The sequence below is a fragment of the Anabaena sp. UHCC 0253 genome (genome assembly GCF_009712085.1).
Taxonomy (GTDB): Bacteria; Cyanobacteriota; Cyanobacteriia; order Cyanobacteriales; family Nostocaceae; genus Dolichospermum.
In genome coordinates this window covers 1-53,959 of record NZ_VILD01000010.1, presented here as the reverse complement: position 1 = coordinate 53,959, position 53,959 = coordinate 1, and the positions used below count along the sequence as shown (strand labels likewise).

The 53,959-nt window shown below is 37.3% G+C and carries 49 protein-coding genes and 4 pseudogenes; 28 read left to right on the top strand and 25 right to left on the bottom strand.

From position 1 onward, the window contains the following. Positions 1-1,653, bottom strand: a 1,653-nt coding sequence (gene thrS / locus FJR38_RS23110; protein WP_254449537.1) for a threonine--tRNA ligase, incomplete at its 3' end; no start/stop codon positions are given. A gap of 462 nt (positions 1,654-2,115) precedes the next feature. Here thrS and FJR38_RS23105 point away from each other — a divergent pair. Together FJR38_RS23105 and FJR38_RS23100 are read left to right on the top strand one after the other, a co-directional pair. After that, a complete protein-coding gene (locus FJR38_RS23105; protein ID WP_168499085.1) occupies positions 2,116-2,433 on the top strand; it encodes a DUF2605 domain-containing protein in 318 nt (105 codons plus the stop codon). 241 nt (positions 2,434-2,674) lie between these two features. Continuing rightward, positions 2,675-3,004: a DUF2973 domain-containing protein gene (locus FJR38_RS23100; RefSeq protein WP_168499083.1), complete on the top strand. Its 330-nt coding sequence runs from the start codon at positions 2,675-2,677 to the stop codon at positions 3,002-3,004. Between the two features lie 171 nt (positions 3,005-3,175). On the opposite strand, the gene FJR38_RS23095 is transcribed toward FJR38_RS23100, so the two are convergent. From FJR38_RS23095 to FJR38_RS23075, 5 genes and pseudogenes are all read right to left on the bottom strand, one after another. Then, the gene (locus FJR38_RS23095; RefSeq protein ID WP_168499081.1) at positions 3,176-3,688 is read right to left on the bottom strand and encodes a hypothetical protein; all 513 of its coding nucleotides are present in this window, start codon (positions 3,686-3,688) and stop codon (positions 3,176-3,178) included. 21 nt (positions 3,689-3,709) lie between these two features. After that, positions 3,710-4,000 carry a type II toxin-antitoxin system RelE/ParE family toxin gene (locus FJR38_RS23090; protein ID WP_168499079.1) on the bottom strand — a complete coding sequence of 97 codons (291 nt, stop codon included), beginning with the start codon at positions 3,998-4,000 and terminating at the stop codon, positions 3,710-3,712. A 5-nt stretch (positions 4,001-4,005) separates the two neighbouring features. Further along, entirely contained in the window at positions 4,006-4,287 is a 282-nt protein-coding gene (locus FJR38_RS23085; protein WP_168499054.1) for a hypothetical protein, read from the bottom strand. Positions 4,288-4,408: 121 nt separating this feature from the next. After that, positions 4,409-4,861: pseudogene (locus tag FJR38_RS23080) on the bottom strand (IS4 family transposase); the annotation flags it as partial. 115 nt (positions 4,862-4,976) lie between these two features. Further along, positions 4,977-7,247, bottom strand: coding sequence for an amylo-alpha-1,6-glucosidase (locus FJR38_RS23075; protein WP_168539675.1), 2,271 nt, complete (start codon positions 7,245-7,247; stop codon positions 4,977-4,979). A gap of 669 nt (positions 7,248-7,916) precedes the next feature. Here FJR38_RS23075 and FJR38_RS23070 point away from each other — a divergent pair. Continuing rightward, the gene (locus tag FJR38_RS23070) at positions 7,917-9,890 is read left to right on the top strand and encodes a DICT sensory domain-containing protein (protein ID WP_168539673.1); all 1,974 of its coding nucleotides are present in this window, start codon (positions 7,917-7,919) and stop codon (positions 9,888-9,890) included. Between the two features lie 45 nt (positions 9,891-9,935). Beyond that, positions 9,936-11,981 (top strand): single-stranded-DNA-specific exonuclease RecJ, encoded by a 2,046-nt coding sequence (gene recJ / locus FJR38_RS23065; RefSeq protein ID WP_168539665.1) that lies wholly within the window; start codon positions 9,936-9,938, stop codon positions 11,979-11,981. Positions 11,982-12,073: 92 nt separating this feature from the next. Here the strand turns inward: recJ and psb30 are convergent, their stop codons facing one another. Further along, a complete protein-coding gene (gene psb30 / locus FJR38_RS23060; RefSeq protein WP_072033639.1) occupies positions 12,074-12,193 on the bottom strand; it encodes a photosystem II reaction center protein Ycf12/Psb30 in 120 nt (39 codons plus the stop codon). A gap of 269 nt (positions 12,194-12,462) precedes the next feature. On the opposite strand from psb30, the gene FJR38_RS23055 reads away from it, so the two are divergent. The 3 genes from FJR38_RS23055 to FJR38_RS23045 all read left to right on the top strand — a co-directional run bounded on the left by FJR38_RS23055 (position 12,463) and on the right by FJR38_RS23045 (position 13,583). Then, positions 12,463-12,813: a YkgJ family cysteine cluster protein gene (locus tag FJR38_RS23055; protein ID WP_168539662.1), complete on the top strand. Its 351-nt coding sequence runs from the start codon at positions 12,463-12,465 to the stop codon at positions 12,811-12,813. A gap of 81 nt (positions 12,814-12,894) precedes the next feature. Then, positions 12,895-13,272 (top strand): TMEM165/GDT1 family protein, encoded by a 378-nt coding sequence (locus FJR38_RS23050; protein WP_168539652.1) that lies wholly within the window; start codon positions 12,895-12,897, stop codon positions 13,270-13,272. 29 nt (positions 13,273-13,301) lie between these two features. Beyond that, on the top strand, positions 13,302-13,583 hold the full coding sequence (locus tag FJR38_RS23045; RefSeq protein WP_168539650.1) for a TMEM165/GDT1 family protein: 282 nt from the start codon (positions 13,302-13,304) through the stop codon (positions 13,581-13,583). A gap of 51 nt (positions 13,584-13,634) precedes the next feature. Here FJR38_RS23045 and FJR38_RS23040 read toward each other — a convergent pair whose 3' ends face one another. The 5 genes and pseudogenes from FJR38_RS23040 to FJR38_RS23020 all read right to left on the bottom strand — a co-directional run bounded on the left by FJR38_RS23040 (position 13,635) and on the right by FJR38_RS23020 (position 22,575). Further along, positions 13,635-14,123, bottom strand: a complete 489-nt coding sequence (locus tag FJR38_RS23040; protein ID WP_168499058.1) for a DUF4149 domain-containing protein — start codon at positions 14,121-14,123, stop codon at positions 13,635-13,637. Positions 14,124-14,420: 297 nt separating this feature from the next. Continuing rightward, positions 14,421-16,280 (bottom strand): AIPR family protein, encoded by a 1,860-nt coding sequence (locus FJR38_RS23035; protein ID WP_168539648.1) that lies wholly within the window; start codon positions 16,278-16,280, stop codon positions 14,421-14,423. A 352-nt stretch (positions 16,281-16,632) separates the two neighbouring features. Then, positions 16,633-19,221 (bottom strand): GAF domain-containing protein, encoded by a 2,589-nt coding sequence (locus FJR38_RS23030; RefSeq protein WP_168539646.1) that lies wholly within the window; start codon positions 19,219-19,221, stop codon positions 16,633-16,635. Positions 19,222-19,821: 600 nt separating this feature from the next. Beyond that, positions 19,822-21,202 (bottom strand): annotated as a pseudogene (gene gor / locus FJR38_RS23025) (glutathione-disulfide reductase). A 122-nt stretch (positions 21,203-21,324) separates the two neighbouring features. Continuing rightward, positions 21,325-22,575: a FecR domain-containing protein gene (locus FJR38_RS23020; RefSeq protein WP_168539644.1), complete on the bottom strand. Its 1,251-nt coding sequence runs from the start codon at positions 22,573-22,575 to the stop codon at positions 21,325-21,327. A 106-nt stretch (positions 22,576-22,681) separates the two neighbouring features. On the opposite strand from FJR38_RS23020, the gene FJR38_RS23015 reads away from it, so the two are divergent. Then, positions 22,682-23,893 carry a hypothetical protein gene (locus tag FJR38_RS23015; protein WP_174764112.1) on the top strand — a complete coding sequence of 404 codons (1,212 nt, stop codon included), beginning with the start codon at positions 22,682-22,684 and terminating at the stop codon, positions 23,891-23,893. A 137-nt stretch (positions 23,894-24,030) separates the two neighbouring features. On the opposite strand, the gene FJR38_RS23010 is transcribed toward FJR38_RS23015, so the two are convergent. Beyond that, on the bottom strand, positions 24,031-24,849 hold the full coding sequence (locus FJR38_RS23010; protein WP_168539822.1) for a sulfurtransferase: 819 nt from the start codon (positions 24,847-24,849) through the stop codon (positions 24,031-24,033). Positions 24,850-24,923: 74 nt separating this feature from the next. Here FJR38_RS23010 and FJR38_RS23005 point away from each other — a divergent pair, with 74 nt between their 5' ends. From FJR38_RS23005 to glmU, 3 genes and pseudogenes are all read left to right on the top strand, one after another. Continuing rightward, positions 24,924-25,811, top strand: a complete 888-nt coding sequence (locus FJR38_RS23005) for a tRNA (5-methylaminomethyl-2-thiouridine)(34)-methyltransferase MnmD (RefSeq protein ID WP_168499990.1) — start codon at positions 24,924-24,926, stop codon at positions 25,809-25,811. Between the two features lie 433 nt (positions 25,812-26,244). Next, positions 26,245-26,814: pseudogene (locus FJR38_RS23000) on the top strand (HD-GYP domain-containing protein); the annotation flags it as partial. A 153-nt stretch (positions 26,815-26,967) separates the two neighbouring features. Beyond that, complete coding sequence (gene glmU, locus FJR38_RS22995; RefSeq protein WP_168539642.1) at positions 26,968-28,323, top strand: bifunctional UDP-N-acetylglucosamine diphosphorylase/glucosamine-1-phosphate N-acetyltransferase GlmU; 1,356 nt, start codon at positions 26,968-26,970, stop codon at positions 28,321-28,323. 78 nt (positions 28,324-28,401) lie between these two features. Here the strand turns inward: glmU and FJR38_RS22990 are convergent, their stop codons facing one another. Beyond that, a complete protein-coding gene (locus FJR38_RS22990) occupies positions 28,402-28,908 on the bottom strand; it encodes a hypothetical protein (protein ID WP_168539640.1) in 507 nt (168 codons plus the stop codon). 14 nt (positions 28,909-28,922) lie between these two features. After that, the gene (locus tag FJR38_RS22985) at positions 28,923-29,474 is read right to left on the bottom strand and encodes a GNAT family N-acetyltransferase (RefSeq protein ID WP_168539638.1); all 552 of its coding nucleotides are present in this window, start codon (positions 29,472-29,474) and stop codon (positions 28,923-28,925) included. Positions 29,475-29,791: 317 nt separating this feature from the next. Here FJR38_RS22985 and FJR38_RS22980 point away from each other — a divergent pair, with 317 nt between their 5' ends. From FJR38_RS22980 to FJR38_RS22970, 3 genes are all read left to right on the top strand, one after another. Further along, complete coding sequence (locus FJR38_RS22980; protein ID WP_168499982.1) at positions 29,792-30,109, top strand: ribbon-helix-helix domain-containing protein; 318 nt, start codon at positions 29,792-29,794, stop codon at positions 30,107-30,109. A gap of 56 nt (positions 30,110-30,165) precedes the next feature. Beyond that, positions 30,166-30,558: a hypothetical protein gene (locus tag FJR38_RS22975; RefSeq protein WP_168499980.1), complete on the top strand. Its 393-nt coding sequence runs from the start codon at positions 30,166-30,168 to the stop codon at positions 30,556-30,558. A gap of 151 nt (positions 30,559-30,709) precedes the next feature. Next, a complete protein-coding gene (locus FJR38_RS22970) occupies positions 30,710-31,132 on the top strand; it encodes a DUF29 family protein (RefSeq protein ID WP_168499978.1) in 423 nt (140 codons plus the stop codon). Positions 31,133-31,185: 53 nt separating this feature from the next. Here the strand turns inward: FJR38_RS22970 and FJR38_RS22965 are convergent, their stop codons facing one another. From FJR38_RS22965 to FJR38_RS22955, 3 genes are all read right to left on the bottom strand, one after another. After that, positions 31,186-31,848: an ester cyclase gene (locus FJR38_RS22965; protein WP_168539636.1), complete on the bottom strand. Its 663-nt coding sequence runs from the start codon at positions 31,846-31,848 to the stop codon at positions 31,186-31,188. Positions 31,849-32,112: 264 nt separating this feature from the next. Beyond that, the gene (locus tag FJR38_RS22960) at positions 32,113-33,705 is read right to left on the bottom strand and encodes a 2-isopropylmalate synthase (protein ID WP_168539634.1); all 1,593 of its coding nucleotides are present in this window, start codon (positions 33,703-33,705) and stop codon (positions 32,113-32,115) included. Positions 33,706-33,908: 203 nt separating this feature from the next. After that, entirely contained in the window at positions 33,909-34,430 is a 522-nt protein-coding gene (locus FJR38_RS22955; protein WP_104387051.1) for an NYN domain-containing protein, read from the bottom strand. 739 nt (positions 34,431-35,169) lie between these two features. On the opposite strand from FJR38_RS22955, the gene FJR38_RS22950 reads away from it, so the two are divergent. From FJR38_RS22950 to ureG, 5 genes are all read left to right on the top strand, one after another. Further along, the gene (locus FJR38_RS22950; RefSeq protein ID WP_168539632.1) at positions 35,170-37,449 is read left to right on the top strand and encodes a serine/threonine-protein kinase; all 2,280 of its coding nucleotides are present in this window, start codon (positions 35,170-35,172) and stop codon (positions 37,447-37,449) included. A gap of 305 nt (positions 37,450-37,754) precedes the next feature. Next, positions 37,755-38,156: a DUF2267 domain-containing protein gene (locus FJR38_RS22945; protein WP_168539630.1), complete on the top strand. Its 402-nt coding sequence runs from the start codon at positions 37,755-37,757 to the stop codon at positions 38,154-38,156. Between the two features lie 159 nt (positions 38,157-38,315). Then, positions 38,316-38,756 (top strand): urease accessory protein UreE, encoded by a 441-nt coding sequence (ureE, locus tag FJR38_RS22940; RefSeq protein ID WP_168539628.1) that lies wholly within the window; start codon positions 38,316-38,318, stop codon positions 38,754-38,756. After that, positions 38,734-39,420: an urease accessory protein UreF gene (locus tag FJR38_RS22935; protein WP_168539626.1), complete on the top strand. Its 687-nt coding sequence runs from the start codon at positions 38,734-38,736 to the stop codon at positions 39,418-39,420. Before ureE ends, FJR38_RS22935 begins: the two co-directional genes overlap by 23 nt. Before the next feature lie 5 nt (positions 39,421-39,425). Next, positions 39,426-40,022, top strand: coding sequence for an urease accessory protein UreG (ureG, locus tag FJR38_RS22930; protein WP_168499965.1), 597 nt, complete (start codon positions 39,426-39,428; stop codon positions 40,020-40,022). An 84-nt stretch (positions 40,023-40,106) separates the two neighbouring features. On the opposite strand, the gene FJR38_RS29130 is transcribed toward ureG, so the two are convergent. Continuing rightward, positions 40,107-40,511: a DUF5684 domain-containing protein gene (locus FJR38_RS29130; RefSeq protein WP_168499963.1), complete on the bottom strand. Its 405-nt coding sequence runs from the start codon at positions 40,509-40,511 to the stop codon at positions 40,107-40,109. 222 nt (positions 40,512-40,733) lie between these two features. On the opposite strand from FJR38_RS29130, the gene FJR38_RS22920 reads away from it, so the two are divergent. From FJR38_RS22920 to FJR38_RS22910, 4 genes are all read left to right on the top strand, one after another. Further along, positions 40,734-41,504 (top strand): lipase family protein, encoded by a 771-nt coding sequence (locus tag FJR38_RS22920; RefSeq protein ID WP_168539624.1) that lies wholly within the window; start codon positions 40,734-40,736, stop codon positions 41,502-41,504. 83 nt (positions 41,505-41,587) lie between these two features. Next, complete coding sequence (locus FJR38_RS22915; protein ID WP_168539622.1) at positions 41,588-42,151, top strand: sporulation/spore germination protein; 564 nt, start codon at positions 41,588-41,590, stop codon at positions 42,149-42,151. A 157-nt stretch (positions 42,152-42,308) separates the two neighbouring features. Further along, a complete protein-coding gene (locus FJR38_RS29125; protein WP_256366936.1) occupies positions 42,309-42,431 on the top strand; it encodes a hypothetical protein in 123 nt (40 codons plus the stop codon). A 97-nt stretch (positions 42,432-42,528) separates the two neighbouring features. Next, positions 42,529-44,211 (top strand): MBL fold metallo-hydrolase, encoded by a 1,683-nt coding sequence (locus FJR38_RS22910; protein WP_168539620.1) that lies wholly within the window; start codon positions 42,529-42,531, stop codon positions 44,209-44,211. A gap of 17 nt (positions 44,212-44,228) precedes the next feature. On the opposite strand, the gene FJR38_RS22905 is transcribed toward FJR38_RS22910, so the two are convergent. The 6 genes from FJR38_RS22905 to arsB all read right to left on the bottom strand — a co-directional run bounded on the left by FJR38_RS22905 (position 44,229) and on the right by arsB (position 48,953). Then, a complete protein-coding gene (locus FJR38_RS22905; protein WP_168499955.1) occupies positions 44,229-44,540 on the bottom strand; it encodes a DUF6679 family protein in 312 nt (103 codons plus the stop codon). Positions 44,541-45,148: 608 nt separating this feature from the next. Then, positions 45,149-45,364, bottom strand: a complete 216-nt coding sequence (locus FJR38_RS28760) for a hypothetical protein (protein WP_168500019.1) — start codon at positions 45,362-45,364, stop codon at positions 45,149-45,151. A 286-nt stretch (positions 45,365-45,650) separates the two neighbouring features. Then, on the bottom strand, positions 45,651-46,439 hold the full coding sequence (locus FJR38_RS22895) for a Nif3-like dinuclear metal center hexameric protein (protein WP_168539820.1): 789 nt from the start codon (positions 46,437-46,439) through the stop codon (positions 45,651-45,653). A gap of 153 nt (positions 46,440-46,592) precedes the next feature. After that, positions 46,593-46,988, bottom strand: coding sequence for an arsenate reductase, glutathione/glutaredoxin type (gene arsC / locus FJR38_RS22890; RefSeq protein WP_174764110.1), 396 nt, complete (start codon positions 46,986-46,988; stop codon positions 46,593-46,595). A 137-nt stretch (positions 46,989-47,125) separates the two neighbouring features. Further along, positions 47,126-47,776, bottom strand: a complete 651-nt coding sequence (gene arsH / locus FJR38_RS22885; RefSeq protein WP_168499942.1) for an arsenical resistance protein ArsH — start codon at positions 47,774-47,776, stop codon at positions 47,126-47,128. Positions 47,777-47,792: 16 nt separating this feature from the next. Further along, positions 47,793-48,953 (bottom strand): ACR3 family arsenite efflux transporter, encoded by a 1,161-nt coding sequence (arsB, locus tag FJR38_RS22880; RefSeq protein ID WP_168539618.1) that lies wholly within the window; start codon positions 48,951-48,953, stop codon positions 47,793-47,795. 375 nt (positions 48,954-49,328) lie between these two features. Between arsB and FJR38_RS22875 the strand changes: the two genes are divergently transcribed. From FJR38_RS22875 to FJR38_RS22850, 5 genes and pseudogenes are all read left to right on the top strand, one after another. Then, positions 49,329-50,699: a DUF697 domain-containing protein gene (locus tag FJR38_RS22875; RefSeq protein WP_174764114.1), complete on the top strand. Its 1,371-nt coding sequence runs from the start codon at positions 49,329-49,331 to the stop codon at positions 50,697-50,699. Positions 50,700-50,971: 272 nt separating this feature from the next. Next, the gene (locus FJR38_RS22870) at positions 50,972-52,279 is read left to right on the top strand and encodes a serine/threonine-protein kinase (RefSeq protein WP_168499927.1); all 1,308 of its coding nucleotides are present in this window, start codon (positions 50,972-50,974) and stop codon (positions 52,277-52,279) included. Between the two features lie 249 nt (positions 52,280-52,528). Then, complete coding sequence (locus FJR38_RS22865; RefSeq protein ID WP_168499925.1) at positions 52,529-52,798, top strand: hypothetical protein; 270 nt, start codon at positions 52,529-52,531, stop codon at positions 52,796-52,798. Beyond that, positions 52,789-53,202 (top strand): annotated as a pseudogene (locus tag FJR38_RS22860) (type II toxin-antitoxin system VapC family toxin). The gene FJR38_RS22865 and the pseudogene FJR38_RS22860 overlap by 10 nt, the downstream one beginning before the upstream one ends. A gap of 122 nt (positions 53,203-53,324) precedes the next feature. Next, complete coding sequence (locus FJR38_RS22850; protein ID WP_168499921.1) at positions 53,325-53,606, top strand: DUF2281 domain-containing protein; 282 nt, start codon at positions 53,325-53,327, stop codon at positions 53,604-53,606. Positions 53,607-53,959: the final 353 nt, after the last annotated feature.

The window sequence follows — 53,959 nt, the reverse complement described above, 5'->3', positions numbered from 1 at the left end:
GCGAATCAACTTACCCAGGCGATCGCCACTCGTATCTACTTCCGCACGAATTCCCAACGCAACCATCTTCGCTGCTACCTCTTTAGTAAAATCTAACTGAAGATCACCCACAGGTAATAACCTGATTTGCACAGGCGCTAACCACAAGGGAAAATCACCCGCGTACTCTTCAATCAAAATCCCAATTAACCGTTCCAAAGAACCAAAGGGGGCGCGGTGAAGCATTACCGGACGTTGACGCGAACCATCTTCAGCCACATATTCTAAATCAAACCGCTCCGGTAAATTATAATCTACCTGCACAGTTCCCAATTGCCATTCCCGTTCCAAAGCATCACTAAAGATAAAATCAAGTTTTGGACCATAGAATGCCGCTTCCCCAATCCCTTCAAAATAATCCATTCCCAATTGTTCTACAGCGCGACGAATCGCCCCTTCAGCTTTATCCCAAGCTTCATCAGAACCGATATACTTATCACTGCTTGGATCACGAAAACTCAGTCTGGCTTTAAAATTCTTCAGTTGCAGACTTCCAAATACTGACAAAATCAAATCTACAACATTCAGAAATTCGCTGTCTAGTTGTTCGGGAGTCACAAATAAGTGAGAATCATCAACAGTAAAACCGCGCACTCTTGTTAAACCACCCAGTTCCCCAGATTGTTCATAACGGTAAACTGTACCAAATTCCGCTAACCGCATCGGTAATTCCCGATAAGAGCGTAATTCACTCTTGTATATTTGGATATGGAAAGGGCAGTTCATTGGCTTGAGAACAAAACCCTGTTCTATCGCTCTTGCTTCCTCATCTTCAGCCATTAAAGGAAACATATCTTCCTTGTATTTCTGCCAGTGTCCAGATGTTTTAAATAAATCTACTCTGGCAATGTGGGGAGTAACTACAGGTAAATAACCCCGTTTTAATTGTTCTTTTTTGAGGAAGTCTTCTAAAATCGTTCTTAATAAAGTCCCTTTCGGAGTCCACAAGGGTAAACCAGGACCGACTAAATCGGAAAAGATAAATAATCCTAGTTCCTTACCCAGTTTACGATGGTCACGGCGCAGGGCTTCTTGTTTCCGGCGTTTGTACTCAGCTAGTTGTTCGGGAGTTTCCCAAGCTGTGGCGTAAATGCGCTGTAACTGAGCTTTCTTTTCATCACCCCGCCAATAAGCACCAGCTACGCTTTCTAATTCTAGGGCTTTGGGGTTAATTTCACTGGTATTTTCGAGGTGAGGCCCAGCGCACAAATCCCACCATTGATCTCCCAAATGGTAAATTGTGATGGGTTCTTGTTTGATATCTTCGAGAATTTCTAGTTTATAGGGTTCTTTAATGGCTTCTATGCGGCGTTGTGCTTCTTCGCGGCTGACTTCTTCGCGAATTAATGGCAATTTGCGATTAATAATCTTCAGCATTTCTTTTTGAATGGTTTTCAAATCCTTATCGCTGAAGGGTTCTGGACTGTCAAAGTCATAATAAAACCCATTTTCAATCCAAGGACCAATTGTGACTTGCGCCTTGGGAAACAGCTTTTGTACTGCCATTGCCATGATATGGGAAGCTGTGTGACGAATCTTTTTTAATGTTTCTGATTCGCTGGTACGGGGTAAATAAATTTTTTCGGCTGGTTGGGTTTCTTGATTTGGCGACATCGGCTGTTAAAATTTTGGCGAAGTGTTAAAAATAAAGTTGACAAAAAATATCTTTACAAAATAAATAATAGTCCACTGGCTATAGTTTCTCCTAATTTAGCCCAACCATGGGCTTCTGGCAAAAGTCTATGAGCAGAATTTTAACCGCAGATAAACGCAGATAAACGCTGATGATTTTTCTGTCATATCTATCAATTTCTCAATCCTCGCACTTCCAGGGCGAGGTAATTGTCAATTGTCAATTGTCAATTGTCAATTGTCAATTTTTAAATTATGCCTTTAGACATATTCAGGCTTACTCCCAAGGATCTTTACAAAACTATTGCCAAATTTATATAATTGTGCTTTGTATCTCAAGTCACAGATTCTTAACTTTTTTCATCTAAAAACTTATGAAGTGATTGTTAAGAATCGTAAATAACGTTAATATTAAAAGGAAATTAGGAAATATGCTTCTCATATATGGGGGACTCGAATCTACCAAGTGCTGATTTACTGAAAGTAGTCTTAGAGCCGTTGCTAGAGGATTTTCAATATTGGTTTGGGCGATACCGTCAAATCCTGGAAAATGAGAAAATCCAATTTATGAGTGAAGAAAAGCAGTTTGACTTACTAAAACGAGTCAAAGATGCACAAGATGAACTCAATGCGGCCAAGATGTTGTTTACAGCAACTGATCAAAAAGTCGGAATTGATATGGCAACTGTAATGCCTTGGCATCAGTTAGTTACAGAATGTTGGAGTGTGGGAATGCGTTTAGGTCAGTCAAAGGAATTATGAACCCCGTGACAAAATCTAAATAAATTAGAAATCGTAAAGATATTAGACGATTCTTAACATTGTTTTCATAAAAAAATAATGTGTCTCATGTTACCTTAATCTGAATATAAGGATTGCATCATATAACATACGCGCAAAAGTAAATAATTTTACATCTACTTCTTCCGTAAACCAATAATTTACGGAGTTTGAAGTTTTACGAGATAACATTTTAACCCTTGCTGTTTTGGAGGAAAATTCCATGCTACACCTACTATATATTTTAGCTTTCACCATTCTTGCATTTATAGCTGTTGGTAATTTAATTCGGAATCTGATCATGTTCAGTTTTGATAGGGAACGAACTTATCCCACTAACCAATCCTCACTTAGTAATAAAGGTGGATTTGGTTATTATGCAGCTAGAAAGCAGTATGTACCCCATCCTGAATTGTTAGACAGCGCAGGTAATGTGATTAAAGAACCTCTGTTGGTAATGCGTTCAATTAATGTTGAAGATGCACGGGAACAGTTAGATGCTCTTTATGAATCTTCTCCTGGTCAAAAAATTGAACGTCCAGAAGGCGCTTAATTTACACTTTTTATGATTCGGAATATTGTAAGGGGTTTAGCAATGTGCTTGACCCCTTATTATTGTGTTTATTCATCTTTTTAAAGATGATTGATGATTAATTTTCTCAGAATCAGGATATCCACCGATTAAAGGATTTACAGCATTGACATTGACAATATTTTTTAATTCTTAATCCCACCAATAAGCAATAACTACACCATCTCGCTGTTCCCAAAACGACTCACTTTCTAAACCCCCTTGTAACCTAATTTGTAACCTGCGCTGAAGTCGCAAACCATACTCTTCATTATTACCATCTGTAATATCAACTGAGTCTGCACGCCACTTCTTACCCAACTCTAAAAGCGGAGAAACTATAGTATCTTGGTTTTCTGTCAAAATGTAGAGAGTATCCCCAGGATAAGCGACAAAATGAATTATACTTGATTCTGGCATGGGGCGATAATTTGCCATTGCTAATAATGTATCTACCAAACCACCAAAACTTAAACCATTTTCATCTGGGGCAAAAATTGGTTTTGTAAACAGAAAACTCGCCCATAAATGAGAATTTTGACTAAGATCCTTGATAACCTCCTCTCCATTAAACTGATTAAAGCGACGTTGCCATACCAAAGCTGCAAAAAGTTCCTGGGGACTATATTCTTGAGCTAGGGTTTGAATTTTGGTGAGGTTTAACATAGAGAATTAATTACAGTTTGACTAAATAGGTCTATTCTCTCGACCGTGATAGATTCGTAAAATAATCACATCATCTTCAAGAATAACGTAGTGAATTATAAAACCGTATTTACCAAAAGATACTAAAAGTTTTCGTAATCCTGCTATTTCATCCACAATTGCACCACGTCGCGGATTTTGTTGTAGACTTTCACCCGAAGAAACTATTGCTTGTACTGCGCGTGCTGCTGCATCAGGATTATTAAGTGATATAAAATCGTAATGCCGATTTAAGTCACTAATAGCTGTTTCTGTCCAAACTATCTCAGACATGAGTGTTATTTTTGGACTCCTAAATTATTTGCCCATTTCCGCACTTGTTCATGTTTGACTCCTGAACCTGTACGCAGGTAGCTTTCTAAAGCAGATTTACTTTGCTCAATCATTTCTGTTTCTGTAAGAGATTGAAAATTTAATTCTGTATTTATCTCTCCATATTCAAGTGATGCTGCTGTTAAATTTTCTTCTTTAGCTAATTCTGTGGCTAAAAATTGAATGGCTTTGATTTTCTCTTGATGAGATAATTTTTGCAGTGAGGGTAAAATTTCTGTTAATTTCATAGAAATATGGGTGAAAAGCTACTTACATTATACTGCGATCGCTCTTCATTCTCCAAAAAACGCTATCTCATCATTTACAAACCATACCCAAAACGTAGGGGTTTAGCATTGCTCATTGGTGTCAACTTAACGGTACAGCCTCCCAAATTTGCTTTCTGATTTGTTGTGTTTCTCGATGTCGTTTCCTGATAGCTTTGACTAAACCAAATAATTTTGCTAGTTGGGCTAAATAGGTGACGATATCGGGATTCTCACCCCTTTCTACGGATTTAGCTACATAATATAAACTTCTAAAAACCATTTCTACTGATATTTTTTCTTTTGGCTGACCTAAAGCAACTGCTACGTCTGAAACTAATTGATTTAGCACCGCGTAAAAAATTAAAGTCGCTACAATCTGAATTTGTACTCCATTACTGTGTCCTACCCAAATATATGCTAATCCTAATAACCTTTTAGTTAGTAAAAATGCTTCTTCTATTTTCCATCTTCTTCGATATAATTCACAAACTTCTTCTGCTGATAATTGCTCGTCATCCACGATATTTGTTAAATAACGATGCCAAGTTTTCCCTCTATGAACTTCTAAATGTAACTGCTTTATAGAGAATTTAGAGGATAAATAGAAGATTTAACATAATTGATTATGTATTTTCTACCTATCCTGTAAATCCACATTCAGAAACTATTTACGCTTCAATTACTACTCGGAGATTACCGCGTTTTTTGGCAACCCGACAAGCGGTAGTGCTACCAGAACGTTCAAATTCTAAATCGAGGATAGTTGCACCAACACGCAAATTGTGTAAAGATAACCGGTTGATTGATTCTGGTAAAGCCGGGTCAATAATTCGCAAACAATTATTTTGCATATCAGGAACTAAATTCACCATCATTTGCAATAGTTGAAAGATGCTACCAGTAGCCCAAGCTTGGGGAGTACAAGCAACGGGATACTGTACAGGAGCATTATCACCTGTCATTTCATAACCGCAAAACAGTTCTGGTGGTCGTTGGTAAGGTTGCTGGGAAGTCATGTTGAATAACCCTTGAAATAATTCCAAAGATTGATCAATTAAACCGAGCGATCGCAATCCCATCCCAATTAAACTATTATCATGAGGCCAAACTGAACCAACGTGATAACCCATCGGATTATAAGCTGGTGACAAACTACTTAAAGTCCTAATTCCCCAACCATTAAACATATCAGGCGCTCCCAATCTTTCCGCCACACTGTAGGCTTTTTCTGGGGTAAAGATTCCCAAAGACAAACAATGTCCTGGATTAGAGGTAATACTATCTACTTGATTTCCTTCTCCATCTAAAGCCAAAGCACAAAAATCTTGGTCTTCTATCCAAAAATCCTCATTAAAGCGAACCTGCAAAGTTCTCGCTTCTTCTAGCCAAAGTTCTGCTAAATCTAGCCGTTTTTTCATCTTCGCAATTTCGGCTAATTTGACTTTAGCAGCATAAACATAAGCTTGCACTTCACTCAAAGAAATTGCACCTGTGGCTAATTCCCCTTTGCGGTTAACAATACAATCACCAGAATCTTTCCAACCTTGATTATTTAAACCACGTTTTGAGCGGCGATAATAGCTAAGATATCCGGTTTTTTGCATATTCCGATCTATCCAATCCATTGCTGCTAAAGCATTTGGCCAAAGTGCTTCCAAGGTTTCTAGATCATGTGTCCAGGCGTAGTATTCAGCATACAACATTAACCACAGAGGAGTCGCGTCAATTGTTCCGTAATAGGGAGTATGGGGAATTTCTTGACACCGTGCCATTTCCCCTAAACGCAATTCATGTAAAATTTTGCCTGGTTCTTCCTCTCTCCATTCATCTTCGGTTTTCCCTTGGTAGTCAGCCAAGATTGTCAAAGTTTCTTTGGCAATTTGTGGATTTAACATCAATGTTTGGGAAGCGGTAATAATAGAATCCCGGCCAAACAAAGTCGAAAACCAAGGGACACCAGCAGAAACGGTTTTATGTTTACCAAAAGATTGGCGCAACAAATACATATCTTGTTCTGCTCTTTCAATTACCCGATTGAAAAGACTTTTATCAGAACTAATGCGGGTAATTTGTTGTACCCAATTTTGTTCTTCCATCATCTCAGAAGCCTTTGCTTGTCCCAAGGTGATGGCTGCATCAACTGTAGAAGCAGGATTGTTGTTGATTAACACATTCAAACGATAGCCTAGCTTTTTGGTTTCATGAGAAGCTAATTCTATGCGCCAAACAGCAGTATAACCTTGGAAATAATCGGGTTGTCGGTGCTGGAACTGCACGCGCGATTCCATGATCGAACTGTCTAAACCTTGATAAGCTAAGGTGAGGGATTCTTCTTTTTGGTGTTGAGATTGAACATTGGGAACTGTCTCAATTTCTGAATCTGTGGGTTCTATCAGACGTAAAATTTGCCCTCGTTTTTCCCGACCAAAACCCCGAACTTCAAATAGATCCACAAAATCTGCGTCAAAGCTGAGACTCAGTTCAAAACTAATGCTGGTGGTGCTGTAGTTAGCTACTTCGATTTCTTCAAATAGTGCGCCATTGAGGACAATTTCTCGACGAATACCGACAGTATCAGCTTTGAGTCCGTCTGTACTTTTAGAATTGGTACACAATACTGATAGAGCAAAACCTTTGTTAGCTGTGCTACTCAGTAAAACAGGCGATCGCCCATCAATTTGCAATTCTAAACGACTCAAAAACCGCGTATCACGGCAAAATAGCCCCATGCTAGAATTAGCTTCATCTAGAGAACAACTAGAAATGTTGCCAATAGTATCTGTTACTAAAAACAAATCATCATCTTTAACTGTCAACGTTGGTTGTGGTCTTTCACTGACTACACAAGGCCATTCTGGGATAGGTAAATTTTCTGCGAGAGTAAAGGTTTTTCCATCTAAAACAATCTTTTCGGGGGTAATTAATGTATCCGGTGTCATTAGCCAAAGTTACCTATAAAGGTCTAATTTTACTCAGTTTGATGCGGTTAAAAAGGGAAAGTAACTAAATCTACTAAAACAATGAATTTCTCTAAATGTATACCTTATCAATTAGAAGTCAAGGCTGAAAACTGGCTATTTTTAAAGAGTTTCTGCTTGACTCAATGGACAGAGATGCTAAAGGTAGAGAATACTTAGCCAGAGATAAAATATTAGTAAAGTCCAAAGTGGCGGCTCAGGATACCCACTTCACAAAATTCTCATCAAAAATCAAGTAACAACGGAGTTTGATTTTTGACTACTGTCTCTTATATTCTACTGTATTGAGATTTCATTTACCACTATTTAGCTATCAGGAATTAAACCGGATTCCTATATTTACAAAATGACAAACTAGCACAATCTTTTGAGGATAATCTAAAATAAGGATATGAATTTGAGAAATACTAAGTTTTTAGCCACTGAGTCAGGCTTACACATTAGCCCCTGCTATGGTATTTTAGCTTTAGTAGCAATCAAAACTATATTGGAGTTCAAAAAAGAGATAAATTTTCTTCCTACTGGTAATGGGTAATGGGTAAGATGTGTTTAATGACAACTGACCATTTTTAACTTGTACAATGCAACTGTGACGTGAATCTTGTCTAGATTGGGCGTTTAACTATATTCATGAGTATTTCGACTTCCGTACTGAGTGATTTATTAAAGTCACATCCCCATCTGCGATCCCAGTTATATTTTAAGGCTTCATTAACGGCGCTCTCCCATGCAATGGAAGATCAGGTTTTAGCAGCCAACTTGAACCAACCTCTGATTATTGCTAGTTTCCAAAAAGAGCGATTCTATCGTCAAGAAGCCCATCGCTATCAACGACTTGCGGAAAAAAGTCATCAAATATACGTATTATCTGCACCAGAAACGGATTTTGCTAATAGCTCAGAATACTATGAAAAGATAGCTTTTGAGCCTGATGACGCTTTAACCCAAGAATGGCATTTAGTGGTAGTTGCTGATAACTATGCTACCTGCTTGGTATGTAGAGAAAGTCTTGGTTCTCTGTCAAAAAATAAACATATCCCCGAAATGATTCCTAGTGTGGATATGGATACAGCGCGAAGATTTGAGGGGATTTGGACATCGGAAAAAGGGGTGTGCTTAAGAGCAGCCCAATTGTTATTAGAGAGAATTCAGGTTTATAGACCAGATTTAGTCAAAAAAGTGGCTGAAGTTAAGCAGCGGCTTGGGATTGGGGAATCAATAAACAAGGTAGGAGTGAATTCTCGTCATGAGTATGCTTGCGATCTTGATACAGACCCGTTTGTACAAAGGTTGGTGACATATTTACAAGCTAGTCAGTATAAGCTGCATAAAGCCTATCGTTCTATTGCTGATCAAGCCCGGAAAGAGCGATTGGTAAATTCAATTAGTACAGCAATTAGGCGATCGCTTGATCCTCAAGAAATTCTCCAAGTTGCCGCACAAGAATTAGGTAAACATTTAGAAGCCTGTCGTTGTCTAATTTATCGCGCCCAAGCTACAGATGCTAAAGCCATAATTGAACATGAATTTTTGAATTCTCATGTCACATCTGTACTAGGGCAAAGTTGGGAGTTAGAACATAATCCTCTATTTCAACAGGTCCTCAAACAATTGGAAGGGGTCTGTGTCGCTGATACCCTAGCAGATCATGATGTCAAGAAATCATCAGCCTTATCCTCAATTGTGAAGCAGTTTGGCGTACGTTCTTGGTTAATAGAACCTGTATTATATCAAGGACGATTGTTGGGAATTGTGGAATTACATTATTGTTATTTTCCTCCCCATGAATGGCAAGCTGGAGAGTTAGACTTAGTAAAAGCGATCGCTACCCACATCGGTGCAGCACTCATTCAAGCAGAATCTTTTGCTAATTTAGAAGAACTCAACAAACAACTAGAAGCTTTAGACCGCACTCGGAGTAACTTAATTGCAATTACTGGTCACGAACTCCGCACCCCCCTTTCGACAATTCAAGTTTGTTTAGAAAGCTTGGCTACCGAACCCGATATGCCTTGGGAATTGCAACAAGTAATGCTGAGTACAGCCCTTTCCGATTCCGAACGAATGCGGAAACTGGTACAAGACTTTTTAACTCTTTCTAACTTAGAAAGTGGCAGAGTCGAATGGCATCCTGAATCTTTAGCTATTCAAGAATGTATAGATTTAGCACTCAGTCGGTTACGGACACGCTCTAGCCAAGAGAAAATACCACAAATTAAAACTAACATTCCCCAAACCTTACCTCTCGTCAGGGCTGACGGTGATTGGTTGGTTGAGGTAATAGCCAAACTTGTTGATAATGCTTGTAAATTTACTCCCTCTGCTGGAGAAATTACTATTCAAGCCATTACCAATGGTCAGGAGATGCTAGAAGTCACCGTATCTGACACAGGGCGAGGCATTGAACCAAATCGCCTAGAAATCGTTTTTGACCGCTTTTATCAAGAAGAAGGAGCATTACGCCGGACTACCGGAGGGACTGGATTGGGTTTAGCAATTTGTCGGCAAATTGTCAACGGCTGGGAAGGAAAAATTTGGGCTGATTCTACAGGTAAAGACCAAGGCAGCCAATTTCATTTTACAATTCCTATTGTTAACAATTGACAATTGATAATTGACAATTGACAATCTTTTAAACTGTTCTCCTCTATGACTAATGACCAATCTCCCAGGCGTTTACCTAATCAACGCTGGCAAATTTGCCAGACAAGTCCAGAATTAGCTGATAAATTAGCAAATTTAACGAATATATCCCCCATTATCAGCCAATTGTTAATTAATCGGGGGATGACAACCCCAGAAGATGCCAAGATATTTTTAGAACCCGAATCTTTAAATTTACCTTCTCCTCTCGAAGAATTCCCTGATTTGGCTGCGAGTGTGGAATTATTAGCAATGGCGATCGCCAGTAAAGAGAAGATCGCTATATGTGGAGACTATGATGCCGATGGTATGACTAGTACTGCAGTACTGCTGAGGAGTCTCCGGGCTTTGGGTGCTGATGTTGATTATGCTATCCCTAGTCGAATGCACGATGGTTATGGCATCAATAACCGGATTGTCGAAGAATTTCACGATGAAGGGGTGAAACTAATTCTCACGGTAGATAATGGCATTTCTGCTGTTGAACCGATTACTAGAGCCAGAGAACTGGGCTTAAAGGTTATTATAACAGATCATCATGATATTCCGCAAGTATTACCTCCAGCTAACGCAATTCTCAACCCGAAACTAATAGCTGAATCTTCTCCCTATCGGGGTGTAGCTGGTGTGGGTGTGGCTTATATTTTAGCGGTTTGTTTAGCACAGCAATTAGGAGAACTGAAAGGTTTAGTTCAACCGCTGTTAGCTTTATTTACATTAGGAACTATTGCTGATTTAGCACCTTTAACGGGTGTGAATCGTCGGTGGGTAAAACGGGGTTTAAAGCTATTACCAAAATCTACTTTACCAGGAATACAAGCATTAATTCAAATTGCGGGAGTTCAAGCTAGTGAAGGAGAAAAACCCCAAAATCCCAAATCGTTAAAACCGGAAGATATTGGTTTTCGATTAGGTCCACGAATTAATGCTATAGGGAGAATAGGTGATCCACAAATTGTCATTGATTTGCTGACAACTGATGATTTTGGAGTAGCACTAGCTAAAGCTATTCAGTGTGAACAAACTAATACTCAACGTCAGCAAATGTGTGAGGAAATTGAAAAAGAGGCGATCGCTATTGTTGAAGATTTATATATAAACTCTTTACAAAAAGACCGCGTATTAGTTGTTATCAAAGATAATTGGCATCATGGTGTCATTGGTATTGTTGCTTCTCGCTTACTAGAACGTTACGGTGTTCCTGTTTTTATTGGTACTTATGAACAGGAAACCATAATTCGGGGTTCAGCGCGGGGAATTCCTGAATTTCATGTATTTGCAGCTTTAGATGCTAGTCGGGATTTACTGGGTAAATTTGGGGGACACAAAGCTGCGGGGGGATTTTCTTTACCAGCAGAAAATTTATCAGCTTTCCGGTTGCGGTTATCTGAATTTGCAAATCAGTGTTTGCAACTCCAACACCTCAAACCTCTCCTGAAAATTGATACTCAAGTGAATATTCACGACATTAATCAGGATCTTTACCAACAGTTAAATATTCTTCATCCTTGCGGAATTGATAACTCAGATCCAATCTTTTGGACTCCAAATATCCAAGTCATTGAACAGAAAATTGTTGGTAAAGGTCACATTAAATTGACTGTATCCCAAACTCTCGACAATCAGCGTCAGGAACTGAAAGGGATAGCATGGCGTTGGGGTGATTATTTCCCCTTACCATCAAGATTGGATATTGCTTACAAACTTCGGGAAAATAACTTTAATGGTAAAACTACGATTGAAATGGAGTTAGTTGGTGCAAAACTTCCAAATCACGTTGTTAACCTTTTTACCATTTCATCAAACCTATCGCGGGCTAGTTTTGAATACAAACAGCGTCAATATACTTGTGGAATCTATAATAATGGTATAAGTACAGAATTAAGAGTTAAAAACTCTGAAGGTAAAGTTTTAGTGATGCGGCCAGAAGATAAATTTGGTCTGTTAGGTTTTAACCGCGAAAATGCTGAACAGGTAAATTTATCTCAACCTGTCTATGAGGGCATTATTCAAACTGCAATTCAGGCTTTATCAACCACTGCACAGAATTAAAGAATAAAAACTTTTTTAAGCGGGGATTTAACCCCCGATTCTGAACAAATGGGTAATTGGTGATTACAAAAACCATTACCCATTACCCAATTTTATAAGTTGCCGTTGCGAAATGCTAGAACGAAGATTACTATGGGACCTGAAACTACAATTAGTCCCACGCAAGTTAATTGCAAGACAACTTCCCAATTGATGTTAGCTAAAATGTCCATTTTTTCCTCCCAGTGATTTTAATGGTTTTAAAAGATTGAATAATTTAATAGCACAACCCGAAACTTATCATATCTGTCCGGGGGATCTAAAATTTAATTTACTTCACAAAATTATAGAAAAAGTCATAAATATAGCAGGTGACAGGTGACAGGTAACAGGTGACAGAGTTGAAAGTCTATTTGTGTCTAGGTTTGATCATTATTTCATGTCCTAATCATCTTGGCGGTTGCTACAAGTAGAATAGCAGGAATACTAGAGGGTGAAAAATATGGCTACTTGGCAATGTATATCTCAGTGTGGGGCTTGTTGTAACTTGACACCAGCGGATCGTCCAGAGTTGGAAGAGTACCTTTCACCACCGGATTTAGAACTTTATCTCAGTATGGTGGGTGAGGGGGGATGGTGCGTAAATTATGACCAGATCACGCGAGAATGTAAAATCTACTCTACCCGTCCCCGGTTCTGTCGTGTGGAAGCAGAGACTTTTGAAGAGATGTATGGCATTGAAGCGGAGGATGTGAACGATTTTGCGATTGATTGCTGTCGTCAGCAAATTGAGGGGGTTTATGGCGATCGCAGTTTAGAACAAATCCGTTTTGATCAAGCTGTCGGTTTTTGATTCAGTTAGGTTGCAATTTATGACAACATTATGAGAAAATGAAAAGAATATGAAAACCACTTAGAGACAGAACTAACACCTGTGAAACTTGATACTGCACCTGTCAGCCTTGCTAACTTATCTGAAACTGAAAACCAGCTACATCAGCCTATAGTTAAGGATAATGCCAAAACCAAAGAATCTGTGTTTATGGTATTTGGGACAACCTTTATCACTATTTTTCTTGCGGAAATTGGTGATAAAACCCAACTTTCTACTCTGTTAATGAGTGCAGAATCTCATGCACCTTGGGTAGTGTTCCTTGGTTCGGCAGTAGCATTAATCACTACTAGTTTGCTGGGTGTATTATTAGGTGGTTGGATATCTACTAAACTTAGTCCAAAAACTGTTGAGAAATCAGCCGGAGTGATGTTGCTGCTAATTTCCCTGATGTTGGTTTGGGATGTAATTCAGGGTTAATACTTATAAATATTGTAAACTAGGAAACTATGGACTGGCATCTTTTAGGACTGAGCTTTGTGACGGTGTTTTTGTCAGAATTGGGTGATAAAAGTCAGTTAGCAGCGATCGCTCTTTCTGGACAAGGACAATCTCGAAAGGCTATATTTTTTGGTACAGCAGGTGCTTTAGTATTAACCAGTCTTTTGGGAGCATTAGCGGGTGGTGCTGTCTCTCAATTTTTACCTACACGCATTTTAAAAGCGATCGCCGCCATCGGTTTTGCCATTCTTGCTATCCGTTTGTTATTACCCAATAGTGATGAAAATTAGACAAAAGAGAGAATGAGAAATCTATTTACAACTACTTTTGCCTTTTCTCTCTTACTTAGCTTCCCGCCAACACCAATTTAAAAGCATACCTCCTGCTACTATCTTCAAGGCTTCTAGACCGAAATAACCGCCGTGTAGTAAGTTCATTGTTGCTGGAACTGGATTACTAGGTAGGAAGCTTAAATTAGTTCCGAGAGCGCACATTTGGGGAGTTAAAAAATAAGTATCTAGTAATGCAACTGTTAACAGTAGTCCAGATAATACAATACTGCGCCAAGGCCAATTAGATTTAGTTTTGCTAATAGCCAGTACAGAAGTTAAAACTACACCAGCAGATAACAATTCTAAGCGATTAAAGTTTCCAAAAATCACATAACCTGCGGCAGAAAAATTAGCTTCGTTCATCATGCCAGCAAAATAAAGGCTAGGCATAATTACCCAATCTAAAGCTAGACTAGCACTGAGCCAAAAGCCTAGAGTTAACATCATGGCTGTTTGCCAAGTTGACCGTTTAAATTCGAGATTAGAAATAGCGTTCATAAAAATAATTGCTTTGTTGTCTTCTTAGTGTCTAACTAAGAGAATCACTTTGACAACAAATATCAACTAACTGTTACAAACAAATAAAAAAATAAACTTATAAAAGGATTTTTAGGTGAGTTTGTTAACAATTTTGAAGTTTGATTAACAAATAATTCAAAACGGTTCAACTCACTCGCCGATAATGACCAGGACTTACGCAAATTGCATATTGATAGGTCAGACATCAACAATCTGTTTATTTGCAGGATTTATACGGTCTGACATTAATAAAAAAATTACCAAATCTATTGTGTATCAGTCATTGTTTTCGCTATTATTTTCTTCACCTGTTTCTCCCTCAATAAATTTTTCGTTATCTTTAATAGTTATATTTTCAATATCCTCGACGGAAATATCTACATCTTCTAAGGCTTCTTTAATTTTCTCATAATGCGACTGCTTTACTAAGAATTTTAACATTCTTTCTGTTGTTTTTTCATTGTCGCTTACTTCAATTTGCTGCTTAACAAACTGGCCAATAAACTTGAAAGTTTTGAGGATAATTTTTTTATCACCTTGTTCATAAATTTTGATAATATATTTGTTTACATTTATCTTATCACCAAATTTAATTTTTAAATATTTTGTAAAAGCCACTTTAAATAAAGCTAATAAATGATATAAATTACTTTTAAAAGTAACATCATATGAAAGACCGTGGAAATCACACATTAAATCAAAAATATAAAATGCACAAAGCATATTTTCAAATGTTGTTTCATCATTGAAAATTTTTTCATACAGACCATCTTTATGTTCTTTATGGGAAATGAAATTCAAGTCTTTATTCATTTTAAGTAGTTGATGATAATTTTTTATAACACTGACGGGATCTTGCAAATGATAAGCTAAATAGACGGGTGCCAAAATAACATTTGGAATTTCTATGACATTCTCTGGAGTCTCTCTAAATTCATCACGTCTTTTCTCATACCAAATATTAGTTTGATAGGATGCGTTTTGCAGCATTATCTGTATATCGTCATTAGCACAAAAGTCTCTATCATCTACAGGGTTTTGGGAATTAGTATACCTGGTAACATTCAAATCAAAATCTTTTCCGCCTGATTTTAATAAGCGTAAAGTCACCAAAGATTCACTATCCATCTGCTTACGCTTTGTTGGGGAGGCATCTTTGTAAGCTCGGTAAATGGCATAAACAGTTTGTGCGCCATTAATAATTTGCAATCCTATTAATTCTATTTGTTCAGCTTTTCTGCCAATAGTAGGCAAGAAATAAGTAATTGCTGTAATGCCATTATTGTAGTACCAAAAATAGGCAGGATTGTCCACCGCAGTTCTTTCTATATCTTCATTAAATTGTGATTGAAGTAGAGGATTTCTGACGTTTTTATAAAAAAGAGCAAATCCATATTTTTCAAATAAATCATAGATACTTTTGGGACGAAGTAAAAACATATATGCCTCAAAAGGCTTCTCTATTTTAACAACTCCATTTTTTTGAACTATTTCTAGAGTAACAGGATTTTCTTCTGGATTTTGGTAGCTTTCTAGAGGATTTAAAGGTTCTATTTTTTTATATGTTCTGTCAATATAATCTACTTTTATGCGATTTATATCAATTACTTCAAATTTGATTTTTTCATCATTTTTTTTAAAAACACTAATGTTTTCGTCCGCTCCTCCTTTATATTGAGAAAGTGTCAAAAATATAAATTTAACCTCTCCATTAGCTTTGAGGTGATTATCCAGATCCTCTAATTTTGCTTTTAGTTTTTCATTAACATTTTGTTTTTCTCCTCGTAAAATCGTATCAAAATCATTAAGTGCTTTCAGTATTTCATCTTTCTTAGTTTCTTTTTCTGAATTATCAGCCGTGTTCCATTTTGACTGAACGACATAAAAAATTTTATCTCCCTGATTGTTTGTGTTATCAAAAACAATGTCGCAAGAACTATCTTTATCGCCATCCGTAATAAAATCTTTATAGTTAGATTTTCTCCCATAAAATTCGAGAAACCAAATTAAGAGGGCATAAGATTTTTGATTGTTGATAACACCTTTATATTTTTTTATGAGTTCATCTTCTTGATATTTTTCCAAAAGTGTATTAAGGTTGCTATCAATTTCATGATAAAATTCTTTTGTAAGCATATAAAATCTCCATAAAAACAAATTATTTTTAAGTGTTAAACTACAGGCTATTAAATTGAAAAGCCTAACTATCTATTATACTGATATTTTCCTGTTAGAGTATTCCAAGTAAAAAAATGCCCAATTGTCATTGCGTTCGCGGAGCGTGGCGTTAGCCATATGGAGCGGAGCGGAATGAAGCAATCTCTGGTTTTGGATCATTTATTGTTTGGAACACTCTTATCCAATCCCTATACAACAAAAAGCTGAAAGTTCCTGTATATTTTCCCTATAGAGAATAATATCCAGAAACTTTCTCATACAACACTAACAAAAATTAAGGTATCCTTTCGAGTCAAATTACCAAAAATGGTTATTTTTCTTTAAATGTCCAAACACCGTCATCCCAATCATTATCAGATGGGGGTGATTGTAACCAATGCTGACAACGACTCATGTATAACATCGAGGCTTTGTCTTGATTGTCAGCGGATAAAGCTTTCACAAACTCTGCGAGGGCTGAGGTGAATTGACGTTTGAGATAGTATTCACGCCCTTTGTGGTAATGCTCAATTACTTCTAGTTTGGCGCTATCAATGTGATCAGTTCGCGTTCCTATTAATTCATAGATAGCAACTGGTTCATTGCGTCCTTTAACGCGGATGTAATCTAGTTCTCTTGCCCAAACACTATCTTGGCAGATTTTATATGTATTGTCGCTGATAATAATATCGCAACCATACTGTTTGCTGACGCTTTCTAATCGAGAACCCAGATTGACACCATCACCAATAGCGGTAAATTCCATGCGTTTACTAGAGCCGATATTGCCACTAATGACGGTATCAGAATTAATGCCAATGCCAATTTTAATAGCACATTGATTAGTTGATTGGCGAAGTATATTTAATTCTCGCAAGCGATCGCGCATTTCTAGAGAAGTTTGGACTGCCATGACTGCGTGTTCTGCTAAGGGGAGAGGAGAACCAAATACAGCCATGATGGCATCACCGATATATTTATCTAGAGTGCCTTTATGTTTAAAAACTGCTTCTACCATTGATTCAAAATATTCATTCAGCATTCTTACCACTTCTTCAGCTTGCATATTTTCTGTAAGAGTGGTGTAGCCGCGAATATCTGAGAATAAGATAGTAACTTCTTTGCGATCGCCTCCTAATTTCGCATCATCTAATTTTAGTAATTCTTCCGCTAATTCCTGGGTCATGTAGCGGTACATTGTACTTTTCAGACGCTTTTCATCACTAATATCTTCCATTACCACCAATGCACCACAGACTTTCTTTTCGTCTTTGATATCGGAAATGCTATTTAGTGATAAGTTAACGCTGTGTTGCTCTGTTCCTGTGGTTAATAAAGTGCGATCGGGATAATATTGCTGGCCTTCTTTGGAATTATTAGACTGGAGAGTATTCTGAAACCACTTGCTAAAGTCTCCCTCTTTCAGATTGACAATATCACTGACCATTTTGCCTTCCAAAGCCTCTTCCAAACCAAAACCTAGCAATTGTTTAGCACTTTCATTAGCTGTAATAATTACACCATTTTGATCTGTAGAAATCACCCCATTAGAAAGACTCCGCAAAATATCCCGCTGCATTTTTTCTTGTTGTTTAACTCTGGCAAACAACTGAGCATTTTGCAAAGCTACTCCGGCTTGGATATTAAATGCTTCCATGAATTCTTCATCATTTTTATCAAAACTAGCTTGGAAACATTCAGGAGAGTTAGGCCAAGAAGCTGGATTATAGGGTGGAAACTCTCCAACTTTCTTTTTATTAACTAACTGAGTCACACCAATCAATTCCTGATCGCTATTAAATATTGGCATACACAGCAAACTACAGGTGCGATAGCCATTACTTTGATCCATTTTTTGAGCCGTTTCCGAGTCAGGATGCTCATATAAATCAAAGGGAATATTCAGTTTTTTCCCAGACGCAGCAACTATACCCACAAAACCTTGACCCATGGGTACACGCAATAATTTAGCAATACCATCAGCTTGATATATTTTTGTCCACAAATCTTGGCGATCGCGATCTATTAACCACAGTGTACTGCGGTCGGCGTTCATTAATTCTTTGGCCTCATCCATGACTCGTTTGAGGGTTTCTTCTAAATCAAGGCCACTTTGACTTAGAGATTTAATTGCTTTCATTAATGCGGCTGCTGCTCTTTGTTTTTGAGTCGCAAGATAGAAAGATCGAGATGATTCTAAAATCAGACGAATTGAAGGGGCAAATTCTAGAAATACATTTTCATCAACTTCAGTAAACCCTTTTGTATCAACTCTTTCTGCAAGAGCCGCTTCAGGATCATGAATGGGTTTTAATTTATTGAGTAATTGGACTACCGCAACTAATTGATTATTTTCTGTATTTAACAGTGGCAATGCCAACATTGTATAAGTTCGGTAGCCATTTCTTTTATCTTGCTCTTGAGCAAAATTTGACCGGGGATCATCATAAAAATCAAAGGGGATATTTACTACTCGTTTGAAAGTAGCAACTTCACCTGCAATACCTTTGTTGGCGGGAATCCGAATTTCTAAAGGGCGTTTAGTTTGCCCCTCTGCTAAAATAGACCAGAGTTCACCTTGTTCTTCATCTAACAAAAATATCGTTGTCCGATCTGCTCCTAATAATTCCCCAGTTTTGAGAGTAATTGAATGGAGCATTTCCTGGAGGATTGTCTCAAAACCTTGATAATCCAACATGGATAAGGTTTGGTTAACAACCTGTAATTTCTGCTCTACTTCTTGAACTACCTGTTTAAAAGTATCCTTATTTAAGGGAGCAAGAAACTGAGAAATAGTTCCTTTTTGTGTAGTTAAAGAAACTACATTATCAGGATGTTTTTGTCCCCTATTGTTGGGTAGAGGATTAATATCAATAATCACATCTGTGTTCACTTCAGCATTTGTTTCATGCACTGACATAACTATCTTCCAATATGGTATGATTTAGGGTTGAGAAAATGTCAACGATAATATTTAAGATTTATTTTAAATCTTTTTGGTATCCATACTTATTTAACAGTATCTACATCTGCTATGCAATTGTTTTTAGCCAATTGATTGTTTCTGATTACTGCTATAGCTCACCATATCAGATTCAACAGTAGGAGATTTTACAAATTGCGAATAATAGAATTGTCGTCATATCCTCAAATATAATTATGAATTGGATGATATGCCAACAACATGAGCAGATGATTTGGAAATCCTTAATTGACATCCTCATGGTGACAATAGGAAAATCAAATAAGATAAGTTTAATTATAAGGTATAGTCGGCATTTTCAAACTCCCAAGTGTGCAGTTGATCACATACACAAATAGGGAATGTCAAATTTAGACAAGTAGGGGCAGGGTTTCCCTGCCCTAAATATAAAATAACCAGTATTAAAAATGTAAAAGATTTGACAGTTAATTTATTTTAAATTAAGTAATAAATTGAGAAATAATTCAAAATCCTCATAAATTTATCCATGAGTGGCAAGGGAATCCAACTCCCCTGCACTGCTTCTGTAGTCAGAATTTATCTCATGGTGACGAATTCTTCAGCGGCTGAAGGATGGATACCAACGGTAGCATCAAAGTCAGCTTTGGTTGCGCCCATTTTTACAGCGATCGCTACACCTTGGATAATTTCTGCGGCGCTATCTCCCACCATGTGAGCGCCCAAAATCTGATCGGTGTTAGTATCTACGATCAACTTCATCATGGTTTTTTCCTGCTTACCTGCCAAAGTGTAGTACATAGGGCGGAAGCTAGTCCGATAAATGTTGATCCCATCATCACCGCATTTGGCTCTAGCTTGGGCTTCTGTCAAGCCGACTGTGGCAGCTTCTGGGGTAGTAAATACGGCTGTGGCCACGGTTTCGTGACTAAATTCGCGGCGGTTGTTGCCAAATTCACTATCAGCAAAAGCCCGTCCTTCTCCAATAGCGACTGGAGTGAGATTTAAGCGGTCTGTGACATCCCCGACAGCAAAAATGTGGGGTTGGCAAGTTTGGCTATATTCATTGACAGCGATCGCATCTGAGGTGCTGTATCCTGGTTCTTCTTCAGAACTGGGAACACAATCAAGTTGGGCATTTTCTAAACCTAACCCTTCCACATTGGGACTGCGACCGGTGGCTACTAAAAATACATCAGCAATGATTGGTTCTTGATTTTCTCCAGATAAAGTTAATTTCAGCCCTGCGCTGACTTTTTCTATGGCTGTCACTTCAGTATTTTGGATAATACGAATGCCATGATTCGTCATTCCTTCTTGGATACTGGTGCGGATATCTTGATCAAAACCATTCAAAATTTCCTCTTTGCGGATAATTTGTGTGACTTCCGAACCCAAACCGCGCATGATACAAGCAAATTCACTGCCAATATAACCAGCACCAATGATAGCAATGTGTTTGGGTTGAGTTTTCAGGTGAAAGATTTCATTAGAGGTAATACCGTGTTCTATCCCTGGAATCTCTGGTTTAAAGGGACGGCCACCAACAGCAATTAAAATTTTCTCGGCTGTATATTTTTTGCCATTAACTTCGACTGTGTGGGGATCTATAAAACTAGCACGACCAGAAATTAATTCTACGCCGGCTTTTTCTAAAAAGCTGATGTGTAGTGCTGAGAGTCGTCGGACTTCGTTATCTATAGATGTAATGAAATGTTCCCAATCAAATTTTACATCTCCCACAGTCCAACCATAACCTGCCGCTTCTTGGAATTGGGCGGGAAAGTGAGAACCGTAAACCATGAGTTTTTTGGGGACACAACCGCGAATTACGCAAGTACCACCAACTAAATCATATTCGGCGATCGCCACTTTCGCACCATAACTAGCCGCCCGTTTAGAAGCAGCCAAACCCCCCAGAACCAGCACCAATCACAAACAAGTCGTAATCAAAAGTCATAGATATCTACTTTTTTAGCTAAAATTCGGCTATTCAACTATCCCAGGATATTCAATATCCTGTATTCAGTCTTGCCTTGATTTAATCTAGCGTTAGTAGCTGCTGTGATGCTAACAGGAAATTCAGTCATCATCATCATCTAAGTCACTCGGTTGATTAGTATTGCCACCACCGGGGACACCATCGGAATTACCTGGTCCGTTACTATTGCCACCACCGGGGACACCATCGGAATTACCTGGTGCGTTACTATTGCCACCACCGGGGACACCATCGGAATTACCTGGTGCGTTACTATTGCCACCACCGGGAACGCCATCGGAATTACCTGGTGCGTTAGTATTGCCACCACCGGGAACACCATCGGAATTACCTGGTGCGTTAGTATTGCCACCACCGGGGACACCATCGGAATTACCTGGTGCGTTAGTATTGCCACCACCGGGGACACCATCGGCATTACCTGGTGCGTTACTATTGGCATCTCGCTGGATTTGTAATATTACTTGTCCCGTTTCCACAAAAGATTCAACTGAGAGATTGTCTCTAGAATTATTAACAGGTGAATTTCCTCTAATTAAGTCCTGGTTGGGACTATTTTCCGCAATAGAGGCATTCTGTAAAAAAGATGGGTTTTCAATTACTCCTTGTCCAGTAATCGGCGTTTGTATTGCTAAAGCTGCATTTATTTCAGCTTGAACACCAGCGAGTGTTGGATCTGATATCGCATTAGAACTTTGATTAGTTAAATTTAATCCTTTGATTAAATCACTTGTTTCGTAAAAGTTCCTCAAATCAAAATCGTATAATCCCTGAAATTTATCTGCAACTACAACCATTAATTGTCCAGCTTCTAAAACATAATTTTGGGAAGCTTTCTGATTAAAAACCTCAATCCCGCTATTTGTTAGCGCCCCGACAATAGTTGTATCTGTTAACGGATTATAACGCACAAATAAGGCTGAACCACGAATTGCGGCGGCTGCATTTGGTGTTTTAATCTGTGTTTGCCCCTGTCCCGGTGTAATCAGTAATAATACAGTCCCGTTGGATAGCTGAAAATTACGTTGTTTCGGCACAAATTTAAAAACGGCTTGTTCTCCCAACCGTGCCAAAGATCCATCATTAAAACGTAAATCTGCAAGAGAGGATCTACCAGTAGATACACTATCCCCAGGTGTGATAATATCTAACTTACGGGCAGGACGCTTGTTTAAGTTATTTTTAGGGATAAATTGAACTATGTTTTGAAGTTTTTGAATTTCCGCTTTTGTTAAAGGAGTCAGAGCGATCGCTCGATTAGATAAAGGTGAAGGTAAAAAGATACCTGTCCATAAAACTAGCAAAAAATATGGTAAAAATTTAGTACACATAACTCAGAGTTTTCACTAATTAGAAATAGTTTGTGCTTTTAGTTGGAAGTTGAGTTCCAACTTTTCGGCTTTTATTCATAAGAATTGTGAAATTTAGTTTATTAAGATGCAAGCAATAATCCCCAGAATCAAACCTCAAGTTTGTAAAGACTTATTTTTTTCAATCATATTAGTTTCTTTCATTGGAAACTGCTGTGATCTTGGAAAAAATAGAGTTTGGGCAACTAATTTAGAAAATCAGGAAAATCCCGATGAACCCGTATCTAATGTAACATATTTTTCAAATATAGAGGAGAATCAGCAGTCTGATGATGATCAAGTAAAATACTCAGAAATACAAGTAGAAACTCTAAAGCAAGACTTCAGCAATTTGCAACAGCTAGAAGAATCTAGGTACTTACCAACAAAAACTCCAAAGCCAATAGAGAAAAGATACAATCAATCTGATATTAATTCATCTCAGCAGCTAGAGCCACTTATTCAGGATTTACAAGAGCAAGCTCAAGTACCCCTAGAATCAGATATTAATCAGGAGTTGGGTTTACGGGTGAGGCCAAAACCGTTAGAAGGTATATCCCCAGTTGAATCTAAACCTATCGGCTCTTTAAAAGCCCGTGTTGGTTACTTCCAAGCAAGTAATATCTTTTCTGCTCAAGATAATCCTATAGAAGATGGTTTAGTTTTTTCGGGCTTAACTTTGGCTTCTACGTATTTCCCTCTAAGCAGCAGTACCTATATCAACGGTTCTATTGATGGGAATTTGATTCGTTATCTCGACCAATCAAAATACAGTTACAATCAAGTAAGATTGAATTTAGGTATTTACCAACAATTATCTCAGAAAATGTATGGAGAACTGAGTTGGAATAATCAACAGTTATTCTATGCTCAAAATGACAATTTTTTCCAATCTGGAGAACGCTTTTTAAATGAACATTCTTTGCGTCTATCTTTAGGAAGAAGGGATACTCTCAGCCAGAAGTTAATGCTAGATAGTATCTATGAATTAAGTGTTAATTTTTCTGATCCAGAAAGTCGTAGTCGGGTAATTAACTCTTTTTGGGTTTCTTTAAATTACTATTTACAAAAACCCTTGCAAGTTGGCATTAATTACAAATTAAATCTATCAGATTTCACCCAAAGGGAAAGAGAAGATCAATTACACCGTTTATATGCAAATTTAAATTACAGTATATCTAAAACAAGTAATGTAAATCTGCAATCTGGTATGAATTTTGGTGATTCTAGCCAAAGCAATATTGATTTTTCTAGCTGGTTTTTCAGTGTAAACTATAATTTTGAATTAGGTAAATTTTGAAATTGGTAATTGGTAATGGGTAATTGGTAATAGTTTACGCTTCTAACAGTGGACAACTGACAACTGACAACTGACAACTGACAACTGACAACTGACAACTAACAACTGACAACTGACAACTGACAACTGACAACTAACTAATAACTAATCCAATCACTCCAACTACCAGCGTAAAGTTTAGCTGTGGGAATTCCGGCTATAGCTAGAGAAAGTAAATTTACACAAGCTGTGACACCAGAACCACAATATACTAAAATTTCTTTGGTTGTGTCTATATTTTGCCAACGTTGAGATTGTTCTATATGGGGAAGTATGCACCCAGACGCATCAGTTACTTCTGTCCAAGGATAGTTGACAGCACCGGGAATATGTCCAGCAACTTTATCAATTGATTCTCTTTCTCCACGATAGCGATCGCCTTCCCTAGAGTCAATCAAAACTACATCTGGGTTATCTTTATGAGTTTTTACATAAGTAAAATCTACAACTTTCTCACTTTGTACATAGGGAATAAATGTTCCTCCCCTAGATGTAGGAATTACTTTGGTCACAGAATAACCTGCTTTTTCCCAACAGTCAAAACCACCATCTAAAACAGCTACTTGTTCATGTCCTAAATATCGCAATAACCACCATAAACGAGATGCAAAAGCTAAACGAGAATCATCATAAGCTACTACTAAAGTTTTTTGGGAATTTACCCCAATAGCTGATAATTTTTCCGCTAATTCAGCAATGTTTGGTAAAGGATGTCTTCCTCCATGTTCTCCCACAGGACTAGATAAATCTTGATTTAAGTCTAAATAGTAAGCACCCGGTATATGATTAGCTTCATATTGCTTTTTTCCTAACTGTGAATCAGCTAAGGAAAAACGACAATCAACAATCACAACTTGAGGATTATTGAGATTTTCAAATAGCCATTGTGGAGAAACAATAAGTTGATTATTCATAATTGGTAATTGGTAATTTTTTTCCTTTTTCTTCTGACTCTTGACTGGGTGCAGTCCCTGCGCCCCTACTAACTTAAATGCCCAATTTAGAAAAATTTACACCCCAAAAAACAAAAGATGGCTCTTTTACGTTCTTTTCCCCAGAATTTAACGAAACCTTTCATAGCCATTATGGAGCAAAACAAGAAAGTTTATTCAAGTTTGCTGTCCCTACTCAATTAGCAACTTTAGCTAAAAAGGGAACGGTACAACTGTTAGATGTTTGTTATGGTCTAGGATACAACACAGCAGCGGCTTTACAAACCATTTGGGAAGCAAATCCTAGTTGTCACGTAGAAATTATTGGTTTGGAACTAAATCCAGTTGTACCCCAAGCAGCAATTACCCATCATTTATTTGATAGTTGGAACTACGATTGTCCAGATATTTTAACTCAAATAGCTTTTGAGCATCAAATCCAAACAGATCACCTCCAGGCTAAATTACTAATTGGTGACGCGAGAAGTTCAATTCTCCAGGTACATCAATCAGGTTTTCAAGCTGATGCAATTTTTCTTGATCCCTTTTCACCACCAAGATGTCCCCAGTTATGGACAGTGGAGTTTATCCAAAAAATAGCACAATGTTTACATCAAAATGGGTCACTCGCTACCTATTCTTGTGCTGCTGCGGTAAGAACTGCACTGTTATCTGCTGGTTTAATTATAGGCTCGACTTCACCCGTAGGAAGACGCACACCAGGGACAATAGCAGCACATCCCCCCACAGACGCAAACTCTACTCAGCCCAGTCTTCCCCGTATTTCTCCAGCAGAAGCAGAGCATTTACTGACTCGTGCAGCTATTCCCTATCGAGATCCTTACTTAAGTGATAGTGCGGAAATAATACTCAAGCGCCGACAACAGGAAGTACAAAGCTCCGTGCTAGAATCAACTTCACAATGGCGCAAAAGATGGAAAAGGTAGAATTTAAAGATACATTATATATATTTATTGCAATTTTAAAGTTTTGTTAAAGATAAAACTTTACTAAAATTAATATTTGTGTAATAATTTCCATGTAGATTCCCAGTCCGTGAGTAAGTATTTAGTTTCGTCAAGTAAGATCATCAAATTATCAAATCATATTAAAAATACCTAAAAGTTTCAAAACTAAATAATATCTTGTCGCTAACTAACAACAGAAATAGTTCACGTTGTCAAATCATTAGGGGGTAATTTCGTGCTTCAACAACAATTAAAGTCTTTGGATTCTACAAACAATCAAGAAAATCTCATCCGAGAAATAGCAACACCTTTATTTTCGGACATCGAATATAATACTACTAATATCTATGATTCTATAGTTTATAAAACTTCGAGTGTTTTAAAAAATCATCCAAATTTAGAAGGTACTGATCAACTATTGTTTTTTTTTGCTGTAGCGATCGGTAGTCGTGATCCTGATACAGGTGATCACTGTGAAAGACTGGTAAAAATGGGTTCTGAATTTGGAAAATATCTACAACTTTCACCTGTGGAAATTCGAGATATAACCTGGGGTGCTTATCTCCATGATATAGGTAAAATAGCGACTCCTGATACAGTGTTGCTGAAAAAGGAAAAACTTACCCCAGATGAATGGGAGATTATGAAGCAGCACGTTGTGATCGGAGAAAGAATTTGTCAGCCATTAGCAAGTACGAAAGGTGTGCTTCCTATTATTCGCAATCACCATGAACGCTGGGATGGTTCAGGTTATCCTGACGGACTTAAAGGAAATGAAATCCCCTATATAGTTCAAGTATTTCAAATTATTGATATTTACGATGCTTTGATTAGTACAAGACCTTATAAAAAAGGGCTGACATCAGAATTAGCAATTTCACTGATGTGGAAAGAAACTAATACTGGTTGGCGTAATCCGGAACTGATGGAAAAGTTTACCGAATTTATTCTCCAGTCAGACAATTTCAGAACAAAATATTAACAATCTTTGTCTGTTAAAGAAATCTCGAAAATTGGATACATCACGTGAACAATAAAAAGTCTTCTTCTTATTTGAGATGATTAACTGATATGATCTGACCTTGAACAGAACAATTCAAAAAAGCATTTATCGCAAATTCACTGATAATTAATTATGGTTGTTGTAACAATTCTCGCAGCAGGAAAAGGAACAAGAATGAAATCTAACCTACCCAAAGTTTTACATTCTTTGGGAGGAAAATCTTTAGTTGAGCGCGTTATTGAAAGTGTTGAACTCCTTTCACCTTCACGCAGGTTAGTGATTGTTGGTTATCAGTCCCAGGAAGTAAAAACCGCCCTGGATTCAATTTATGGACTGGAGTTTGTAGAACAGACTGTACAATTAGGCACAGGTCATGCTATCCAACAATTGCTTCCCCATTTAGAAGGTTACACTGGGGATTTATTGATTTTAAATGGTGATGTCCCTTTGTTGCGGACGGAAACTTTGAAAAACCTTTTACAAACTCACCAAGAAAATGAGAATTCCTGTACTATTCTCTCTGCACAATTAGCAAATCCCCAAGGTTATGGAAGAGTTTTTCGTAACAGTGATGGTACTGTTCAAAAAATGGTTGAGGATAAAGATTGTACTCCTAACCAAAGAGAAAATAATCGAGTAAATGCGGGTATTTACTGTTTCCGTTGGCCAGATTTAGCAAAGTTTTTGCCTCAATTAGAAGCTAATAATGCCCAAAAAGAATATTACCTGACTGACGCTGTAACTCAAGTGGGGAAGGTGATGGCTGTAGATGTGCAAGATTATCAAGAAATTTTGGGAATTAATGATAGATTGCAATTAGCAACAGCTAACGATATTTTGCAAAGACGGATTAAGGAAAAATGGTTGTTAGCAGGTGTGACGTTAATTGATCCTGCAAGTATTACTATTGATGAAACTGTGGAATTACAACCAGATGTAATTATTGAACCGCAAACTCATTTGCGAGGGAAAACGGTAATTAAATCTGGTAGTCGGATTGGTCCAGGAAGTTTAATTGAAAATAGTGAGTTGGGTGAAAATGTCACTGTTCAATATTCTGTAGTCACAGATAGTATTATTCAATCTCAAACTCGGATTGGACCTTATGCTCATTTACGTGGTCATGCAGAGGTGGGTATCGGTTGCAGAATTGGTAATTTTGTAGAGTTGAAAAATACCCAATTAGGCGATCGCACTAATGTAGCACATCTCTCATATTTAGGTGACACAACAGCGGGAACTCAGGTAAATTTTGGTGCGGGGACAATTACTGCTAATTATGATGGTGTGAAGAAGCATAGAACAATTATAGGCGATCGCACCAAAACCGGTTCTAATAGTGTTTTAGTTGCACCTATTACTGTGGGGAATGATGTCTACATAGCCGCAGGTTCAACGGTGACAGAAGATGTCCCTGATGATTCTTTAGTAATTGCACGCAGTCGTCAAGTTGTGAAACCAGGTTGGAAGATGAAAACTGACAGTTAATATTTTTTAGGGTGCATTAATAACGCACCCTTTTTGTTTCGCGCAAAGGAGCAAAGACGCAAAGGAAGAAATACATTTTTATGCAGAAATCTGATTAATTCCTACTTTATAAATTACCTGTTCTCGTACCGAATTTGCAGCAGCTAGAGCTATTTCTTCCCAATCACTAGCTAATAATAAAATAGGTAAAAGTGATTTTAATAAATCCCGATTAGATATAAATTCTTCAACATTATATAATTCATCTTGTTTTAAAATATCGTGCAGTGCTGATAAAGCTATAGGTTGGGGTAATTGTAGTCTTTGAATTAATCGTTTTTGTGCTACTTCTACTGCTGTTTTTTCTCCTATACCCAAATTCCATTCTTTCAAAAGTAATCGCAGTTCTCGGTTGAGTGATACGCGCAACTGTGTCATTCTTCCGAACATTCCAGGATTTTGCAATACAGCGTGAATTGCTAAACCCCAATCTAATCCTGCTGTCACGTCGCAGTCGGTTTCATCTTCAATTTGAATTGCTTCTTGGAGAGATGCTGGGTTAAAAAGTAAATCAATAGCTTCAGCTACATTTTGGTTATTATTCATAATTACTCCCTGCATCATTTTTGTAGTCGTAAGATACCATATTCAAAGTAGGTAAGATTCTCGTATTCTTCATCAATACCAAGATTGAGCATATTTTGGTTTTCATAAAATCGTTCCGCAGTTGGAAGTGAATGCAGTCCAATTCTTCCACCATAACCTAACTCTACACTTCTGAGTCGTGCATATCTCAATAATGCAGTCCCTACACCTTTGTATCGTGGTGGACGTTGTATTTCTTTACGATTCCAAGGAGCAGAGGTAATGTACTGGATATATACTAATCTTTGCCCAATTGCAGAGCGTGAACCGTGTAATTGAGTTTCCACCATCATTAACCCTTGAGTACAATCTTCACATTCCAGCGCATAGCCTTCTTGGTTGTCTTGTTTGCTAATATATCCCAGTTTAAATAACCAATCCCAAAACTTATCTTCTGCTTGAAAAACTCGTAACTCCTCGCGCCATAAGTTTTCATAATCATGGATGTGCTTTTGAGATAATTCAACAAGATTGGCGTTAACTGGTGAGTTGTCTGTACCTCGATTTAATTGAATTTGTAGCTGCACTAATAAACCCTGTCTGAATTTTTATATAAGTTGAGTTTATCGCTGAATGGGTTTCGTATAGTGCATAATAATAGATATTTTCATTTGTACTAGATTCAATAAGTTTCTACTTACAATAAAAATACTCTTTTTGGATTAATCTCTCATAAATGTGTCTAATCGACATATCTACTACATACCTTAATATTAATTTGATATGCAAAAAATATTATTTTGTGCAGCACAAAAACATAAAAATGGCATATAATGGGTAGTATGAACATGAACTGCCATTATAAATAAGGCAGTTTTATCACACATAAAACAAAGGTAAGGACATGAAAATTGCAACAAACTATACGCCAAAAGGCAAAAAATTAGACACAGGGCAGGATTCAGTCGTTTCAGGAGAAACCCAAAGCCCTAGTGTGCAAGACTCTCCCAACTCTACATCTGGAAAGCGAATATCAGTTTTAATGACTGATGAAGCTGCCGAGCTACTGCACTACTTAGCGGAAACGCAAGGTGTTTCTAAAAGCGAAGCTCTTAGAAAGGCTATAGCGACTGAAGCCTATTTTCTCAAAGAAAGAAAAAATGGCTCTCAGATTCTGCTTCAAAAACCCAATGAGAAGATTAGGGAGGTGATTTTCAGATAAGGATAGGGTAGAGGTGGGGAGAGTAACCCAGCAAACTCTACGAAAAAGTTCTTAAAATGACTGTTAACAACATCGCAAAACAAGTACCTACTAACCAAGTGCTAACATCTGTTGGTACTCAAGATGATAAAAATAATTCTCTACTTCCTGATGAGTTAGTGGTAGTAAGTACAGTAGGTGATGAACCTGTTTCACGAGAAATAAGTGAGGAAGCATTCCTCAAACTTACGTTAGCTCATAAGAATGAAGACAACAAAGCCAGACTACTTATTTTCCTGACAGGGATATTTGCATCTAGCTTGGTTGCTCTAATTTCAATATCATATATCGCTTTGGACAAATCCGATAGCGTGAGGGGTTTTGTTAAAGACATTATTCCGATTGTAATCGCACCACAAGTAACGCTGTTAGGAGTGCTAAGACGGGATAAAGGTAAGAAAGATGATTAAAGATATTTAAAAATAGTGAACAACCCCTACTAAATTAGCCCATGTAGGGGTTTTTCTTTGGGAAAGTTTTCAGTTTAGAATTGAGATAGCAGTAAGCAGAAATATTAGCTAAAACCAAAATAAATGTTTTTCATGAAGCGAAAAATTTAACATGGAAGAACTACTGGAAATTAGACAACTCTTACAACAAGGAAAAATCCATGAAGCATTACTATTAGTGGATGAATTAGAAGAAATGAGCCTCAGTGATAAAATCAATAAAATTGATAGTTATGGCGTAATTCTCCTCATCCATTTAATCAAACAAAAAGCTGAAAAACGTTCTACCCGTTCTTGGGAACTTTCCATAGAAAATGCAGTACGGGAAATCAATAAAATTAATAAACGCCGCAAATCTGGTGGTGTTTACTTGAATCAAACAGAATTAATGGAAATTCTTCAACAAGGATATCAAGTAGCACTAAAAAGAGCGGCGTTAGAAGCTTATGAAGGACGTTATGAAACAGAAGAATTAGCAGCTATGGTTAATGAACAAGAAATTTTATCTCTGTCGCTAGAATTAATTCAACACTAGCAAATTCCAGGGTGTGTTAACTTACTAACACACCCTGGAAAACTGAATTTTATCTAAGAATGAAAGGGACAACCACCTGCGGTTAATTTTTGGAGAAAGGCGTTATTATCAAAATAATGCTCTAAAGATTCAATCTTTAAATCTTCAGTCACACGAGCAATACTCATACCTGTAACTTCTATTGTTTCTCCTGTGGGTACATATTCTTTGTAAGTACCTGTAAATGTCCCCCAATGTCGCCATTTAAAGCTGACATTAGGAGGTCCAGAAAGCACTTCTGTTAATTCCCATAAAAAACCATTGGGAAAAGCATTATGAAATAGTTCATAGGAAGATTCAAAGGTTTCAGCCGCAGGACAATAATGTTCATTTTCAACTATAAATAAGTTATAAGTCCCTTGTTTGACAACTTCTTCCGCAGTATATTTTTCTCCTCCATTGCTGCTCATTCTAAACTTATCACCAACAATAGAAAGCCATTGTTGAGGATTAAGTTTATAAGAAGCTTCCATCTCAAATGTCCGAACTAGGTTTTGAGCGATCGCTTCTAATGAACCTTCTGGATGATTGAATTTACTTTCTTGGTGGAGAAATTCATTAGTGTAGGAATAATCCGGTTTATTTCCTTCTCTCCATACTACCCCTTGATCCTGAGCAAGGACTTTTTCTCTATCTTGCACCCAAAGAGGTAATTCTGTAGTGTTATCGCTACTCATTTAAGCTTACGTACTAAAAACAACTTTAATTAGCATAAAGGCTTATGTAATCATATGAGTATCAAAATGATCAAAAACTTAACACACATAAAAAATCGGCGTTGCTGATTAAGAGTATGAATTTTAGTCTCACGCAAAGGCGCAAAGACGCAAAGGTAAGAGTTTTAAAGATTCAATTTAGGAATTTCATACCTCAATTCAGCAACGCCAAAAAATCAAACCACATTAATGTGGTTTGAAAAGTTCAAAAACTATTTACACCTTTTATGCTGTGACTTCTTCCTTCACTTCTTGCTGTAAAGATGAAAACAATCTGTTTAGTGCATTTACGTAAGCTTGCGCCGATGCTACAATAATGTCAGTATTGGCTGCATGACCTGAAAATACACGGGATTCATGGCGTAAACGAATTGTCACTTCTCCCAAAGCATCAATTCCCCCGGTGACAGATTGCACAGAAAACTCAATCAACTCATTCTGTACATTGACTACCCGATTGATGGCTTTGTACACCGCATCTACTGGACCAGTACCAATGGCTGCATCAGTTAATTCTTCCCCGTCAGGAGTGCGGAGAGTGACTGTAGCAGTGGGTTTAGCGTTGCTACCACAGGAAACCTGTACTAACTCTACTTTAAATAACTCTGGTGCTTGTTGAATCTCATCATTAACGATCGCTTCCAAATCCCAATCAGAGATTTCTTTCTTTTTATCAGCTACGTCTTTGAATTTAACAAAGGCTTTATTCAATTCGGTTTCTGATAGTTCAAAACCCAATTCTTTCAAGCGAGTCCGAAAAGCATTTCTCCCAGAATGTTTACCCAATACTATTTGATTGTCGGATAAACCAATCAATTGGGCATCCATTATTTCATAAGTGAGTTTGTTTTTCAATACCCCATCTTGGTGAATCCCAGACTCATGAGCAAAGGCATTTGCACCGACAATTGCTTTATTTGGTTGCACCAACATTCCCGTTAAATTGGAAACCAAACGGGAGGTTTTATAGATTTGTTTGGTGTCAATATTGGTGAGTGATGCTTCTGAATTTTCAGCGCGTCCTAAGAAGGGATTAAAATATTGTCTGCGGACGTGCAGAGCCATGACTAATTCTTCTAAAGCTGCATTTCCGGCTCTTTCACCAATGCCATTGATGGTACATTCTAGTTGACGAGCGCCGTTTTTGACAGCTTCTAAAAAGTTAGCAACTGCTAAACCCAAATCATTATGTCCGTGAACCGAAATAATGGCTTTGTCAATGTTGGGGACATTTTCAGTAATGCCTTTAATGATTGCCCCAAATTCGCTGGGGGTAGTGTATCCTACGGTATCAGGAATATTAACAGTTGTTGCCCCAGCAGCGATCGCTCTTTCCAATACTTCATACAAAAATTCTGGATCAGAACGTCCGGCATCTTCTGGAGAAAATTCTACATCATCGGTGAAACTTTTAGCATAGGCTACCATTTCTTCAGCGATCGCCACTACTTCTGGTCTAGTCTTTTTTAACTTATATTGCAGGTGAATATCAGAAGTGGCAATAAAAGTATGAATTCTGCCTTTTGCTGCTGGTTTGATAGCTGCTGCTGCGGCTTTGATATCATCATGTCTGGCTCTGGCCAAACTACAAATCACTGGACCATTTTCTGTTCCCACAGTTTGGGCAATTTTGCTAACTGCTTCAAAATCTCCAGGACTAGCAAAAGCAAATCCAGCCTCAATAATATCTACTCCTAAACGTGCTAGTTGTTTGGCAATAACCAGCTTTTCGTCTATGTTGAGAGTTGCTCCTGGACACTGTTCTCCGTCGCGCAATGTTGTGTCAAAGATGATAATTCTATCGGCTTGTTTACTCATTAGCTTAACCTTGTTTAGTTTTGAGAGGGGGCTAAATAAAAGAAAATATGGGAATTAGGAGCAATCAAATGTGGTTTTATCCTCGTCCGATAGAATTGATTCTGCTCGGTAACTCCTAATTCCTAAATTCTTTCTTGATAAAATAGCTTGAACTAGGAACTTTAGTCTTTCACTCTGAGATTTATAAATAAATACTAAGGTTATTAACCGTCAGTTTTTTCTATTCTGTCTCTAATATCGTTCAAGTCTATATATCTATCAGTAGCATTGCGTAGCTCCCTGGCAATCATGCCTTCAGTTGATACTACTGTAATATGCGTATTTTTTGAGCGTAATAGTTCGATAGCTCTTTCAAAGTCACCATCCCCGCTGAATAATACAACTCTGTCATATTGATCTACTGTATTAAACATATCAACGACAATTTCAATATCTAAATTCGCTTTTTGGGAATAACGACCAGAAGCATCGTCATAATACTCTTTAAGGATTTTCGTGCGGACTGTATATCCTAAACTGATGAGTGCATCTCGGAAGCCGCGTTGGTCTTGGGGGTCTTTTAATCCAGTGTACCAGAAAGCATTAATTAATGTTGTTTCTGACTGTTCGTATTTAAAGTATTCTAAAACGCGCCGTGGGTCAAAAAACCAGCCATTTTTTTGTTGAGCATAGAACATATTGTTTCCGTCTACAAAAATAGACAGACGATTCATTGGAGAACCCATAAAAATTTACACCTAATAATAGATAAGAATGCTAGATGGAATAATAGATTATAGCAATTATTAAATGGTAATTTTGCTAATATCTATGAAGTAGATAATCATGTATAGCTATTATCTTACCTCTTTTAAAGCCAGAAATTGGACTAAATATCCAAGTGAGATCCTAATTATTTAAATTGTTTCACCTCCGGTACTTAATAAAAATGTTCTTTGAGCAAAATCTACCAACAAAATTGACCTAGTAACAGGATTCTGCAAGAGGTCTAATATTCAATTTTACTCCTAAAGAGGTATAGTATAGGATTTTGGGTAGAGGATAGGCTGATATCCATCAATAGTTTTTTTATCAACTTTAGTGATGAATTGAGATGATTATCAATACTTCAGAAGACAGAGAGGACTATTGAGGATACGCATCTAGGATATCCTAAATGAACGCCTAAAATTTGGCGAATACTCAATGACATCAGTTTTAATAAGTCAATGACTCCAAATATAAATTTTTATTACAACTACCCTTGCCTGTAATCACAGAGGATGGTTCAGTTACATAAAGGTGGAGATGTATTTGTATAGAGGTTTTGTACAGCAAATATACTGATATAAGTTAGATGAAAATTAGCGGATAGTTGACAAACGGATAAGATGCTCATTTAAGTCTTACATTTGAAGTTTTTAGGAGTCGAACAGGGTTCTGAATAAATAAAAGTGTTGTACTTAAATTAATCAGTAACACAATATGGAACAAGAACCTATATCTAGCTTAACTAAAAAATCAGCTTCTGTTGGCAAATCAGGACAGCAGTCCCAGCGAGCGGTGAGTTTGATTCATTTACTAACTGGTACTTCCGCATTGATAGCAGCTTTACTGAGCGTGTCTGGTGGAACGGGAGTGCAATGGATGGAAAATCAAGTGGTGACAACTTGGTTTCAACTGCGGGGGACAATAAAACCGCCCGAAGATATTGTAATTTTAGCAATTGATGATCAGTCCATCTCCACTCCTGAACAGTACTATAAATCAGATCCACAACAGTATGCCTACCTAGAACCACTGAAATCTTTCCCATACAAGCGAGAAGCTTATGCTCAAGTCATCACTAAGTTGATGAAGGCTGGGGCGAAGTCAGTAGCATTGGATCTAGTTTTTGACAAGCCTAGCACTTATGGTGAAGATGACGATCGCCAATTACAGACAGTATTACAAAAATATGGCAATAAAGTAACTTTAGCGGCACTTTACGAAAATTTTGATACACATCAAGGAGCATTTACACAATTAGCCCAACCCCAGAGGATGTTTCTCACTGCGTCAGTATCCATTGGGACTGTAAATTTCCCCTTAGATGTAGATGGTAAAATTCACCGACTAGGTGGTGAGTTTAACAAGTCTTTGTCTGTGGATGATCTGATCAATACCAAAATTCCCTCCTTTGCAGAAGCAATTTTAGCATCTGCACAAGTAAAATATCCACAACCAAAGGGCGATCGCATTTATTTTTGGGGAAATCAAGGGACATTTGAAACCATTTCTTTTTGGTCTGTTCTCGACCCAGAAAACTGGAATAATTATTTACAACAGGGAAAAGTTTTTCAAGATAAAATTGTGATAATTGGGGCTACAGCCCAGTTACTTCATGATATTCACCCCGTAGCTATGTCCGCAAATCAAAGGATGGCTGGGGTCGAAATTCATGGTAATGCGATCGCTAGTTTGATGACTAATAAAACCATTGCTCCAGCCTTTAATAATTCCATATTAAATGGTTTATTTGTGCTGATATTGGTAGGTAGTACAGGTTTGGTAGTGACTAGAACTAGAAATGGGATTAAGAGACTTTTATTAAGTATGGCTGTGGCTATGACTTGGGGAGGAATTAGTTATGGGAGCTTTATTTATAGTCACATAATGTTACCTACCACAATACCAATAATAGCGATCGCCTTCAACGGAATTGGTTACTTTAGTTCGGAAGTTATCAAAGAAAAAATTAACAAACAACAATTAGTCACAATTTTTCAAAAATATCAATCATCCCCCATTATTCAGGAAATTCTCAGCCAACAAAATGACCTCCAAGACCTGATTCAAAAAAGAGATTTAGAAGTCAAAGGTAAAATACTCAGTGGACGTTATCAAATTATTAAAGTCCTTGGTGCTGGTGGATTTAGTGAAACCTACATTGCTGAAGATATCCACCGTCCAGATCACCCACAATGTGTTGTCAAACAACTTAAACCAGCTACCGCTAAAGAGGAAAATTTAGCCCTGGCTAGACGGTTATTTAATTCTGAAGCAAAAACCCTGGAAAGGTTAGGAACACATAATCAAATTCCCCAACTTCTCGCTTATTTTGAAGAAGACCAAGAATTTTATTTAATTCAAGAATACATAATTGGTCATCCCCTCAGCAAAGAATTAGGATTAGGTAAAAATCTCCCAGAAAATTTAGTTATTAAACTATTGAAAGACCTTTTGCAAATTATCCGATTTGTCCATGAAAATGGCGTAATTCATAGAGACATTAAACCCAATAATATCATTCGTCGAGAATCAGATCAAAAAGTTGTCTTAATAGATTTTGGTGCTGTGAAAGAAGTCAGCACTCAAATTACAGAAAGTTTTGATTCAACAGCTTTTACGATTGGGATTGGAACTAAAGGTTATTCACCGAATGAACAATGTTTTGGTCGTCCTCAATATAATAGCGACATTTACGCCATTGGTATGATTGGTATTAAAGCTTTAACAGGTATTTCTCCCCACGAATTAAAACATGATAGCAATGGAGAAGTAATCTGGTTAAATCATGCCACCGTTACTGAACCTTTTGCAGAAGTTATCAAAAAAATGGTCATGGATGATTATAAACAACGATATAATTCTGCATTTGAAGTGATAGAAGCTTTAAATAAAATCCCCATATCTGAATATGAAAATATGGGGACAGAAACAGACTATTCAGATGATGATATTGATGCTGACGCTGCTACTGCACCTTGGATAGAAGATACTTGATTTGGTAATTGGTAATTAGACCTCTCTTCCTGCTGTCACCTTCATCCAAACAGATGTATAAATAAATTTTGGCAAGTTGAATCTAACCACAGATATAGTTCTATCTACTTCTTTAGCCTGAAGTTAATTTCATAATTAAAGTCTAAACTAAGGTAAATTTATCATAGCAAAGTCAACTTTTAGCTAGAAACATTTAGTTATAAGTTAGAGGTTGTTAAGCAGAAATATTTTTATTTAAAAACGCCTCTGACTCATAATTATTGTACTTATGATCCAAAATATTGATTTGAATACGGGAGATAAAAATGGAATATAGCGAGTTCATAACCCATGTACAAAGTCTGTCACAATCAGAATCTCGTGAAGAGGCAGAAGTAGCTACTCGTGCGACTTTAGAGGTACTTACACAAATTATTCCTAGTGAGGAAATAGCAGATTTATCAGCACAAATACCCCAGGAGTTAAGAGAGTATTTACGTAGAAATGAAACGGAGACTATTCAATCTTTTCATTTGCAGGAGTTTATTGAAAGAATCAGTCAAAAAGAAAGTTTAGAACCAACTACGTCTATTATTCATGTACGGGCGGTTTTTGCTGTTTTACAAAATGCTGTTGCTTCTGATAAATTTCGCAAATTTTATAACTATTTTTCTCATGATTATGAGGAGTTGTTTACGATGTCAGTTACAGATAGAATTTCTGTTTAGTTAGGAGAAATTTGCGAATTAAAAATTTAAGATGCCCGATTTCTTGAAGAAATCGGGTATATTTGTGTTTACCCATGATTTAAAATTGGCTATAGGTGCAAAATTACAGCACTTCCCAGTGTGATATTTTGCTCAGTTACTTACTTTATTTTGGAAATTATGCTAACTTTTACTCAACGGAAACCATTTAATACTGATGCTATAGTTAGTACAAGTATTTCACTAACAGCGGAAGAACGCAGTCGTAGTCGTTATAAATTTACATTAGCAGATGGTAAAGATATTTTTTTGCGTTTATCGAGAGGTACAGTATTAAATGATGGTGATATTCTCACAGATGAAACTCAAAGTATTTATATGAGAATTATTGCTAAACCTGAACCTGTTTTAACTGTAGTGGCAGAAATTCCCTTATTATTAAGGGCTGCTTATCATTTGGGAAATCGTCATGTACCTGTAGAAATTACTTCGACTTATTTACGCTTGTCTCCAGATCCGGTTTTAGCTGCTATGTTGACACAGTTGGGCTTAGAAGTTAAAGAGGAAATTGTACCTTTTCAACCAGAGTTAGGGGCTTATGGAAATCACTCTCACTCATAGTAATTTTTTGGCGATTTTACAATTAGCTAGTCCGGCTTTACCTGTTGGTGCTTATGGCTATTCGGAGGGTTTGGAAATGTTAGTCGAGAATGGTACTATTACTAATATTGAAAATCTCAAAAATTGGCTAAAATTTGAATTAATGTATGGCTCAATTCGCCTAGATGCGGCAGTAATGGTCAGGGTTTTTAGTGCTGTACAAATGGATGATATGGAGGCTTTAAAGCGGTGGAATTTATGGTTGTCAGCGGTGAGAGATACGGAAGAATTACGGGCTGCTAGTTGGCAAATGGGGCGTTCTCTGATGCAATTATTAGGTAAGCTAGAACCGGAAATACTGCCGTTAATTCATGCTGTAGGTTATCCTGGTAATTATGCGATCGCTTTTGCTATAGCTTGCTCTCATTGGGATATAAATATTCAAGCTGCTTTATTAGCTTATTTACATAGTTGGGCTAATAATTTAATTACGGCTGGAATCAAACTTATTCCTCTCGGACAAACTGTGGGACAAGAATTATTACTGAGTTTACAGCCTTTATTAACTTCTACAGTCGGGGAAATTCTGACCATGGAGGATGATGATTTGGGATGTTGTAGTTGGGGTTTGTCTTTGGCTAGTATGCAGCACGAAACCCAGTATACTAGGCTATTTAGGAGTTAAAAATTATGACTGCTTTACGGGTAGGAGTTGCAGGTCCGGTGGGTTCAGGGAAAACTGCTTTAGTTGATGCTTTATGTAAGGGATTACGGGAAAAATATCAGTTAGCAGTGGTGACGAATGATATATATACTCAAGAGGATGCTCAGTTTTTAGTACGTTCTCAGGCTTTGTCAAGCGATCGCATTTTGGGTGTAGAAACAGGAGGTTGTCCCCATACTGCTATCCGCGAAGATGCTTCCATGAATTTAGTCGCAATTGAACAATTAGAAGAAAGATTTACAGATTTAGATTTAGTCTTTTTAGAAAGTGGTGGTGATAATTTAGCTGCTACTTTTAGCCCCGAATTAGTAGATTTAACAATTTATGTAATTGATGTCGCTGCTGGTGATAAAATCCCCCGCAAAGGTGGTCCAGGTATTACTAAATCTGATTTATTAGTTATTAATAAAACCGATCTTGCTCCCTATGTAGGTGCTGATTTGAATGTGATGGAGCGAGATGCCAAAAAAATGCGCGGTGATAAACCCTTTATCTTTACAAATCTGAAAACTCAAACTGGATTAGTAGATGTCATTCAGTTTGTTAATGCGGCTATTGATTAGTAATATGGATATTATTTTTTTCACAAGAATAGGAATTAAAAATTAGTCATTTTAATTCCTATTCTCCATTGTCATAGCTCAAAATTAACCGAAAGCGAAATTGTATAAAATTACAAAATTAACTATCGGAACAATCATTAACAAAATCAACCAGGGATTTTTACCCAGTTTTTCTACAATTTTGATCAAAGCCATTAGTAAGAAAACCGCAGCTACGATATTAACTAATGGGATGAAAAGTCCTACAACCCACCAAGGAGACTGACCACCAACTTTGTACATGATCCAATTATTAAGAATTGGGACCCATGCAAACCAGGCGTTTTCCTCTCCTAATTTTTCGTAGATGTTGTAGAAGCAATAAGAACTAAACAAATAGCCAAACAGAGTGAAAACTAGAAAAACGATATTTGCTCCAGCACTCTCAGAGCTTGACGAGGACTGAGCCAGAAAAGAGTTTAAGTGCCAATTATAGTTTAGTAGAAGCATTTGATCCTTATATAGCAATCCTAACTCATTTTTACCTTACTATCCTGAAAATCACTGTTAGGTCAAGAATTTAAGGAAAAATTTGCTTTATTGTCATAAAAATACACTCTAGGGATTATATTTGATTTTTAATTCCGCACTGCGGTACGAGACTAGGCGATTGGATTAATACAGGATAAAATAAATCATTCTTACAGTATTTTGTCCAAGAGTGAGGTATTTATGAAAGTAGATTACGTCAAAGCCTTCAAATGTGCAGTTTCTTGTCAGGAGATTTATCAAGATTTCTCAAAACTTACATTTAGTGATTGTAATGATCAACAAATTCTCATTAGTAAAGATAGTACCGATACCCAAACCGCTATTTTGACAAAAGCATCAGAAATTACTATTGTGTTTCGCGGTAGTAACTCATATTTTGATTGGAAAACTAATTTTGATACCAAACAAAATCAAAAAGAATTTGATCAAACCATCATTCATCAAGAAATTGTGGATCAAAATGAAAAAGTCTATCCATATAACAATAAAAATAGTTCTGGTGTATTGATGCACCGTGGTTTTGTGAATGCTTATTTTTCTGTCAGAGAACAAATTCATGAATATATCAAAGATAAAAATAGTGTTAATGTAACTGTCACTGGACATAGTTTGGGTGGAGCTTTAGCAACTTTGTGTGCTGTAGATATTCAGTACAATTTTGGTAATCAATTATCTTCTATAGAAGCCTATCTTTTTGGAGCGCCAAAGGTCGGTAATAAAAGTTTTAGAGAGTCTTATAATCAAAGAGTTCCTAATACCTATCGCTTTATTTATGGTATGGACTTAATACCAGAATTACCAAGATGGTGGCAAGGATATCAGCCTGTAGATCAGGAATTGCGAATAGGTTCAAGATTTAGTTGGAACTTTATTTCATCCAGATTTAATAATCACGCTATTATCAAATATATTGATTTTCTTAAAGAAGCATCAATCTCTTCCAGAAGTTAAACTAATGAAGGGAACTTAGGGAACAGGGAGAAAGGGGAATAAATGGGATAAATTTTCTAGTCAAAATCAAACAGGATTTCTATATGTATAATTACAACCGATATGTTTTATCTTTTCTTTTAGTAGTATTCTGCATAACTATTAGCAGTTGTGATTCTAATAATACTGCTGATAACCCAACTTTAGAAACAACACCAAATAGTAAAATTAGTCCAAGTCCTCAAGGAGAACCAGAAAAGTCTCCAACTCCTGCGGCTGAAGGATATTCGACTGATTCTAATTCTAAAGCTATTTCTGGTAAAACTACCAATGTGACTCTATACACAAGTGATGACCAGTGTCAACAGCTAATTCCTAAAAAAGCTGATGTTTCTGCTCAAGAACCAATGAATGAGGCTATCAGTAAGATATTCAAAGAACAAGATACAGCCGATTTTAGCGTCGCTGGCTATCGTGTTAATGTCAATAATGGTATTGCTACTGTAGATGTACGTATTTCTCCAGATTCAAAACGACAAGTATCTTCTCTTTCTAGTTGTGAGCAGTTTGCTTTGTTTGGTAGTGTCCGCAAAACTTTAATTAGTAATTCTGAGTGGAAAATCAAAGATGTCCGTTTTACTGAGCGTGGTGAAGATATTGCTCTTTGATTCTTGAAGATCGTCTGGCAAATATCCGCTGACTTCTACCATAAAAGTGCTATATTTACAGATAATCTAGGCATAGTAAAGATTTTCTAGTGATTCTGCCTAAAGGTAAAAAGACTCTATTAAGATAATAAAGTCTTAAGTCAAGGGTAAAAAATCAATGACTGTCAAACTGATTTTAGTGGGTTTAACTGTTATATTTACGGTTTCGTGCTTATTTTTTGGTACGAAAAATGGCTTTTATGATTCCGACAACTATCATGGGAATGGTTCTGCACATTAAGAGGAGTTTCCGGTTCAGTTTCCAACTTTCATAACTTTGCTAAGGAAACAAAGCCCAAGGCCAACTTCCTCAGCCAATAGTTTGAAGGGAGGAGTAGATGAGGGATAATGTCTCAATTGATTCTGGTTTTGATGCTCCAGAAGTAGCTCATGAGTTAGAATGCTTTCCCTATAGTGTTCAGCATCAAGATGAAGGGGTGTGTCTACTGGTGAAAATGGGTCCATACCGGATCTTATTAGATTTTGGGTTGACAAATATTTCACCCATAACCAAGGACTTGACTAAATCGGCACAACGTGGTAGTTCACCTATGCCAGCAGATTTAGTTTTAGTTAGTCATGCTCATGCAGATCATGCCAGGGGTTTATTAACCCTGCATCAAGCTTTTCCATTGTTACCTATTTATGCTAGTGAGGTGACAACAAAGTTATTACCTCTCAATTGGCCAGAACAAGAACTACCAGGAATTCCTTCATTTTGTCAGGCTTTACCATTGCGATCGCCTGTAGAGATAACAGGAAATTTAATCGTAGAATTATTTCCCGCAGGTCATTTACCTGGTGCGGTTGCTATTCTTCTGACTTACCACACCCCAAACCGCGATTATAAGTTACTTTACACTGGTGATTTTTTCCTATCTAATTCCCGTTTTGTAGAAGGGTTGCGACTGGATGAATTACGAGGTTTAAATTTAGATGTACTCTTAATTGAAGGTAGTTATGGTACATCCCGTCATCCTCATCGTCGTAATCAAGAAAATCAATTAGCAGAAAGAATTAACCGTGCTATTACTTACGGTATTCCAGTGGCTAACCCTGAAAGTTATTCAGTAATTTTACCAACACCAGCTTTAGGTTTAGGTCAAGAACTGCTGATGTTGCTACGTTCCCATCACCATTTTACAGGTAGAGATATAGATGTTTGGGTTGATGGTGCTGTTGCGACTGGTTGCGATGCCTATTTAGAACTTTTACCTCATCTTCCCGCTTCTGTTCAAAATTTTGCCCGTCATCAACCTTTATTTTGGGATGAAAGAATCAAACCTCGTGTCCGCCGATTAAAACCGGAATATCTGGCGACTTTAGGCAGATCTCCTTGTATTGTCCTCACGGATTCCAGCGCTGATTTAAGTAAATATTGTCAACCAAATACAGGTAATTGGCTGATTCTTCTACCCGAAAAAATTGATATCAACTTTAGTCACAATTATTTAGCACCAACAGAAGTTGAAAATTATCTTTTAGCACAACATAGTGATGGTCCAGGAACAACCCAGCTAATTCATAATCTCCGCCCCCAGCACGTGATTTTTGTACATGGTTCTCCTAGCTACCTAGCTGATTTAACTTGTTTAGAAGAATTACAAAACCGCTATCATGTCCATTCCCCAGCCGCAGGGACTCTAGTAGAATTACCGATTGGGGAAACATTTTTACAACCGGCTGCCCCTGAGACTAATTATGAGGGTGAGTTGACGGAGTTGGGAACTGTTATTACTATTACTCTTCCTGATGCGGTGACAGCAGATCCTCGCTGGCGACAGTTTGCTGATACAGGTTTAATAGCAGCCCGCTGGCAGGGTGAAGACTTGGTATTACGGGGGTTATCCCCACGGGAACTATTAAACCAAAATAGCCCCCGTCCTACTTCTAGTGATGTTGAATGCTGTGGTAATTGCCGATACCAAAGGGGACAACGGTGTTTGAATCCCGTTGCCCCCTTGTATAATTTCAAAGTTACCCTTGACGGATACTGTCCTGCTTTTGAACGCTTAACTTGAATTTAATTTAGGAGCGTTTATTCTGGATTCAGGTCAGTATAAGGGTTATGAATACGTTCTGCTTCTGGACAGTCATCAGTTGTCAGCGGTTCTACATTACCGCGTTGTACTGAAGCTAATTTTTGAGTGACAGATCCGATGCTTTCAAGACGAACCATCTCCTCCCAAGAACAAACTTCATCTTCTTCGTCGGTTTCATAGCGTAAAGTCACTAAATCACCCTCGATATCAATGATGCGGGCCCGCTCTATCCAGCGTTGCTGATCCCGCAAAAAAACACATACCTCCCGCCCGTCGCAACACAGTTGATAAATCTTGCGGTGTAGCATGTAGTGCTTCTGCCTTTTTATACAACGTAGTTAAACCTGTCAGATTTGGGTTTTGTGCCAAGAATACCAGCCTCTAATGAGGTGAATTCCGCGGTTACAACCCAGTAAGTTTAGTGACTCAATTTTACCATTTATTTTTAGTCATTAGTGTTAGGTCAAATTTTGGGTCTTAAGCTTTAGTTTACCGCATTAGTTGAACGGCTATCCAAACTGTTTACATATACAGATATTTTTCTTTTACCTCACGCTGCTGGTGGGAACATTTCGCCAACACACGGTTGCTAATTTGATACTATCTACATGACTATCACCCGCAAGCGATGGACTACAAGAGGAGAGTTTAAAAATGATCAACTCTTGTGTTGATAGTGCATACCACGCTTTACTATTGGGGTTTTCAGCCTATCTTCTGAATAAAAATTTGAATATTCGAGGCGTTACTGGCACAAAATGTAAATTTATATGTAGAGGTGTTCTGGTGGAATATCTCTACATAGGTTGTGAGACAGTGTCAGGTTATTTCGATACATTTAATCAGTCACACTATATAGTGTACAAGTAAGTGAAAGCTGAAACTAACGGGGTTGGATGAGTGCAATCAAGAAAATTCATCGAGAATTACAAAGGGTGGGGAATTCTAATGGGCGGCGAGCGGATGCTTCGCGTTTAATGTTACCACTACGGATTTCATCGTCAAGGGCTGCAAGAGCTACCAAATCGTTTGGCTGATAACACCTGGTTTTTAGCACTTGGTGGATTAGACCCTCGGATTCAACACTAAGACACCCGGTTTGGAAAGCAGATTTAACTAGTGAGCGAATCATCATAACTAGGGGCTAATGAAGCAATTGATTATTTTTATTGTGGAACAATTACTTCAGAAATACATTGATGCAAACCAGCCGTTCCTAGTGATTCTCATTACTTAAATATAGTGATCAATATCACTGCTAATCAGATTAATATGGGTTGCCTTCAGGATATTTACGGTTATTTGCTGAAAATAAAATACAAATTTGGAAAAAAATAGCCTAAAAATTTATAACTTCTTGATTATATTAGGCAAGGTCATCAGTATTATCCACTACGTAAAAATTTGATGGATATACTTTAGTGTAAAAACTGGCGAAAATCTTCATCTTGCTGACTCAACTGCACCCACTCTAAGTTTAGGGCTTGAAATTTCCGGACTAAGCGATCGCACGCTGGACGTTCTGTGGCATAATGACCAGCATCAATTAAGACAAGGCCACGATCTCGGCTTTCTTGGAACTGATGAAATTTACAGTCAGAAGTTAGATAAGCTTGGGCATTAGTTTTGACTACTGCTGAAATAAAACCTGCACCCGAACCGCCTAAAACAGCTACTCTGGAAATTTGCTGCTGTAAATCAGCCATGGGGGAAAAAATCAACTGAGGCGGATTTAATTGCGTTTGAATATTATGGAGCAATTTCTCTAATGTCAAACTTGGTTTTATTATGCCTACACGCCCATAACCTAAACCTGCTTGGGTAGGAATAATCGGTGATACCTCTTCAAGTCCGAGAATTTGCGCTAAAACGTCAGCAGTTCCATCTTCTACTTGGTCAAAATTAGTATGGGCGCTGTAAATGCCGATATTATGAGCAAAAGATAAGCGTACCATTTCCGTCAAAGCTTCCCCAGTGCGGAAAGATTTGGGGGGGTTGAAAATGAGGGGGTGATGGGCAAAAATTAGATTAGCATGGAGAGCGATCGCTTCCTGCATTACTGCTAAAGTCGGAGTTAAACACACTAAAACCCGCGCTTCTGTGTACAAAACACCTGGTTCAACTTGCCAACCGCAATTATCCCAACTTTCGCACCAAGCGGGATTTGCCCATTCTTCAAACCAGGTGATTAAATCAGCAACTTTCATTGACAAAAAACCCCAACTTCTTAATAGATTAATCATTAATTAACATAGATTTTATCAGAAGTCGGGGATCTGTCACTAATTACCAGGGAACAGGTAAGAGGTAATAATTAATTTCTACCAATTATCAATTGTCAATTATCAATTGTCAATTATTTAAGTTAAATCTTCTATCAATTTAATCACTCTTTCTTTAACTTCTTCGCGGACACGGCGAAAAGTATCAATACTGTTACCTTCAGGATCATCAAGTTGCCAATCTGCGAAGACTTCTCTTAATACCCATACTTCTGGTAAATTGACTCCACAACCACACAGAGAAATTACTGCATCAAAATCTTCAGGATGAAAATCACTTAAACATTTAGAACTTTGATTACTAATATCAATGCCTATTTCTGCCATAACTTCGACAGTAATAGGATCTACATGACTTGATGCTAAACCAGAACTAACAACAGCAATTTTACCTTCTCCTAAAGTTTTCGCAAAACCTTCCGCCATTTGGGAACGGCGAGAATTTTTTTTGCAAACAAACATTACTCTTTTCATGATTTTTGTAGTTGTAAATTGGTTGACAAAAGAATAGTTTTATGAAACTTATCAGAACGCAAAATTGAACCAAAGTAGGGGTAATTCATGAATTACCCCTACCAGAAAATAAGGTTTTCAGTCACATATTCTGCAAGTCATACTTTTAAAGCCTTATTTGCGGCTTGAATATTTTCCTGGGCTGCTTTTTCTTTGCGTTCACTATGGCGGTCTGTGAGATAATCCACTTGATTACGTAATAGCAACGTAAATTTATATAGTTCTTCCATGACATCAATTACTCGGTCACGATAAGCAGAATCTTTCATTGTTCCATCTTCATGAAATTCTTGATAAGCTTTTGCTACTGAAGATTGATTAGGAATGGTGAACATTCGCATCCAACGCCCTAAAATTCGCATTGTATTAACGGCGTTGAAAGATTGAGAACCTCCACTTACTTGCATTACTGCTAAAGTCCTTCCTTGGGTTGGTCTAACTGCACCAATACTCAAAGGAATCCAATCAATTTGATTTTTTAAAATTCCGGTAATGTTACCGTGCATTTCTGGAGAAGACCAAACTTGACCTTCAGACCATGTACTCAATTCTCGCAATTCTTGAACTTTAGGATGAGTATCACTAACACTACCATAAATTGGTAATTCACGAGGGTCAAAAAACCGGACTTCTGCACCAAAGTTTTGCATGATTCTGGCTGCTTCTTCTGCTAATAAACGACTGTAAGAACGTTCGCGCAAAGAACCATATAAAAATAATATTCTGGGGGGATGATTGAAATCTGTCATGGCAATTATTTCTTAACTAATCATCAGCACTAAAGGCAGGAATACAACGAGGATCTCGCAAAGTTGCTTTTTCTGGTTCTCTCGGAAACCATGCTGCTGTGCGTTTACAAAATTCAACCAACATTAACATAACTGGTACTTCAATTAAAACCCCTACCACTGTTGCTAGTGCTGCACCAGAATTTAACCCAAATAACATTACCGCTGTAGCGATCGCCACTTCAAAATGATTACTAGCACCAATTAAAGCTGCTGGGGCTGAATCTTCATAGGATATATTCAGCTTTAATGCTGCTACATAACTAATGAAGAAAATGAAATTTGTTTGGATAAATAAGGGAACAGAAATCAATAAAATGTGTAAAGGATTTTTGACAATTAGTTCTCCCTTAAAGGCAAACAGCAAAACTAAAGTAATCAGTAAAGCAGCAGTAGCAATGGGAGAAAGATATTTCAGAAATTCTCTTTCAAACCATTCTCTACCTTTATATTTGAAAATCCAATACCGACTATACATTCCTGCTATTAATGGCAAACCAACATAAATCAGCACAGATAAAACTATTGTTTGCCAGGGAACTGTTAAATCATTTGCTGCTAATAACCATCTTCCTAAAGGTGCATATAAAAATAGCATTGCTAGAGAATTAACTGCTACCATTACCAAAGTATGTCCTTGATTACCATAAGCCAGATATCCCCACATTAAAACCATGGCTGTACAAGGGGCAATTCCTAATAAGATTGCTCCCGCAATGTAAGAATTTACTAAACTAACTTCGTTGCCACGAATTAATTCTGAACCTATAATTAATGGTTTAAATAACCAACCTAAAAAGAATTGGGCAAAGACTACCATTGTAAATGGTTTAATTAACCAATTCATCACCAAAGTCAAAATTACAGGTTTGGGTGTCCGCAGAGCGTGAGTAGCTTGGGTAAAATCTATTTTTACCATGATGGGATACATCATAAAAAATAGACATATAGCAATGGGAATTGATACTTGATAAATGCTAATAGCGTCTAGAGTTACAGCAATACCTGGAAATAATCTCCCTAATCCAATTCCTACTAAGATGCACAAAAATACCCAAACGGTGAGATATTTTTCAAAAAAACTTAAGTTACTTCCAGCTTTGACTCGGACTTGATTTTCTGAATGATTGATATTCATAAATATTGCCTTTTGTTTGCGTAACCTGTTTTTATCTGTCTAGTTAGTGAGAGACTACCTACCTAATGTATCTATCATTTCAAGAAAAGTTGATATGTAATTATTTACCCTACCATACAGGCACAAAGATTCATCAAAAAAAATTGATGGATTATTGACAGGCATCTATAATCATGTTTTTAGCTGCATTGCAAATATATAGTTATTAATTTTAAATTTTTAATTACTGTGAACGTTTGTTCACCAACCTCAAACGGAGTAGCAGGTTTTGAACTAAAGTAAAGTAAAAGCTTTTTCCTCGCGTGGAGAATCACAATTGTGAAGTTACAGCGACCAATATTAGTGGGAGGACTAGGGCTATCGTTCTCCTTGTGGATGTTAGATAGCTGGCATGATTCAATAGTTCAGGTAGGAGAATTCGGCCTCCTGAGTGCGTTGGCTGTTGGTGGGGGTTTGTGGTTATTCAAGAAAAATCAGCCCCAACTAGGTGAACAGCTAAATGATATGTTTGTAGATAGAGCGGCTGTGGATAAAGCGATCGCTCAAACCGAAGTAATAATTAATCAGCTTGCCCAAGAATCAACCAGTCATCCTGCTTTAGAAAATCTCCGGGAAAACCTGGCTAAATTGCCTTTAGAATTAGATAGAAAGGAAATTGCCGTTGCGGTGACTGGTGGAAAATCTGTAGGCAAAACTACGGTTATCAAAGTTATAGAAAATGCAGGAACGAGTTCGGGAATGTCTTTGCATTTTTCCGAAACAGCGCCTTTGTTTTCCGTAATTGGTGAAAATGCTGATGTTGTCACTTTATCAGAAATGCAGAAATCTGATTTTGTCTTATTTCTGACAAACGGTGATTTAACAGATTCAGAATTTCAGGTTTTACAACAACTAAAAGCTGCAAAACAGCCGAAATTACTGGTTTTCAACAAACAAGATCAATATCAATCAGATGAACGCGCTACAGTTTTACAATCATTAAAACAGCGGATAGGTGCAAATGTAGTTGCGACTGCGGCTTCTCCTGTAGCTGTGAAAGTGCGAAAACATGAAGAAGATGGTTCTTTCCAAGAATGGATGGAACAACCAACGCCAGATATCCAGCAGTTGACACAACAATTAGGAGAAGTTGTTGGACAGCAGGGAGAACAGTTAGTTTGTAATACTACAAATCGCAAAGTATTATTACTGAAATCTGAAGCCAAAAATTGTTTAAATGGCGTAAGAAGGGACAAATCCACACCCTTTATAGAACAATATCAATGGATTGCAGCAGCAGCGGCTTTTGCTAACCCTGTACCTGCTTTAGATATTCTCGCAACTGCGGCGATTACTGCTCAAATGGTCATGGATTTGGGTAATATATATCAGCAGAAGATTTCCTTAGAACAAGCGCAACAAGTAGCTGGAACTATGGGAAGTTTGATGTTGAAATTAGGTTTGGTGGAACTTTCAACTAGGGCTGTAACGGGTATTCTGAAAACTAATGTTGCTACCTTTGTGGCTGGAGGAATGGTAGAGGGAGTTAGTGCTGCTTACCTAACAAGAGTAGCGGGATTAAGTTTAGTTGAATATTTTGAACAGCAAGAAGTTGCTTTAGAATCGGGAAGTGCTTTAAATCTCGACAAACTGCGTCAAGTTTTGCAAACTGTATTCCAACAAAATCAAAGAATGGCTGTTTTGGAAGATTTTGTGAAGCAAGGTGTGAAGCGGTTGTTACCGGAAGCAAAAGCAGTGGAAGTCTAATTTATTACTTACCTTGGCGATTAGAAATCACGGCTACACAGACAAAACCCATCTACCCTTCGGGAACGCCAAAGGCGAACATGGGTTTCAAACTCTTACTTTTTTCTTAGTCCACGCAGGTGGTCACTGAGCCTGTCGATAGCGTAGCGTGGCGTTAGCCATAGTGTGGACTTTGTTTGTGTAGTTGCGATTTCTAATCGCCCAATACTCAGCAATGATATAATTATGACAATATATTTAAATTAATCTCTGCGGTATTTACTAAAAAAGGTATGATTATTTGGCAAAAAGGGCAAAAAATTAATAACGGTAGATTTATCATTGAGGGTAAACCCTTGGGTATAGGTGGTTATGGTATCACTTACAAAGCTTTAGAACCCAAGACGGGTAAATTTTACGCCATTAAAACCTTAAATCCCACCATGCAATTGAGGAAAGATTTTACAGAACAACACGTTAAGTTTCTAAATGAAGCCTTGACAATTAAAGGTTTTGATCATCCCCATATTCTCAAAGTTTATGAAGTCATCCAAGAAGAAAAAAGTGAACTTTTTGGTATTGTGATGGAATATATTGATGGGGTAAATTTATCTGAATATGTCCAAAATAAAGGACAATTATCAGAATCAGAAGCACTATTATATATAGATCAAATTAGTCAGGCTCTAGAATATATTCACATAAAAGGAAGTTTACACCGCGATATTAAACCGGAAAATATTCTCTTACGAAAAAATAAACAAGAAGCGGTTTTAATTGACTTTGGGCTAAGTCGAAATATTGAGAATTACAGCATGACAAATGCTTTAACAGAAGGTTATGCACCTATAGAACAATATGAGCGCCAAGGTAATTTTGGACATCATACCGATGTTTACGCTTTAGCCGCAACTTTATATTATCTCCTCACGGCAGATGCTCCAGTATCCGCGCAAAACCGTAGGAATAGTAAAGCTTTTGACATTTTAGTAGAACCAAAGAAATATAATTCCTGTATTAGTCAGAGAGTGAATGATGCTATTTTGCAGGGTATGGAAATAGAACCGGAAAACCGGACTCCAACAGTATTTAAGTTTAGGGAAAATTTGGGTTTGGTTAATATTGAAAATGAGCAAGAAATACAATTAAAATCAGAAGTAGGAATGGAATACAATAACCTGCGTGATTTACTCAAAGCACAGAACTGGGAAGAAGCAGATAAAGAAACTTACGAAGTTATGATTAAAGCTGTGGGTAAAAAGTCAGGTGACTTCTTTGCAAGTAATGAACTCTTAGATTTTCCATGCCAAGACCTCCGCACAATTGACCAATTGTGGGTAAAATACAGTCAAGGAAAATTTGGCTTCAGCGTCCAAAAGGAAACTTATTTGAGTGTCGGTGGGAAGCTTGGTAGCTATGAATATGAAACCTTGAAGAGATTTGTCAAAAGTGTGGGATGGGGAGAGGGTATAAAAGAGGGTATAAAATATGATAATACATCACCAAAAGGACACTTGCCTTGTGTTGTTGTGTGTTCTCTGGTGGGGGAGGCAATAGGGAGGGGGTCTGTTTTCCAGAGACTTGTAAACTGTAACATTTAAAGGTTACAGAAAATTATTAAGTCTGAATCAGGATATACAGGATTTAAGGATTTACAGGATTTTATTTTCTGATGAAAGCTCCCCGACTTCTGAGATAATTGATGTTGATAAATGAGAAGATGAATTAAATAATTTAGATCCCCAAAAAAACAATCATTCAATAAAATCCTGTAAATCCTAAAATCCTGGACATCCTGATTCAGACAATTTCAGATATAATATAATAAATTCCCAACAGGAGTAAAAGTTATGACTATGAAAGAACTTATTCAAGCAGAAATTGACAAAATACCAGAACAAGAACTAAATAACCTTTATCAATGGATAAAAGAATTTACTGGTAAAATAAATAATATGAAACATTCAGAAACCATGGAATCAGCAGAAAAACATTTCTCTAATTCCTATCCTTACCATGATCTAGATTATCTTGCTGGAACATGGACAAAAGAAGATGAAACTGAATTTTTACTGAATACTCAACAATTTAATGAAATAGATCAACAATTATGGCAATAAAATCAATCTTATTAGATACCAATGCTTATACTGCTTTTAAACGTAATCAAAATGAAGCAGTTGCAATAATTGGAAATGTAGATATTATTGTCATCAATTCCATCATTCTTGGAGAATTATTAGGAGGTTTTGCACTAGGAAATAAACCAGAAATAAATCGTGATGAATTGGAAAAGTTTATGGAATCTCCTAGAATAAAAATATTTCCTATAGATGAAAAAACATCAGAATATTATGCTCTTATTTATTCTCAATTATGAAAGAAAGGAAAACCTATACCTACTAATGATATTTGGATTGCAGCTACAGCAATTCAACATAATTTAATTTTATTTACTTATGATAGTGATTTTGAAAATATAGAAAATTTAAAATTAGGTAATTGTTTAGCAGATTTTATTTAGGAATCATAATTGATCATCATACTTTAAACCCATATCCTGATTCTGACAAATAAAAATCTGCACAATACAGGTTAATCATCTACTAAACACGAAAATCCACATCCTGAAAATCCTTATTAATTATGACCATTGCTGAACAGATTTACGCACTTGTGAAAAATCTTCCCCAAGATAAAGCTGAGGAAATTTTGAATTTTGCTGAATTTATCTGTAGTAAAAATTTAAATCCTAACCAAATTGTCAATGATTCTGCAAATCTTTCTTGGACAGAACTCGTTTATTCACTTGCGGGAACTTGGAAAGATGACTTTCCTAGTTTAGAAGAAATTCGTAGTGAAGCGGGACAAGATATCTTGCGGGAGAGTCTGGCATCACCGTGCCAAAACGGGAAAATTGTACGCTAAGGCTGAAACGATTGCAGGACAACGGTTTCAGAACCAAAATAAATTGATTAGCTAATACTTGTATAATAAGCAACCGGAAGATAGCTTACCCTCATTCTCTTGGTACAGAGTAGTATGTATTCCCTGCCCCATAAATTTAACCCCAGTTAAAAGTATTGATGATGACTGTCAAATCTGAATTAATTACCAAAATTATTCGCAAAAATTGGGCAGACTATTAAACGCCTTGTGTGCTACTTCCTCAGCTCGTTGTGGCGTTACTTTCTGATACCGTAAAGTTGTCTGAATGCTCTCATGTCCCATCAATGCCCCTAAGTTCCTCAATCCCCCATTAGCCCCCACCCGTTCTGTAG

Excerpts from the sequence above, each read along its gene's own strand:
- FJR38_RS23105 (WP_168499085.1), top strand. The coding sequence starts at position 2,116 with ATGGGGGACTCGAATCTACCAAGTGCTGATTTACTGAAAGTAGTCTTA.
- FJR38_RS23100 (WP_168499083.1), top strand. The coding sequence starts at position 2,675 with ATGCTACACCTACTATATATTTTAGCTTTCACCATTCTTGCATTTATA.
- FJR38_RS23095 (WP_168499081.1), bottom strand. The coding sequence starts at position 3,688 with ATGTTAAACCTCACCAAAATTCAAACCCTAGCTCAAGAATATAGTCCC.
- FJR38_RS23090 (WP_168499079.1), bottom strand. The coding sequence starts at position 4,000 with ATGTCTGAGATAGTTTGGACAGAAACAGCTATTAGTGACTTAAATCGG.
- FJR38_RS23085 (WP_168499054.1), bottom strand. The coding sequence starts at position 4,287 with ATGAAATTAACAGAAATTTTACCCTCACTGCAAAAATTATCTCATCAA.
- FJR38_RS23075 (WP_168539675.1), bottom strand. The coding sequence starts at position 7,247 with ATGACACCGGATACATTAATTACCCCCGAAAAGATTGTTTTAGATGGA.
- FJR38_RS23070 (WP_168539673.1), top strand. The coding sequence starts at position 7,917 with ATGAGTATTTCGACTTCCGTACTGAGTGATTTATTAAAGTCACATCCC.
- recJ (WP_168539665.1), top strand. The coding sequence starts at position 9,936 with ATGACTAATGACCAATCTCCCAGGCGTTTACCTAATCAACGCTGGCAA.
- psb30 (WP_072033639.1), bottom strand. The coding sequence starts at position 12,193 with ATGGACATTTTAGCTAACATCAATTGGGAAGTTGTCTTGCAATTAACT.
- FJR38_RS23055 (WP_168539662.1), top strand. The coding sequence starts at position 12,463 with ATGGCTACTTGGCAATGTATATCTCAGTGTGGGGCTTGTTGTAACTTG.
- FJR38_RS23045 (WP_168539650.1), top strand. The coding sequence starts at position 13,302 with ATGGACTGGCATCTTTTAGGACTGAGCTTTGTGACGGTGTTTTTGTCA.
- FJR38_RS23040 (WP_168499058.1), bottom strand. The coding sequence starts at position 14,123 with ATGAACGCTATTTCTAATCTCGAATTTAAACGGTCAACTTGGCAAACA.
- FJR38_RS23035 (WP_168539648.1), bottom strand. The coding sequence starts at position 16,280 with ATGCTTACAAAAGAATTTTATCATGAAATTGATAGCAACCTTAATACA.
- FJR38_RS23030 (WP_168539646.1), bottom strand. The coding sequence starts at position 19,221 with ATGTCAGTGCATGAAACAAATGCTGAAGTGAACACAGATGTGATTATT.
- FJR38_RS23020 (WP_168539644.1), bottom strand. The coding sequence starts at position 22,575 with ATGTGTACTAAATTTTTACCATATTTTTTGCTAGTTTTATGGACAGGT.
- FJR38_RS23015 (WP_174764112.1), top strand. The coding sequence starts at position 22,682 with ATGCAAGCAATAATCCCCAGAATCAAACCTCAAGTTTGTAAAGACTTA.
- FJR38_RS23005 (WP_168499990.1), top strand. The coding sequence starts at position 24,924 with ATGCCCAATTTAGAAAAATTTACACCCCAAAAAACAAAAGATGGCTCT.
- glmU (WP_168539642.1), top strand. The coding sequence starts at position 26,968 with ATGGTTGTTGTAACAATTCTCGCAGCAGGAAAAGGAACAAGAATGAAA.
- FJR38_RS22990 (WP_168539640.1), bottom strand. The coding sequence starts at position 28,908 with ATGAATAATAACCAAAATGTAGCTGAAGCTATTGATTTACTTTTTAAC.
- FJR38_RS22980 (WP_168499982.1), top strand. The coding sequence starts at position 29,792 with ATGAAAATTGCAACAAACTATACGCCAAAAGGCAAAAAATTAGACACA.
- FJR38_RS22975 (WP_168499980.1), top strand. The coding sequence starts at position 30,166 with ATGACTGTTAACAACATCGCAAAACAAGTACCTACTAACCAAGTGCTA.
- FJR38_RS22970 (WP_168499978.1), top strand. The coding sequence starts at position 30,710 with ATGGAAGAACTACTGGAAATTAGACAACTCTTACAACAAGGAAAAATC.
- FJR38_RS22965 (WP_168539636.1), bottom strand. The coding sequence starts at position 31,848 with ATGAGTAGCGATAACACTACAGAATTACCTCTTTGGGTGCAAGATAGA.
- FJR38_RS22960 (WP_168539634.1), bottom strand. The coding sequence starts at position 33,705 with ATGAGTAAACAAGCCGATAGAATTATCATCTTTGACACAACATTGCGC.
- FJR38_RS22955 (WP_104387051.1), bottom strand. The coding sequence starts at position 34,430 with ATGGGTTCTCCAATGAATCGTCTGTCTATTTTTGTAGACGGAAACAAT.
- FJR38_RS22950 (WP_168539632.1), top strand. The coding sequence starts at position 35,170 with ATGGAACAAGAACCTATATCTAGCTTAACTAAAAAATCAGCTTCTGTT.
- FJR38_RS22945 (WP_168539630.1), top strand. The coding sequence starts at position 37,755 with ATGGAATATAGCGAGTTCATAACCCATGTACAAAGTCTGTCACAATCA.
- ureE (WP_168539628.1), top strand. The coding sequence starts at position 38,316 with ATGCTAACTTTTACTCAACGGAAACCATTTAATACTGATGCTATAGTT.
- FJR38_RS22935 (WP_168539626.1), top strand. The coding sequence starts at position 38,734 with ATGGAAATCACTCTCACTCATAGTAATTTTTTGGCGATTTTACAATTA.
- ureG (WP_168499965.1), top strand. The coding sequence starts at position 39,426 with ATGACTGCTTTACGGGTAGGAGTTGCAGGTCCGGTGGGTTCAGGGAAA.
- FJR38_RS29130 (WP_168499963.1), bottom strand. The coding sequence starts at position 40,511 with ATGCTTCTACTAAACTATAATTGGCACTTAAACTCTTTTCTGGCTCAG.
- FJR38_RS22920 (WP_168539624.1), top strand. The coding sequence starts at position 40,734 with ATGAAAGTAGATTACGTCAAAGCCTTCAAATGTGCAGTTTCTTGTCAG.
- FJR38_RS22915 (WP_168539622.1), top strand. The coding sequence starts at position 41,588 with ATGTATAATTACAACCGATATGTTTTATCTTTTCTTTTAGTAGTATTC.
- FJR38_RS29125 (WP_256366936.1), top strand. The coding sequence starts at position 42,309 with ATGACTGTCAAACTGATTTTAGTGGGTTTAACTGTTATATTTACGGTT.
- FJR38_RS22910 (WP_168539620.1), top strand. The coding sequence starts at position 42,529 with ATGAGGGATAATGTCTCAATTGATTCTGGTTTTGATGCTCCAGAAGTA.
- FJR38_RS22905 (WP_168499955.1), bottom strand. The coding sequence starts at position 44,540 with ATGCTACACCGCAAGATTTATCAACTGTGTTGCGACGGGCGGGAGGTA.
- FJR38_RS28760 (WP_168500019.1), bottom strand. The coding sequence starts at position 45,364 with ATGATTCGCTCACTAGTTAAATCTGCTTTCCAAACCGGGTGTCTTAGT.
- FJR38_RS22895 (WP_168539820.1), bottom strand. The coding sequence starts at position 46,439 with ATGAAAGTTGCTGATTTAATCACCTGGTTTGAAGAATGGGCAAATCCC.
- arsC (WP_174764110.1), bottom strand. The coding sequence starts at position 46,988 with ATGAAAAGAGTAATGTTTGTTTGCAAAAAAAATTCTCGCCGTTCCCAA.
- arsH (WP_168499942.1), bottom strand. The coding sequence starts at position 47,776 with ATGACAGATTTCAATCATCCCCCCAGAATATTATTTTTATATGGTTCT.
- arsB (WP_168539618.1), bottom strand. The coding sequence starts at position 48,953 with ATGAATATCAATCATTCAGAAAATCAAGTCCGAGTCAAAGCTGGAAGT.
- FJR38_RS22875 (WP_174764114.1), top strand. The coding sequence starts at position 49,329 with ATGTTAGATAGCTGGCATGATTCAATAGTTCAGGTAGGAGAATTCGGC.
- FJR38_RS22870 (WP_168499927.1), top strand. The coding sequence starts at position 50,972 with ATGATTATTTGGCAAAAAGGGCAAAAAATTAATAACGGTAGATTTATC.
- FJR38_RS22865 (WP_168499925.1), top strand. The coding sequence starts at position 52,529 with ATGACTATGAAAGAACTTATTCAAGCAGAAATTGACAAAATACCAGAA.
- FJR38_RS22850 (WP_168499921.1), top strand. The coding sequence starts at position 53,325 with ATGACCATTGCTGAACAGATTTACGCACTTGTGAAAAATCTTCCCCAA.